The organism is Noviherbaspirillum sp. Root189 (genome assembly GCF_001428545.1).
In the GTDB taxonomy this organism is placed as follows: Bacteria; Pseudomonadota; Gammaproteobacteria; order Burkholderiales; family Burkholderiaceae_D; genus Noviherbaspirillum.
Genome location: NZ_LMHZ01000034.1, coordinates 1 through 57671, shown reverse-complemented (window position 1 = coordinate 57671; position 57671 = coordinate 1). Strand labels below are relative to the sequence as shown.

General features: G+C 54.1%; 48 protein-coding genes and 5 pseudogenes. 30 read left to right on the top strand and 23 right to left on the bottom strand.

The window, feature by feature from the left end; translation table 11 throughout:
* Window positions 1-65 precede the first annotated feature (65 nt).
* From ASE07_RS30845 to ASE07_RS30835, 4 genes and pseudogenes are all read left to right on the top strand, one after another.
* A pseudogene (locus tag ASE07_RS30845) lies at window positions 66-1413 on the top strand (diguanylate cyclase domain-containing protein); the annotation flags it as partial.
* Window positions 1414-1476: 63 nt separating this feature from the next.
* Window positions 1477-1989: pseudogene (locus ASE07_RS30840) on the top strand (EAL domain-containing protein); the annotation flags it as partial.
* Between the two features lie 8 nt (window positions 1990-1997).
* Window positions 1998-2266 (top strand): annotated as a pseudogene (locus ASE07_RS29905) (EAL domain-containing protein); the annotation flags it as partial.
* 60 nt (window positions 2267-2326) lie between these two features.
* On the top strand, window positions 2327-2497 hold the full coding sequence (locus ASE07_RS30835) for an EAL domain-containing protein (protein ID WP_442946108.1): 171 nt from the start codon (window positions 2327-2329) through the stop codon (window positions 2495-2497).
* A 19-nt stretch (window positions 2498-2516) separates the two neighbouring features.
* Here ASE07_RS30835 and ASE07_RS18930 read toward each other — a convergent pair whose 3' ends face one another.
* The 3 genes from ASE07_RS18930 to ASE07_RS28275 form a co-directional block, all read right to left on the bottom strand.
* Window positions 2517-3209: a DNA/RNA non-specific endonuclease gene (locus ASE07_RS18930; protein ID WP_235548538.1), complete on the bottom strand. Its 693-nt coding sequence runs from the start codon at window positions 3207-3209 to the stop codon at window positions 2517-2519.
* Window positions 3210-3337: 128 nt separating this feature from the next.
* Complete coding sequence (locus ASE07_RS18925) at window positions 3338-4009, bottom strand: hypothetical protein (protein WP_057292380.1); 672 nt, start codon at window positions 4007-4009, stop codon at window positions 3338-3340.
* A 56-nt stretch (window positions 4010-4065) separates the two neighbouring features.
* Entirely contained in the window at window positions 4066-4224 is a 159-nt protein-coding gene (locus ASE07_RS28275) for an ADP-ribosylglycohydrolase family protein (RefSeq protein ID WP_082584313.1), read from the bottom strand.
* 120 nt (window positions 4225-4344) lie between these two features.
* Between ASE07_RS28275 and ASE07_RS18920 the strand changes: the two genes are divergently transcribed.
* The 3 genes from ASE07_RS18920 to ASE07_RS18910 all read left to right on the top strand — a co-directional run bounded on the left by ASE07_RS18920 (window position 4345) and on the right by ASE07_RS18910 (window position 7838).
* Window positions 4345-5070 (top strand): hypothetical protein, encoded by a 726-nt coding sequence (locus ASE07_RS18920; protein WP_057292379.1) that lies wholly within the window; start codon window positions 4345-4347, stop codon window positions 5068-5070.
* Between the two features lie 144 nt (window positions 5071-5214).
* Window positions 5215-6909: a DUF262 domain-containing protein gene (locus ASE07_RS18915; RefSeq protein WP_057292378.1), complete on the top strand. Its 1695-nt coding sequence runs from the start codon at window positions 5215-5217 to the stop codon at window positions 6907-6909.
* A 131-nt stretch (window positions 6910-7040) separates the two neighbouring features.
* Entirely contained in the window at window positions 7041-7838 is a 798-nt protein-coding gene (locus tag ASE07_RS18910) for a hypothetical protein (protein ID WP_156396788.1), read from the top strand.
* A gap of 326 nt (window positions 7839-8164) precedes the next feature.
* Here ASE07_RS18910 and ASE07_RS18905 read toward each other — a convergent pair whose 3' ends face one another.
* Window positions 8165-8995: a DNA/RNA non-specific endonuclease gene (locus ASE07_RS18905; protein ID WP_082584287.1), complete on the bottom strand. Its 831-nt coding sequence runs from the start codon at window positions 8993-8995 to the stop codon at window positions 8165-8167.
* A 163-nt stretch (window positions 8996-9158) separates the two neighbouring features.
* Between ASE07_RS18905 and ASE07_RS29900 the strand changes: the two genes are divergently transcribed.
* Window positions 9159-10061, top strand: coding sequence for a GIY-YIG nuclease family protein (locus ASE07_RS29900; protein WP_057292376.1), 903 nt, complete (start codon window positions 9159-9161; stop codon window positions 10059-10061).
* A 29-nt stretch (window positions 10062-10090) separates the two neighbouring features.
* Here ASE07_RS29900 and ASE07_RS18895 read toward each other — a convergent pair whose 3' ends face one another.
* Together ASE07_RS18895 and ASE07_RS28965 are read right to left on the bottom strand one after the other, a co-directional pair.
* On the bottom strand, window positions 10091-11389 hold the full coding sequence (locus tag ASE07_RS18895) for a helix-turn-helix domain-containing protein (protein WP_156396786.1): 1299 nt from the start codon (window positions 11387-11389) through the stop codon (window positions 10091-10093).
* Window positions 11390-11405: 16 nt separating this feature from the next.
* Window positions 11406-11636 (bottom strand): hypothetical protein, encoded by a 231-nt coding sequence (locus ASE07_RS28965; protein ID WP_156396784.1) that lies wholly within the window; start codon window positions 11634-11636, stop codon window positions 11406-11408.
* 770 nt (window positions 11637-12406) lie between these two features.
* Here ASE07_RS28965 and ASE07_RS18890 point away from each other — a divergent pair.
* The 3 genes from ASE07_RS18890 (at window position 12407) to ASE07_RS18880 (ending at window position 16012) form a co-directional block, all read left to right on the top strand.
* Window positions 12407-13540: a phosphoribosyltransferase gene (locus ASE07_RS18890; RefSeq protein ID WP_057292374.1), complete on the top strand. Its 1134-nt coding sequence runs from the start codon at window positions 12407-12409 to the stop codon at window positions 13538-13540.
* 55 nt (window positions 13541-13595) lie between these two features.
* The gene (locus tag ASE07_RS18885; protein ID WP_057292373.1) at window positions 13596-15065 is read left to right on the top strand and encodes an HAD-IA family hydrolase; all 1470 of its coding nucleotides are present in this window, start codon (window positions 13596-13598) and stop codon (window positions 15063-15065) included.
* 83 nt (window positions 15066-15148) lie between these two features.
* Window positions 15149-16012, top strand: a complete 864-nt coding sequence (locus tag ASE07_RS18880) for a DNA-processing protein DprA (RefSeq protein ID WP_156396782.1) — start codon at window positions 15149-15151, stop codon at window positions 16010-16012.
* 55 nt (window positions 16013-16067) lie between these two features.
* On the opposite strand, the gene ASE07_RS18875 is transcribed toward ASE07_RS18880, so the two are convergent.
* Both ASE07_RS18875 and ASE07_RS18870 read right to left on the bottom strand, forming a co-directional pair.
* Window positions 16068-16907 carry an HNH endonuclease gene (locus ASE07_RS18875; RefSeq protein ID WP_162256913.1) on the bottom strand — a complete coding sequence of 280 codons (840 nt, stop codon included), beginning with the start codon at window positions 16905-16907 and terminating at the stop codon, window positions 16068-16070.
* A 603-nt stretch (window positions 16908-17510) separates the two neighbouring features.
* The gene (locus ASE07_RS18870; protein WP_156396780.1) at window positions 17511-18245 is read right to left on the bottom strand and encodes a hypothetical protein; all 735 of its coding nucleotides are present in this window, start codon (window positions 18243-18245) and stop codon (window positions 17511-17513) included.
* Window positions 18246-18601: 356 nt separating this feature from the next.
* Here ASE07_RS18870 and ASE07_RS18865 point away from each other — a divergent pair, with 356 nt between their 5' ends.
* From ASE07_RS18865 to ASE07_RS18835, 7 genes are all read left to right on the top strand, one after another.
* Entirely contained in the window at window positions 18602-19420 is an 819-nt protein-coding gene (locus tag ASE07_RS18865; RefSeq protein WP_057292370.1) for a sigma-70 family RNA polymerase sigma factor, read from the top strand.
* Window positions 19413-20021 carry a hypothetical protein gene (locus tag ASE07_RS18860; RefSeq protein ID WP_057292369.1) on the top strand — a complete coding sequence of 203 codons (609 nt, stop codon included), beginning with the start codon at window positions 19413-19415 and terminating at the stop codon, window positions 20019-20021. The genes ASE07_RS18865 and ASE07_RS18860 overlap by 8 nt, the downstream gene beginning before the upstream one ends.
* 1 nt (window position 20022) lies before the next feature.
* Window positions 20023-23331 carry a UvrD-helicase domain-containing protein gene (locus ASE07_RS18855; protein WP_057292368.1) on the top strand — a complete coding sequence of 1103 codons (3309 nt, stop codon included), beginning with the start codon at window positions 20023-20025 and terminating at the stop codon, window positions 23329-23331.
* 90 nt (window positions 23332-23421) lie between these two features.
* Window positions 23422-23904, top strand: a complete 483-nt coding sequence (locus tag ASE07_RS18850; RefSeq protein WP_156396778.1) for a hypothetical protein — start codon at window positions 23422-23424, stop codon at window positions 23902-23904.
* 8 nt (window positions 23905-23912) lie between these two features.
* Window positions 23913-24362, top strand: coding sequence for a DUF7665 family protein (locus ASE07_RS30830; protein WP_057292366.1), 450 nt, complete (start codon window positions 23913-23915; stop codon window positions 24360-24362).
* Window positions 24343-24816 (top strand): hypothetical protein, encoded by a 474-nt coding sequence (locus ASE07_RS18840; protein WP_156396775.1) that lies wholly within the window; start codon window positions 24343-24345, stop codon window positions 24814-24816. Before ASE07_RS30830 ends, ASE07_RS18840 begins: the two co-directional genes overlap by 20 nt.
* 75 nt (window positions 24817-24891) lie before the next feature.
* A complete protein-coding gene (locus ASE07_RS18835; RefSeq protein WP_156396773.1) occupies window positions 24892-26100 on the top strand; it encodes a thiamine biosynthesis protein ThiF in 1209 nt (402 codons plus the stop codon).
* 102 nt (window positions 26101-26202) lie between these two features.
* Here the strand turns inward: ASE07_RS18835 and ASE07_RS18830 are convergent, their stop codons facing one another.
* From ASE07_RS18830 to ASE07_RS18800, 7 genes and pseudogenes are all read right to left on the bottom strand, one after another.
* Window positions 26203-26844: a hypothetical protein gene (locus ASE07_RS18830; RefSeq protein ID WP_057292363.1), complete on the bottom strand. Its 642-nt coding sequence runs from the start codon at window positions 26842-26844 to the stop codon at window positions 26203-26205.
* A 213-nt stretch (window positions 26845-27057) separates the two neighbouring features.
* Window positions 27058-27603: a hypothetical protein gene (locus ASE07_RS18825; RefSeq protein WP_156396772.1), complete on the bottom strand. Its 546-nt coding sequence runs from the start codon at window positions 27601-27603 to the stop codon at window positions 27058-27060.
* Window positions 27600-30077, bottom strand: a complete 2478-nt coding sequence (locus tag ASE07_RS18820; protein WP_057292361.1) for a hypothetical protein — start codon at window positions 30075-30077, stop codon at window positions 27600-27602. The genes ASE07_RS18825 and ASE07_RS18820 overlap by 4 nt, the downstream gene beginning before the upstream one ends.
* 13 nt (window positions 30078-30090) lie before the next feature.
* The gene (locus ASE07_RS18815; protein ID WP_156396770.1) at window positions 30091-31527 is read right to left on the bottom strand and encodes a hypothetical protein; all 1437 of its coding nucleotides are present in this window, start codon (window positions 31525-31527) and stop codon (window positions 30091-30093) included.
* Between the two features lie 610 nt (window positions 31528-32137).
* Window positions 32138-32923: a hypothetical protein gene (locus tag ASE07_RS29895; RefSeq protein ID WP_235548531.1), complete on the bottom strand. Its 786-nt coding sequence runs from the start codon at window positions 32921-32923 to the stop codon at window positions 32138-32140.
* A 1176-nt stretch (window positions 32924-34099) separates the two neighbouring features.
* Window positions 34100-35023, bottom strand: a pseudogene (locus ASE07_RS18805) (YifB family Mg chelatase-like AAA ATPase); the annotation flags it as partial.
* Window positions 35024-35175: 152 nt separating this feature from the next.
* Window positions 35176-35418 carry an accessory factor UbiK family protein gene (locus ASE07_RS18800; protein ID WP_057292538.1) on the bottom strand — a complete coding sequence of 81 codons (243 nt, stop codon included), beginning with the start codon at window positions 35416-35418 and terminating at the stop codon, window positions 35176-35178.
* A 237-nt stretch (window positions 35419-35655) separates the two neighbouring features.
* On the opposite strand from ASE07_RS18800, the gene ASE07_RS18795 reads away from it, so the two are divergent.
* The 8 genes from ASE07_RS18795 to ptsP all read left to right on the top strand — a co-directional run bounded on the left by ASE07_RS18795 (window position 35656) and on the right by ptsP (window position 43831).
* Window positions 35656-36435, top strand: a complete 780-nt coding sequence (locus ASE07_RS18795; RefSeq protein ID WP_057292537.1) for a TorF family putative porin — start codon at window positions 35656-35658, stop codon at window positions 36433-36435.
* A gap of 16 nt (window positions 36436-36451) precedes the next feature.
* Window positions 36452-36790 (top strand): P-II family nitrogen regulator, encoded by a 339-nt coding sequence (locus ASE07_RS18790; RefSeq protein WP_057292358.1) that lies wholly within the window; start codon window positions 36452-36454, stop codon window positions 36788-36790.
* 10 nt (window positions 36791-36800) lie between these two features.
* The gene (locus ASE07_RS18785) at window positions 36801-38357 is read left to right on the top strand and encodes an ammonium transporter (RefSeq protein WP_057292357.1); all 1557 of its coding nucleotides are present in this window, start codon (window positions 36801-36803) and stop codon (window positions 38355-38357) included.
* A gap of 449 nt (window positions 38358-38806) precedes the next feature.
* A complete protein-coding gene (gshA, locus tag ASE07_RS18780) occupies window positions 38807-40105 on the top strand; it encodes a glutamate--cysteine ligase (RefSeq protein ID WP_057292356.1) in 1299 nt (432 codons plus the stop codon).
* Window positions 40105-41040, top strand: coding sequence for a glutathione synthase (gene gshB, locus ASE07_RS18775; protein ID WP_057292355.1), 936 nt, complete (start codon window positions 40105-40107; stop codon window positions 41038-41040). Before gshA ends, gshB begins: the two co-directional genes overlap by 1 nt.
* A 215-nt stretch (window positions 41041-41255) precedes the next feature.
* A complete protein-coding gene (locus tag ASE07_RS18770) occupies window positions 41256-41663 on the top strand; it encodes a PTS sugar transporter subunit IIA (protein WP_057292354.1) in 408 nt (135 codons plus the stop codon).
* A 96-nt stretch (window positions 41664-41759) separates the two neighbouring features.
* Complete coding sequence (locus ASE07_RS18765; RefSeq protein ID WP_057292353.1) at window positions 41760-42029, top strand: HPr family phosphocarrier protein; 270 nt, start codon at window positions 41760-41762, stop codon at window positions 42027-42029.
* 38 nt (window positions 42030-42067) lie between these two features.
* Window positions 42068-43831 carry a phosphoenolpyruvate--protein phosphotransferase gene (gene ptsP / locus ASE07_RS18760; RefSeq protein WP_057292352.1) on the top strand — a complete coding sequence of 588 codons (1764 nt, stop codon included), beginning with the start codon at window positions 42068-42070 and terminating at the stop codon, window positions 43829-43831.
* A 112-nt stretch (window positions 43832-43943) separates the two neighbouring features.
* Here ptsP and ASE07_RS18755 read toward each other — a convergent pair whose 3' ends face one another.
* From ASE07_RS18755 to ASE07_RS18745, 3 genes are all read right to left on the bottom strand, one after another.
* Entirely contained in the window at window positions 43944-45464 is a 1521-nt protein-coding gene (locus ASE07_RS18755) for a tripartite tricarboxylate transporter permease (protein ID WP_057292351.1), read from the bottom strand.
* A 2-nt stretch (window positions 45465-45466) separates the two neighbouring features.
* Window positions 45467-45949, bottom strand: coding sequence for a tripartite tricarboxylate transporter TctB family protein (locus tag ASE07_RS18750; protein ID WP_057292350.1), 483 nt, complete (start codon window positions 45947-45949; stop codon window positions 45467-45469).
* A 162-nt stretch (window positions 45950-46111) separates the two neighbouring features.
* On the bottom strand, window positions 46112-47092 hold the full coding sequence (locus ASE07_RS18745; RefSeq protein WP_057292536.1) for a Bug family tripartite tricarboxylate transporter substrate binding protein: 981 nt from the start codon (window positions 47090-47092) through the stop codon (window positions 46112-46114).
* 617 nt (window positions 47093-47709) lie between these two features.
* On the opposite strand from ASE07_RS18745, the gene metX reads away from it, so the two are divergent.
* From metX to ASE07_RS18725, 4 genes are read left to right on the top strand one after another with little or no spacing between them, the layout of a single operon-like run.
* Window positions 47710-48855, top strand: coding sequence for a homoserine O-succinyltransferase MetX (gene metX / locus ASE07_RS18740; RefSeq protein ID WP_057292349.1), 1146 nt, complete (start codon window positions 47710-47712; stop codon window positions 48853-48855).
* On the top strand, window positions 48852-49463 hold the full coding sequence (gene metW / locus ASE07_RS18735; RefSeq protein WP_057292348.1) for a methionine biosynthesis protein MetW: 612 nt from the start codon (window positions 48852-48854) through the stop codon (window positions 49461-49463). Before metX ends, metW begins: the two co-directional genes overlap by 4 nt.
* A complete protein-coding gene (locus tag ASE07_RS18730) occupies window positions 49460-50971 on the top strand; it encodes an MFS transporter (protein ID WP_057292347.1) in 1512 nt (503 codons plus the stop codon). Before metW ends, ASE07_RS18730 begins: the two co-directional genes overlap by 4 nt.
* Entirely contained in the window at window positions 50968-51864 is an 897-nt protein-coding gene (locus ASE07_RS18725) for a M48 family metallopeptidase (RefSeq protein WP_057292346.1), read from the top strand. Before ASE07_RS18730 ends, ASE07_RS18725 begins: the two co-directional genes overlap by 4 nt.
* 35 nt (window positions 51865-51899) lie before the next feature.
* Here ASE07_RS18725 and ASE07_RS18720 read toward each other — a convergent pair whose 3' ends face one another.
* From ASE07_RS18720 to ASE07_RS30815, 5 genes and pseudogenes are all read right to left on the bottom strand, one after another.
* A complete protein-coding gene (locus tag ASE07_RS18720) occupies window positions 51900-52697 on the bottom strand; it encodes an exodeoxyribonuclease III (RefSeq protein ID WP_057292345.1) in 798 nt (265 codons plus the stop codon).
* Window positions 52698-52836: 139 nt separating this feature from the next.
* Window positions 52837-53244: a hypothetical protein gene (locus ASE07_RS18715; protein ID WP_156396768.1), complete on the bottom strand. Its 408-nt coding sequence runs from the start codon at window positions 53242-53244 to the stop codon at window positions 52837-52839.
* A gap of 214 nt (window positions 53245-53458) precedes the next feature.
* Window positions 53459-53832: pseudogene (locus tag ASE07_RS30825) on the bottom strand (RHS repeat-associated core domain-containing protein); the annotation flags it as partial.
* Between the two features lies 1 nt (window position 53833).
* Window positions 53834-54225, bottom strand: a 392-nt coding sequence (locus tag ASE07_RS30820; RefSeq protein WP_442946107.1) for an RHS domain-containing protein, incomplete at its 3' end; no start/stop codon positions are given.
* Window positions 54226-56252: 2027 nt separating this feature from the next.
* Window positions 56253-57628, bottom strand: a 1376-nt coding sequence (locus ASE07_RS30815; RefSeq protein WP_442946106.1) for a DUF6531 domain-containing protein, incomplete at its 3' end; no start/stop codon positions are given.
* Between the last annotated feature and the right edge of the window lie 43 nt (window positions 57629-57671).

Genomic DNA, 57671 nt, shown 5'->3' with positions numbered 1-57671 from the left:
TTGACGGCGTCGTTTCAGCTTCAACTGGCACACGCTTTCTTGCGCAATCYGCTAATAAATCGACAATGGGTGCAWCAGGCRTATTGGCCTTGGTAGGTACAGACGGCGCCCTTCGAGCCGCGAAAATCGGCAACGACATAGAAAGTCTTTTGACACCMAAAGTCATAAAAGAAACAATTTCGAATCCTAGTGCTTCGTTCATYACTTCAAAGAAGTCTGACTGGTTCCGCGATGACGAAGTCAGGTATATCGGTGCTCATCCGGTGCCTGGCTATCCATTGCATGCTGTAGTCGGGCTCGGACAGACCGAYGTTCTGCAGCCCTATTTTGACGCTAAAAAAGGATATATCCATATTGGCAYCGCCRGCGGGCTTATATTGGCATTATTCGGCGTCATTGCGTTCGTYATGTCTGCTCGCCTTGAATGGCGAAAGTACAGAGAAACAACCGTAAAGCAGGCATATCGGATGGCGACCGAACATGCAAACGAAGGCTTTTACATGTGGCGGCGACTCCCTTGCAAATCAACAGATGACATCGATTTCGAGCTCGTTGACTGCAATGAACGMGGAGCAGAGCTATACGGTCGCTCTCGTAGTGAACTTATCGGAATTCGACATCGCACTCTATATAGCRGCCAGYCCCTTAAACGAATCAATGCATTAATAGCTACCGTATTGGAGAARGGCTTTTATGAAGATGAATTCGAGACAATACAAGGAAGTGTCATAGGGCCAGAATGGATATATCGGAAACTTGTCCAGGTCGAAGACGGCATTATTGTCACACTGCGTGATATCAGTGAMCGTAAGAAGCTGGAGCAGGAAAAAAGCGAACTGGCAGAACGTGACAGCTTRACCCAGCTKCCGAACAGACATTGGCTTACAAAGTATTTGCCTGCTGCATTCGAACGTGCCACTGCGGGAGGCGAATCAATTGCCGTCCTCTTTATTGATTTAGACAAGTTTAAAAACATCAAYGATACATGGGGACATTCGACRGGAGACAAACTGCTGCATCTGGTATCGTCGAGACTCCGCAGTGTGCTTCGGCCTGGGGATACCGTGGCGCGATTTGGGGGAGATGAATTTATCGGTTTGCTTGAAGGTGTAACGCATGAAAACCACGTTAYCGAAATAGCGAATCGAATTCGTCACGCGCTTGCGCAGCCTTTTGAGATTAAACAGCGTAGTTTCGCGATAGGCGCTTCGATTGGAATTAGCATGTTCCCTAAAGATGGGAGAGATGTGGAAACGCTAATCCGAAATGCCGACATTGCAATGTACGCTGCAAAGGCAGAACCGACAACCAGGCATCGCTTCTTCGAGCAAGAGCTATTCACACGTATCCACCACCAGACCGAGCTACAAAGAAGCTTGACTCTGGCAGTTGAAGCGGACCAGTTTGTCGTCTNATCGCTTCTTCGAGCAAGAGCTATTCACACGTATCCACCACCAGACCGAGCTACAAAGAAGCTTGACTCTGGCAGTTGAAGCGGACCAGTTTGTCGTCTACTATCAACCTCGATTTGACGTCAAATCCAGCCTCCCGGTAGGCATGGAAGCATTGGTTCGATGGCACCATCCCGAAAAAGGCCTTATCTTTCCCGGAGAATTTATTGCAGCGGCCGAAAGCTCGCATTTGATTGTACAACTCGGCGAAATCGTGATGAACAAGGTTTGTCAACAAGTCGCTGCATGGCGGAATCAAGGATTGAACGTCTTCCCTGTATCCGTTAATGTATCTGCGAAGCAATTCCACGAAAACGGTGTCAGTATGCTCCTGAATTCAGCTTTGCGCCGCTACGACCTCCCACCGTCGTCGATTGAAATTGAGTTGACCGAATCCATCATGGCTAGCCACTCCGAGCAGGTTTTCAATGAACTGAAAGCTATCCACGCATTGGGGGTCTCTGTTCATCTGGATGACTTTGGTACTGGTTATTCATCACTTTCAACTCTGCAAGAACTTGATGTGGATGTATTAAAGNGCCGTACGTGGACCCGCAGCCGCTGGTCAAGGTTTTCAATGAACTGAAAGCTATCCACGCATTGGGGGTCTCTGTTCATCTGGATGACTTTGGTACTGGTTATTCATCACTTTCAACTCTGCAAGAACTTGATGTGGATGTATTAAAGGTGGATAAGTCATTTACCGACCARCTCGGCCGGAGCAAAGAGGGTGAAGTCTTTTTCAAGGCCATAATATCGATGGCGAAGGCATTGGGCATGCGCGTCATTGCTGAAGGGGTAGAAACTGATAAGCANTTACCGACCAGCTCGGCCGGAGCAAAGAGGGTGAAGTCTTTTTCAAGGCCATAATATCGATGGCGAAGGCATTGGGCATGCGCGTCATTGCTGAAGGGGTAGAAACTGATAAGCAGTTGCAAGCGTTGCGAATTCTTGAGTGCGATGAAATTCAGGGATACTTATTCTCTCGGCCCCTGCCACCAGAAGAGGTCGTCAAGTATTTTGAGAGACGTATCGAGGTTGATTAGATTGGACCTTCTTCGGTAGTCAGTCGAGAACCTTTTCCTTTGATAGAAAGTCAATGCCCGTCCTTCGAACCAGCTCAGCGTAGCTAATTGGTTTGCTCGCACGTGCTTCGTCATTGTTTTCAATCCAGTGTGCCCAGGCGCGCCCTGTTGTTGCGTCGTAGACCAGCTTGTATAGGTATTTGGGTACCCACACCCGATTGTCACCAATCGTCTTGGGCTTGCCTTCATAGACCGGGCCGGTGATGACGTAGACGTCTCCTTTTGCCCGCAATGCGTACTTGCGTGTTGCCTGTTCAATCCCATTCCAAGGCTTTTGATTGTTCTTCGGCGTCTGAGGCATCATGTTCGCCAGTGAAAAGCTTTGAGCCATGGCACGAGCATCAGGCATATCGCCCGCAGGAGCCATATGTCCGCGGTCAAATCCGCTACCTTTGTAATCGTCCAGTTCGGCGCGTTCAGCCTTCTTCAGTCGAGCGTCAGCAAAGAACCGGTTTGTGCGCTTCTCACCTTTCGCATCTTCAAGTTGTGCTTTGTTCAGTCGCTCTGCTACAAACACCGGAGTTTTTGAGAGCGGCGAGTACAGGACCGCGAAGGACTGGTAGCACAGGGCACGTGGCGGTATTTGAAAGGACTTATTGAGGCGAGGTGATGTAGCACCAGCAAAAAATTGTGGACATGTTAGGAAGTTCGAACTGCCGGATGACTCTGTTATTGTGACTGGCTGCTTGGCATATACGGATGATGAAGCGAGGAGAAATATCGCAATGAGGACTGTTTTCACGCCAGCGATTCTACCTACACCTATTCAGCATGAAAGCGTAGTCGAACAACGATTTGGTATCAAATTGCAACGAGAGCCTTGGTGTCGATATAAAGGTTGACCAAGTCAGGTACATGGTTCAATGAGTCGAATCCTAGATGCTTATATACAGGCGAAAGTCCTTCTTTCCATTCACTTGGCGAACGTGGCCCTTTCATATCGGCATCGTCCATAAAGTAGACAAATATCAGCTTCGAGGGCACACGATGGTTCTGAAAAAAATGCAGGTGCGCGAGGCGATTGGCATACTGGTAATAGCCTTCTAGCCAATTTGCATTTGGTGCGGCGCCAAATGCAGCCTTCGTCGCCTCAAGCGACTTTTGAATGACGGCTCGCGAAGCGGGTGATGCTTGGCAAGTAGAAGTTAGTTCTGCCAAATGCGCTTTAGCCTCCACCAAAAGCACTGTTCCATTGCTACTAACCCCTAGAGCATCCCACTGCGGCCCACCTCGCGGCCAAAACCCTGCCAACGCCTCCGTCAGTCTTTCTTGGCCAACCTGCACCAAGAAGTCTCGGTCACGATATTCAGCCCACTCATCGTCCTTTCGTGGCGAAACCCACCGGATTGTTTCACCCGTTTGTAGCCCGCCAGCCTCACGCATCGCGTCATCTAGCAACTGCGGATACGACGATGCTAGCCGTTGCATCCATTTCAAGCTTCCACGAGTTCCTGCTGGCTGAACAATCCTCATATCCTCTTCCTTGTATTTATGTTGGCGGCGCGTGTCGCACAGTTCAATGCTCTGGGTCAGGCTCGAAGTAGCAACGCCCTCTCAAGCGGCTTGACCAAGTCTCGGCCACGCAAAGCGTCCATCCAACGCAACGGAATCGCTTCGAAACCAAAGTGAATTCCGGCGAGTCCTCCGGCAATGCAGGCAGTAGTATGTGTGTCATTGCCAAGGGCGATAGCAGACTTAGCCTAGTCAACGGAAAACACTGCTTGCAATGCTGGCAATGGATTATCCGAGATAAGACAATAATTGCATAAATACAATAGAATGATGCGAAACTTCGTCCATAGCTACCCATGCGTGTATTCCTCTTACTTGTGGCACTTTCGGCATCCTTTCCTGCTTGGGCAGACCAGGCTGAAGATTTTTTGATATCCCTTTGCATGAAGGGTTTTCAAATGACATCGATGCCAACTGGAGACGCGCAGAATTTTTGCTCCTGCGTAAGGAAAGACATTTCGCCGCGCCTTAGTTCTGTCCAGCGCACCACGCTCCGCGCCGCCCAGGAAGACTTGTTAAAGAATAGGAAACCCGACGCTGCGGGGTTGTCCGAGTCTGGCGTCCGTGACCTCGTAGTGGCCGCGCAGGCACGATGCGAACAGGCGCTCTACCCACCTTCAACACCGGTTCATGCACAGGCCGGAAAACTAGAGATGACGCTTCGGTGTAATAGCGACACGAGTGTCCCTGAGGCCCTTATTTATATTCGCAATGGCCAATTACTAAGCGAGAAAGAGAAGACAGAGCAGGGCAAGAAGTTGATGGATGACCCCAACTTTATGGGCTATTTTGCGACGGTATCAACCGTCATTGACGGAATTCGAAAAACCGAAAAATGGGGGATAGACATGATAGGTCAAATTGTCTTCCCTGAAAAACCGCATGAACTCATTTCGGCGCTACGGTCCGCAAAAACGTTTGAGGTCGATATTAAACGTGGCACGAATACTTATGCGGGAACGTTCCAGATGACGGGGAAAATTTCTCCGCTTTGGAACCCATGTGGAGCGATGCCTCGGTGATGGACGGGAGAGTCATTAGCCACCTCGAAAAGTCCTACTCTATCTCCCTAGCGCCGACGTCCTCATGGACATGTCTCTCTGACGCGTTTTCGCAGAACCGCTCATCCAGATTTATTACAACAACATAGTTAACCAATTACTTCCATGTCAATTACAAAAAGCCAGACAGAGGCAATCGGCTCAATCTTCAATGGCAATAGGTTCGTTATCCCCACCTATCAAAGAAAATACAGCTGGACGAACAATGAGAGAAAAGCTCTCTGGCAAGACATCGAAGAGAGTCTTGCAAGCAACATGCATCACTTTGTAGGAACTCTTTCATTTAAAGAAAATAAAAATAATGGTGCGCAGGCGATTCTTGACACCGACACTGTTTATGAAGTTATAGACGGACAACAGCGCATCACAACGCTGTTTATTCTTCTTAGCGTATTAATTGACAAGCTAGACAATGACGTCGCCAAGACAAAGCAAATGGGTGCTCTTATCGGCACACCGGATGCCTTGAAGCTCGAGCCGTTAGGTGGCGACGGCGACTTCCTCAATTCGCTTATCTTCGAATTCAACAATATTGATATTTCGAAGAACAACAAGCGAAGCCAGAGATTCATGTATGCCGCGAAACAGCAATTCATGGCATTAGCCCATCATTTGACATCCACACAAGCCGCTGAGCGAATCGTTTTTATCAAAGAGAGAATTCATGTTCTGGTTTTCAACGTTGAAAACCAAGCCCAAGCCGTTAAGATGTTTTCCATCATCAACGACAGGGGACTTCCGCTTCGTATCCTCGATAAAACGAAGAGTATCCTGATGCTCTATTCAACTCTGCATCTGCATGAGAAGTTAAACGCCAAAATTAACGACGGTTTCGAGAAAATATTTGATAGCTATGACAGTCTGTTGATTGAAAAGGAAAAGCTCAAAATACTGGGTCGCCTTGAAGAAAACACCATCTTCACGCATCACTATTATTCGTCGGAAAGGCTGTTTCCAGAAACTTGGAACAACCGTAATGGTGCGGAGACAGTATTTGAGAACCTGAAATTAAAATGTGAACAGCTGAAGAGCAAGGAAAATGAACTTGAGCAGTTCATCCTCGCATACCTAGACGATTTTACGAACTTCGCTCTAGCCTACTCAGCACTTGTTCAAGATGTCGAAACCGTACCGGGCTATCGTAAGCCCTTCCAGTTCCTTGAATTTACGGCAACGCTCTATCCGCTGCTGGTCAGGCTTCATATGCAGAGCAAGTTAGCCGACTTACTTCCATTACTGGAAACGACGGAAGTGCGCGTGTACAAGTTGAAAAACACGAATCCGATAGCTGACATGTATTGGCTGAGTTCGGAGGTCGCAAAAGGCAAACTGACAACCGCAGAAATTACAACCCATCTCGTGAACTTCAACGAGAAGTTTATGAGCGACCATAATTTTAAAAATTATCTAGACGCTGATGTCTACCAAAACGGAGCAGTAAAGTACATTTTGGCTGAATACACAAAAGACAACCCTTCTATTGAGCTATATAAGGGATTGCAAGTTGAACACATCTTCAGCAGAGAGCCCGACTTTGACGTCAGTGCCTACGGCTTCAGCGAGGACTATGACTATGAAAAGAACCGAATTGGCAATCTATGCTTGTTGGAGGAGGGACTGAACAAAGGTGTAAGTAACAAGGCACCCGTGAACAAAGTCCAAGGCTATTTGACGTCGCAAGTTAGCGACATGAGGAATTTGGGAGGCGCGATTCAAGCCGGCCCCTTTGATAAAGGCTCTGTAGATACTCGACGGGAAGGTGTCATTGACTTCTGCCTTAGTCGCTTCAAAATCCATTGACAATTGGGGCCATGACGAATCGAAGTGCCAGGCTTGCTTAGACCGTAAGAAGTGGTCGCGACCATCGGCATCGTCGTACGCCGTCCTGATATGCCGAAACAAAATTATAGTAGCCCGCTAAGGGGAGATTGATGTCGTATGAAATGACCGCGTTGCTCATGAAATGCAAAGCAGCAGATTACGAATTTCTAGTAGCTCAAGTGGATAGCTACGTAAATTTTTCCTCTGACAAGGAGCTGACCTGTTTGCTTAGTGCGTATCAAGCCCTTAAAACAGATAAACGGAAACTTGAGTTAAGCCAAATTCTTGAGCGAGAAATTCGTTACTTGGGAAGCTCCGAGATTGCGTATGCTTATAGAAAATACGTAAAGGGCAACGAGTTCGGGGGCGTAAGCGCGGCAGAGATTGTTTCAGATGTAAGCAAAAAACTGAAAATCAAACAAAAAACGCTCGGCACCCTTGAAGCAAAAGTCGAACGACTCGTTAAGTACGCCGCTGAAAAAACATTTTTTTCGCTAACATCTGAGCAGCAACGTGAGCTTTTTACCAAAGCAGGAGTAGGCAAAGGCAAGCAAGAAGAACTCCTTGATAAATTAAAACAAAACAAGGCACGGTTCTTACCACTGCTTCTTTCAATACTTGGCCCAGAAATTACTGCAATAATTGTTCAAAGCCTTGCGGTATCCGCGATTGCCGCATTTATTGGAAGAAAAGCGGCCGAGGAACTTATTAAGCATCTTGCAACAAGATTTCCTTGGTGGGCTGAGTGGCTTGGGCCAATTGTCTGGGGTCTCAGCCTTGCTTGGCTTGCTTTGGACCTACAGAGTGCTGCGAGTCGTAAGACCATCCCAATCCTTCTATATTTGGGCATAGTTGGCCTGCGGGACGGCCCCGTCGAAGGCGACAAATTTTGGGAGGACGCTGAATAAGTTGCAGATTATGTGACGACTAACTTCTGACAATGTGGGCTTGGAACAAGACTACTCGACAGTTTTCATAGCTCGATGCTGCATCAATTTACCGCATATTCTCCTTTCGCGTTGTTGTGCACAGTTACGCGCAACTTATACTAAGTCGTTGATTTCTATAAAATTCGGTTTCACAAACGGGCCCGTTTAGTGATAAGCAGGGCGTTCGGGAAGTAGAGGCCGGAGCTTCGAATACTCTCACCCTGACCATATTTCAGCGATTTCCGTTTGCGAGCAGGTCAACAATCATAACTTGCTGGCAACCAGTCTTAGCGACTACACGCCATTTACTCATCGGCCGGCCCCGTTATCTTCGCCTTGGGTAAAAACTCAATGCCTGTCCTCCGGACCAATTCAGCATAGCTGATAGGCTTACCCGCACGCGACTCGTCATTGTTTTCAATCCAGTGCGCCCAAGCGTGACCGGTAGTTGCATCATAGACCAATTTATACAAGTATTTCGGTACCCAGACTCGATTGTCACCAATGGTCTTCGGGGTACCATCAAATACTGGGCCGGTGATGACGTACACGTCTCCTTTCGCACGCAATGCGTACTTGCGAGTCGCTTGCTCAATTCCGTTCCACGGCTTCTGATTGTTCTTCGGCGTCTGAGGCACCATGTTCGCAAGCGAGAAGCTTTGGGCCATGGCTTGTGGAGTCGACATATTGCCGGCTGGCGCAAGGTGCCCGCGTGAATAGCCGCTGTGTTTGTAGTCGTCGAGCTCAGCACGTTCACCACGGGGAAGCCTGCCATCAGCAAAGAACTTATCGCTGCGCTTGCCGGACTTGTCGTTCTCAAGCTGCGCACGGCTCAGCCGCTCCGCTACAAAGACAGGCGTCTTTGACGAGCCGGAATGAAGCACAGCGAATGCGTCGTAGCAGAGCTCCCGCGGCTTGAACTGCTGGACATTGGGAACAACTGGCGGCGCGCCATTGGCAAAGAACTGCGAACACGCACGAAAGTCGGTTGGCTGCGCAGTGCCCCTGGACGCATCTGCCGGAGCCTTTGACTCCGGTACTTGAAGGAGACGCGACAACTCATCAAGGAGCGTCGGTTGTTTTGCATACGCCGAAAACGAGGCTACGAGGGATAACGTGAGAAGTGCTTTTTTCATCCCCCGATTTTACTGACTCGTGTCGAATGTGGTGGTCAGGCCGGAACTACGATTTGGTATCCCAGCGCCCGCCCTAGGCAAATCAACACGGTGTTTAGTGCAGTTTAGGACAAAATAGCAACGTGCTTTAAAATTCTTAGGCAAAAATATCTTCGAAGTGAATATGTCGACACCATTCTCAATCACAATTTTCTCAACTACTGGGGACCCAGAGGGCGTGCGTCACATCGACAAGTCGAATTGGTCTGGTTTCGGTGTGGTGTTCAGACGGGAGCAATTGCAAGAGCTGAAAGCAGATGAGAGTTTCAAGCAAGCTGGCGTCTACGTCCTTGTCGGTAACGTATCGGAGGAAGCGATATACATTGGTGAGGCGGACCCTGTTGGAGAGCGGCTAAAAAACCATGTGGCCAACAAGGAAGGTTGGGAGTGGGGTGTCTACTTTGTGGACAAAAACCACAAAATTGGTAAGACCGAAGTGCAGTTCTTGGAATATGAGCTTATTCAAAAAGCAAAAACATATGGGCGTGCCATTTTATTGAACAAGAATAGTCCTACAGCACCATCAATGTCACCGGCCGGGAAAGCTACAGCTAAGGCGTTCCTATCCGATATGCTGCTCATCCTTCCGATGCTTGGAATCAATGCATTTTCTGCTCCCAAAGCTGCTGAACTCGAGGCGAGCCTCCACGCAGCAAACGTAGAGGATTCCGGGAACGGCAACTTTGACACAGTTATTGTGCCTGCAAGAGAAGAAGGTTTTAACAAGCGCTTCATCGGTGAGAACTGTTGGTTCGCCATTCGAATAGGCGCAAAACAAATTCCGAAGCTGAAGTACATCGCGGCATACCAAGTAGCCCCAGTAGGCGCAGTGACCCATGTCGCAGAAATCGCTTCAATCACCCCATACGAAAATTCTGGAAAGTTCCTTCTGACCTTCAAAGGGCCAGCTCAGAAAATCGAACCAAAATGCAGAACCGAGTACAGCAATGTAAATATGCAGTCACCGCGCTATGCCCAACGAGATAAACTTCTCAAAGCGAAGGACTTGGACGACATCTGGGCATGAAATTTACCGGAGATGTTTTGGCGTAGCTCCTATTCCACTCGGTCAAAAAATGCTTGGGGAGGGAAATAACGGAAATAGTCGAATACCCGCTTTTGTTCGGTTACAGACTCCCACGTGTCATCGTCATCCCATGCTGCTTTCCGTATCTGGATAGGGTGAACTCCCATAATCCATTGGAGGTCAGTAACATCTTTCAATGGAACGGCATAGCGGTGCCGATGGAAGATTGCCGCTGCTTCTCGCAATATTCTTTCTACTGAATGTGGCTCCTGGTACTGTGCTAGCTCCACTGCCTTTTGAAAATGGTCACGGGCAGATGTGGGGTCGTGGCTCAACATTGCGATGCGCCCGGCCATAGCCGGCACATGAAACTCACCTAAGCCACCATTCTTCACCACGTGGTCGTGAAACTCGTCCAATGCCGCGAGTGCACGGTCACGGTCTCCCTGTTTACGATTAACGCTCTGTTTACATAGCAGCTCTACGAGCACCTGAAAGGATGTAGGAGGAGATGCTTCGACGATTGCTGCATTTGTTGCCTCCACCAAGGGGGCTTGAGCGGCGCTCAAATCAAATGTCCTACCTATACCGTCCGCAATCTCCTTACGAAAGGTATCCTCCATGGAGGATACGCAAAGAGCAATCCAAAACCAAAGTCTGTACTGCTCATTCGTCTCTAGGCCATATAGCTTTCGAAGTAACGGGAATGAATCCTTTCGTGGAGCGCTCCTCCCGGTCTCCCAATTGCTCATTTGGTCAACCACCTCAATAGGCTTCAGCCCGGCTAGCAGTGCAGCTTTTCTCTGTGACCACCCCTCCAGCTTGCGAATCCAGCGCAATACTTGGGCCACCGGATTCGGTTCGAGAGAGCCTTTGGGCAAAATTTTTCTCAGTACACCGATGCCCCATTTCTGCTCCAACCAGTTCAAGTCTACGGCAAGCCGTTGAGCGAAAAAGGTAGCCCCGAGAATCTCCGATATCCGCGTCGTAGGTAGAGCCGCTCCAGAAATTTTGTGTACAAAATCAGTTAAATAGACGTCAAGGGTACCTTCCAGGCGAGAGAATATCGCCTTACTCATTTCTGGGGTCAACCACTTTTTACCTAGGTCCTCTTCGAGTAGATTCCATAGCCTCGGAAAATCGACTACGGGTCGCGCGTTTGACCTTGTTGCCTTTTCGAGGCCGGCGTAAAGCCTTCGCTTTCCTGTCATGAACTGCCGAACGTCAGCGTAGAGTTCGCTGTCGGAAGGAACGAGATGGCTCGCCTTCACAAATGCGTTCAATAACATCCTGACGTCCGGGAAGCCGAACATTCTTGCTGTCGACATGATTTCGGGGGGAAGATTACTTCAACTGGTTTCGCATAGCTTCAGACATTGCATCGGCCGCAATCGAATCCTTTTCAATCTGACCATATTTTCTGTGAGTCGCGGAGTATATCCGACTCGCTGCTTCCATAGTCCATGGTGTTTTTGCTTTCGGTTTAGGACCGGAGTCAGGCTTTGGCTTGCTAATAGCCGGGCGCGGCGACGGCTTCAAGTTTTTCGTTTTGGATTTTGAAATGGGTTTTGACATGGTTTTCTCCTTGTTCATAGTCATACGAACCGTCGCGTTCGCGACGTTCGCATAGGAGATTAGCCAGCAATCAGTTCCCAAACTACCCGAGAATCCTTGAATAATTTTTCTGCGTTCTGACGGAGCCTTCACTTAACGGTGTTAGAAAAGACTGTCAGTGTTCCTCGTCCACACGCCTGATTGCCTTTCAGGTGCCAATGAATGTCGCGGGGCTCTTCATATGAATATAGATAAAGGGACTTGCAGTTTAATTAAGTCTCGTGGCAGTCGTGAGCATAATGCGCTGAAGACCGTGTCGACACTCAGAGACGCGATATGTCATCTTAACTTGCTCATATTTCTGCAAAGTAATCGAGAGAAAAGTTGTTGAGTAGAAATTTCCCAGAATCATCACGGTTAAAACAATATGCGAAAATAACTCAAAAAGTTTTCCGGTTTGCTTGGGTTGCCTCGATTGAGTACAGAAAGAAGGGCAATCAACGTGGAAATAGCTGCATAAACTGAAAATCTGCGACCGTAAGACGAGAAATTTATAGGTTTTTTACGTTGATAGTCTTTATTTATGGATGTTTAACATGTGGATAAGCAAAACGGTGCGGTCAGAAACCTAAAATTTTGCACTGGGATTCGGTTACGGGAGGCATATCTGCGCTTCCGCACTCGCCCAAGTTTTAGAAACTGAACCAATTGCTGAGACGGTGCGTCGTGTCGTTGGCTGCAACGTTTCGGCGTGGCTCCGTGCATTCACTCAAAAATTGCGAGGACTCTATATGCAAATTCTGCTGACATCTCCAGACTCTGTTTTGGTTGCGGGGGTACCCCATCCGGCTATTGTCAAAGTGCTGGCTGACTTCGCGACGGCGGGAAATCCGGTCGCTCTTTTGTCGAACCACCCGGAACCCGTTTGGTTCAAGCAAGCGTTTGCTAACACTGCGGTTCAATTCCTTCGCAGTCCAGGAAGACAAGATGGAGGGGTGGTCTCGCATAATGCTAAGCACTTCAAGTTACAGAATCACGACGTACTGGTTTTAGCCTCAAAACTGGACGACATCCAAATGGCGAAGAACGGTCATGCGGTAGTGATTGGTGCTGGGTGGTCAAACAATAAGTACGTTGCAGACTTGGGCATTCGAGCCGCTAATCCTACTGAGCTTGAACAAGTCATCGCGTTGACTGCGGGGTGGCAGGGGCACTGGTGGTACCAAGGAGACACACCGGGCTACAGCGTAAAAGTCTTGGCGGACCTATCGCAGATTGGCAAGGGAATCGACCAGCAGGTTTTTGCAGGGAAAATCAAACAGACTGTCAAAAACGGAGGCGTTCACTTGAATGCACTGCTCGCAGTGACCGCTCGGTCCATGTTGTTTATGGGCGCCGGTGTCGTCCCAGACCTCGTCTGGGGCGTCTACCCATCATCCAGCAGCGACAACTCTGACAACGAGACTCTTAGCGACTTCACCCATCGACTGCGCACGACGGCTTCGCGCGTCCGAAATGCGGAGCGCGGTCAGCCTTTGTTCATTCGACATACGCCTTCAGCCAAACGGTCCAGTGGCGGCTTTAGTGGAGATAGGCGGGACCCTACAGGGCAGGTCACAACCATTCACTTGAATCCGTTCTACGCTAATAAGCTTCGCGGGAAGAACGTGGTGGTGGTCGATGACTGTACAACGTATGGCGTCTCCTTCGGGGTGGCCGCAGCCTTCCTGCGCAAGGCTGGAGCGGCGTCAGTTACCGGTATCGCTTTGGGCAAATTTGGAAACCAGCTTAGTGCCTATCAAATTGAGCTGAAGACTAACCCGTTCGCTCCAGTGCAAGCGTCAGACTTCATCTGGGCGTCTAGCCCTTTTCCCGGAACCAGCAATTTTGGAAGCCAAGCCGCGTTGACATCGCTGTTGGCGTGAGTCTGTGGAGACGGAGCACGGTTCAATGCAAAAATTGGCGAACTAGGAAACCAGGATGGCAAACGTTGTTTTGTTCGATTTCGACAATACCTTGGTGAAAACGCGGTCGGTCCGGGAGATACGTGAGTCTCTCGAATACGATTTGCTTACACCGGAGACGATGGCGCAGGTCGCGCCGTATCGTCCCGTTCCGGAAGTGATTAGGGAGCTGAAGGAACGAGGTGTCCTGCTCGGGATTGTGTCCAATGCAGGACGAGGCTATATCGAACGCATTCTTGCCCATTTGGAGATGCGAGACGACTTTGACGTGGTTGTAACTTACTCCGACGTTAAGCGTGCAGGCAAGGAGCCAAAGCCGGCGCCCGATGGAATCTTGCTTGCGCTCGAGCGACTTGGGGAGGACCCAGGCCCCCACGTGCTTTATGTCGGTGACGAGTACATCGATATTGTCGCTGCATACAACGCTGGAGTTCTGCCGGTCGTTCCGACTTGGGCATCGCGGGAAACCGTCTCGACGGCGCCAGCGGCAACCTTGTCGTCACGAAATCTGATTGACTACTTTGATGACCCAAGCGACTTCCGCTTCTTCGCGGAGCGGGCTGCAGAGCATCAGTCTATTGATTTCCACCGTAGCGCAACCTATTTCCTTCCTCTCGACCTCTCAGGCAATGTGATAACCGTCTCTGAACAACTGCGGATTCTGTGCCTTGGTCGCTACTACAGCCAGAAGGCAGTGGTTACGGCCACGCTCCACGAGGCGCATGCGCTGTCACAAGACATCGCGCGCAAAGAGAGTATCCCGCAGTTTGAGCTTCAGCCGTATTGGGTCGACGTTGTGTTGCACGTCCTCCGACGAGCACCTGAATATCTGTTCCAAAATGAGCATCCTTTTGACCTAGTCACTGTAATACCGGGAAAAGCCAGTGGCCACCCGCGCTTGGAGAATTTCCTATGCCGCGTTCAACAAGCTGCGGGACCGGAGTTCGTCGGGGTGAGCTTTGATGCATCGCTTCTGCGGTATGTCGCCGATGCGCTGAAGCAGAAGACTCTCTCAGCCGACCAGCGGGCGGAGGAAGCCAAACGGGCACTCCAGCTCGCGGAAGGTGCTGCCGAACGCATTCGCGGCCAGCATATTCTCGTAATCGACGACGTAGTAACTACTGGGTCAACTATCGCGCGCGCTATCGACCTGCTGGAAACCGCCGGGGCGGCCTCGGTGACTGGATTGGCTTTTGCCAAAACGGTGAGCGTCCAGCAGGATGACAAAAGTTGCCCGCGATGTACTCGTCCGATGCGGATTCGCCGCAATCAGGCCGACGGCACTCATTTCTGGGGATGTTCCGGGTACTTTGAGGAAGAGGAAGACGAGCGTTGTGCCTATACGGAGGACATGCATCCGAAATTCTGCGGAGTCTGCAACAGACCCATGGTTCGCCGTACCAACAAGCGATATGGCAACCGGTTCTGGGGCTGCACCGGGTACAATCAGACACCGTCCTGCAACCACACGGAAGATATCCAATAGTGTCTGTATCTGACTACACAATTCGTGTACTACTTGCGAGCAAGGTAAAGGGAGTGGGCCGGAAGGCCCTCCAAGCTTTGGCCATGGAACCGCTGTTTTTTCAGGTCAAGCTAGAAGAGTTGGCTGAAACGTTCCCGGAACTCGCGTCGCTGCAGCCTGAAAGCTTAGTCTATGAGAAGGCGTTAAAGGCGGCGGAGGAAGACCTTCGACAAGCGTCAGAGCGTGGTCATACCATCTTGAGCCCGTTGGACCCGGCCTATCCACGACTTTTAGCCGCAACGGAAGACAGACCTGCGCTTCTATATGTCGCCGGGGACCCGGCGCGATTCTCCGCGAAGGCTATTGCGGTCATCGGCACACGCGAGCCATCCGAGCATGGGATTGAAACCGCTCGGCGAATCACTCAGTACTTTGGGAACGCAGGATGGCAAATAGTTAGTGGGCTTGCGCTTGGTCTTGATTCGGTTGCCCACAAAGAGGCTCTGAACCATGATGGCTCGACGGTAGCTGTTATGGCTCATGGACTAGATGCAGTCTATCCGAAATCGAATGCTGCTCTTGCTGACTCCATCGTGAAGAAAGGCGGCCTTTTAGTATCAGAGTATGGCTATGGGACACCCGCGTTCTCTGGCCAGTTTGTAGAAAGAGATAAGATTCAAGCGGCTCTTTCGAAGGCTGTGGTGATGGTGCAGTCTGACAGGGGCGGTGGTAGCCTGCATGCAAGCCGCGCCGCACTCCGATACGGGCGATTCCTAATAGTTCCAGTTGCAACGCGTGCAGACATTACAAGTGGATATGAGAAAGCACGCGGAAACATTGCATTGACCACTGGCAGTGTCACCGAGAAGCTCTCAATACTCAAATGCCAAGAGTCAGATTTGGAGCGCCTTATCGTTCTTAGGTCGAAAAACGACTACGAAGCGATTGAGGCAGGCTTACTGACATAGTACTCGAGTCAGCCACTTACTTTGCCGACAAGGGCGGCCGCTTCAAATTTTGACTTTAGTTATCTATTCGGTTGTCTTCGAGTTTGCGTTGCCCCGAGTCGCTACGTTTAATGTCGAGCGACTTCTCGTCCATTGCCTCGAAAAACGCCACGTCGTTCGGATAATGGACAGCGAGAACCTCCCAAATCATTCTGTCGCGAACGGCATGTCGGTCCTCACCAAAATGCGCCCGGCGGTGGTCATCGGCACAGATTGCCACCACGTTGCGAACGTCGTCCGGTCCCCCGCAATTCAATGGGATGACGTGATGCGCTTCTAGATAAAATCCACCGCTTGCCGTTTTAAAGCCTTCCTTCCCGCAAAACTCACAGCAACCGTTGACCGCCCGTTGCTTCACTGCTTTTACTATTTCCGAGTCGCGCTCAAAAATCGCTGTGCCTGAACCTTCCACCTTATTGGGCGGCGGTGGCACAGGCGTCTGCTTTTGGTCTTGCTGTTCTTCGTTGTAGGGGTCAAAGTCATCCGGTTGCGGTCTGCCCCGAATGACGATAATGCGACCATCCTTGTCCTTATGATGCGGATACCAGAGGACTGAGTCGAGCTCTCTTTGTTTTGCTTCGCTGGTTTCCCGAAGCCCAACTGTTTTGCGTGTGCCATCGAGAATGGCAACATTAACAGGCGCTTTGGTGTAGTAGGCCGTCTGGATTAGTGAAGACACTGCGCTCGCACGGTTCAGCTGCACCTGAATGGCCGTTGCGCGGTTTTCGTCCGCCCAGTCCGAGGTGCGGTCGACGAAATAAATGTCGCCATTCTCTTCGTACATGTTGTCATGCCAGATATTGACCAGATATGGGCCGCCGGTATTACTGAAACACCAGTCATACTTAGTTGTCATTGCGATGCCGAGGCGGTCGACGATGTCCTGGACGCGCTCTCTAGTCGTTGGTCTTAAGTCTTGTAAGGTTGTCATCGTTGGGCGGTGATAGATTGGAACGCAGATTTATTACATTACACAACGACCGCGCCGCAACTAGCAACTGCCAACGGCGTCGCTTCGCCGAACAACTTGTTTAGCTTGATGATGATTTCACTCAAGTAGTCCAGAGTCATGGCCTTACCGCCACCGTCTGGGCCAATCGGTTTAAGAATCAAATCGGCATTATCTAACTCGTCATCCGGTTTTACCTATGCCTTGATGTCGTAACCCGTCAGCACCAAGCCTGAAACATCCACTTGCTCCGGCGGCACACCGTCTAGTGCTTCGCCAACTGCTTGGCGAAGGCGGAAAAGTATTCCAGTTCCGAGTCGCCTAAATAATCAGTTGCGCGATGTAGCCATAAAGCTGGCTGAAGCTCGGATACTTACCCTTGAAGTCCAGCAACACCTTCAACTTTTGGTCGAGTTCCTTGCACTGCGAGTCGGCCTGTAAGGTTTTCTTTGTCTGAAAATTTTCTGCGTTAGCAGACCCGCTCGCCTTCCGAAGAAGCCCGGTCCTCCTCTAGTTACTGCCTTTGATGTTCAATTGCTGGAAATAGGCGCTCACCTGAGCCACGAGGCGTTCCAAAGAGAAGTTGTCCATGCAACGCTGCCCGGAGAGCATGCCGCTGAAGAAAAAACGAGTGTTGGGCAGCGATTCGAACGTGAGCGCTGCGGGCTCGCCAACCTGATGGCTAGGGCCGAGCATCTGTTTGGCAAGACCCGCCGCGGTCGCATTTGCTACAACGACAACTTTAGGTTGCATGTCGACGAGTGTTTCTGTGAAGAGCTGCAGCTGCACTTGGCCAAACTTATTGAGTTGGCCAATAGGTCGCTTTTTGGCCAAGACCATCTTAAGGGCCTCTTTTTGCGAGGTTTCCCGCATCAGAAACAAGTCTAAGTGCTCCCATTGTTTGGCGCAGCCAACTGCTGATGCAAAGTTTTGTACTCGGGAGAAGTAGCTGGCATAGGCTGTTTTCGCAAAAGCCTCAAACTCGATGACGTGAGGCATGCGGCTCCTGGCGTTCTGGTCCCATACAAACAGGGAGTCAGTCGTCCAAGGTCCGCCTGAAGGCCAGTTATTGTCCTTGAGCTGCTTGTCGAGCCATTCAGTATTGAACGAAGGGTTCATGCCGACAATGACCAATTCCGGATTTTCGTTCAACTCTGGCAGAAGGAGGGGCATTCGCGGTTGCGTGGTTCCAAATTCTTCCCAAATATCCATTACACGCCGGTTGTATTTAGCTACCAAGCTCATCGTGGTCTCTTCAAAAAGAAAGCAGCCACGCGACGGTGGCTGCAAAAGCTATTGCTAGCTTAGGTAATTGTTGCAATTTAGGCAAGTGCTTCGACTGTCCGCACGTGGCCGGTGAAGGAATCGTTCTTATTCATGATATGAAAGTTAAAACGGATACAGCACATATTGCCATAATTGAATCTTCTAATATGCTTTAGCTGCATTTCTAGGAATCAAATCAAGGCAAATTGCATGGCAGAATCTTCATTGAGTCATCATTATGAGAACAGTATGCGAAAATAATCCATAAAGTTTTCCGGTTTCACTGAGTTGCCTCGATTGAGTACACAAGGAGGGGCATCAGACGTCTATTGTCGATGACGAAAAATATGGTTCCAAAAGAGGTAGTTAAGGAAGAGGTTGGCATTGATGTAGACACCGATGCGGAAGAAGCTGAGTGTTTGACCAATTACGTTCGCCGGCCCGAGCATGAAAAGTGGCTCGCAGCAGTCTTCAAGATGACTCATGACCAGCTGCTTTCCGCATTGGCTATCGAGAAGTACAACCAGCCAGGATATATTCCATCCGAAGTTTTGGTTACCTTGGCTCGCAGTAACTTTGGCGGAGTAGCACGCGTCCAAAATGCTATTGCGCTCGCCCTGAACAAGCGACTGGTATTAGAACTTGGCCGCTTTTTCCATACCGAGATAAATTGGCTCGGAGTCCTGAGTCGCAGCAGCGAGTCAAGCGTCGAAGCCGTAGCCTATGTGATAGACCGTATCTTCCGAAGCAAAGTTGAAGTCAGCTTTGCTGAAGTCACTTTTGGCCAGTACGTCAAAATGCGTCTTCTGGACTGGTTCAAGTCTGAAATCGCATTAAAGAACTCGGCGCCGTCAGTGGACGCGATTACTTCGTCTTCTGACGAAGATGGTAGTGGGCTATCACTGACTGAGCAGGTCGAAGATGACTATACGCTTAGGCCTGACGAAGCTCTGGAACAAAAGCAAATGGTTAGAAAATGTCGCGCGGCTATTTTGAGACTTCCCGAAAAGCAGAGAACGGCCGTGACACTTCACTATTTTCAAGAAATGACCCATAAGCAAATTGGTGCCGTGATGGGCCTTAGTGAAAGCTCTGTTCAGAAGTATTTGAAGGGAGCTCTTTCAGCGCTGAAAAAAGGATACGGGCATGTCTGAGCAAACTAATCTGACGGAGAAAGAAGCCTCTTTGGTAATTGAGGCATTTCTTGCAGCGCATCCGCATCCTTCTGCGCAACAGTGGAAAGAACTCACACTCATTCATCCGCAGTACGCAGCTCAAATCGCGGAAATCTCATTGATGTTCGATGAAGGTGAATCGGATGACGAAATCGTATTCGATGCTGAGCTGTTCAACGCAACGCGTAGCTTGATGCTGAATGCAGTACATGCAAACACCGGCCCCGTGGCCGAAGCAAGGACTGCCCTGAAGCAGTGCAGGGGACCGGCTGCTCGGAAATTTGCACGTCAAATCGGCTTGGGCGAACACGTTGACCTTTTCAATCAAGTCATCAGTGGGGAGGTATCTGCACCTTACGTGCTAATAAAGCGCTTAGCGGAAAAACTTCAGGTGCAGCTCGCGGCTTTAGCTAATGTTTTTCAGTTGAACTTCCAACTACAGCCAAAACAGTCTTTCAGCTCGGATGGAAAGCCCGGCGTTGATTCACAGCCTGTAAGTTGGGAAGAAGCTATTCGGGCCGCCGGAATATCAGGGGAAGAAGCAACGCGGTTGCTCCATCTCGACAAGGAAGTGGAGTGATATGAGCCCGTTTCTCCGGGCACGTGAAGAGGCTCTGAAGCTTCGGATTGAGTTGGTCGGGGGCCAAGCTGACACGCCAGTATCGACTAAGGATTTGCTCGTGCATGTCGAGGATATCCTCAATCTCGGCGTCAAAGAAGTTCCTCATACCAGTGGTGTGCTCAAGGGCGCAAATGCAACCATTCGGCGCTCCGAAGGTTGGATATATTGCAGGCAGGACTATAGTTGGCCGGAAAAGGCCTATCTGATTGCTCACGAGCTCGGGCACTTTAGACTTGACCCTGATATCGATGAAGACACCGTTTATCGCAATGCAGACGGCTTCCTGCCTTCCTCGCCGGCCTCAGCATACGTCGAGGCTTATGGGGCGCGTGAACGGGACGAGCTTCAGAAGAACGTCTTCGGCCGAGAGCTACTTCTCCCCCGCCATGTGGCGAGGGCCATGTTCATTTCGGGTAAAGGGCCTCGCCAAATCGCCAAAGAACTTGGTCTGCCTCTCGAGGTTGCGCGTCAACAGGTTCTTGACGCTGTCCTCCTGCCGCCCTATGTTCCGAAGCCGCCTGCTCCGCTCCCTCCGCCGAGTCCCGACCAGGTGGCCGCAATCAACGCACCGGAGAAGCATGTTCATGTCGTTGCAGGGCCGGGAACAGGCAAAACGACCACACTTATCCATCGTGTCAAGAAGCTAATTGAGCAGGACAACGTTGACCCGCGCAAGATTCTGGTTTTGACCTTCACGAATAAGGCTGCTGCAGAGCTTGTAGATAGGCTGCAGCGTGCAGGCGTAAAAGGGGCATCAGAAATTTGGGCGGGCACCTTCCACGCTTTTGGCTTGGAGTTCTTGAGAAAGTATTACCAGCACTTTGGCGTTACTCAAGATGTTGCGGTTGCAGACAAGATTACACAGCTAACGGCAACGGCTAAAGCGCTCGTCGGGGTGAAACTGGAGTATTTCAAGCGAACGGACGACCCTTATGAATGGCTACCGCCGGTAATCGATGCTTGTCTAAGAATCAAAGAGGAATTGGTCAGTATTGACGACTATCTTGCCAAGGCATTGAGTACGACGACTGACCATGACGAACGCGCCAGATTCCGCGACGTGGCAGCAGTCGCTCGAACATATCAAGCGGCGCTTCAAAAAGCGGGAATGGTTGATTTCGTTGACCTCGTGGCTGCTCCCGCCTTGGCTATTGCGGCGGACCGCGTAAGGTTCTCGGACATCGTCGACAATTACCAACATGTGCTTGTCGATGAATTTCAAGACCTGACATCCGCAATGATGGGTTTAACAGCGCAGTTGTCGTTGAATGCAAAATCTCTCTGGGTGGTTGGGGACGTTCGGCAGGCCATCTATCACTGGCGGGGCGCCTCCCTTGGCGCTTTGTTGGGATTCGGTACACGGTTCAAATCAGCGAAGCAGTACAACCTCGTCATGAATCGCAGAAGTTGTCAGGAAGTCATTGACGTTACGGTGGCGACGGGGGAACTCCATCCTCTACAAGGCAACCATCCACTCGCTATTCCCGAATGCCAGAAAGGCCCCAGTAACAGGTCTGCCTCGTTCGTTCAGGCCACTTCTCGGCCCTCAATGTGGAAAGGCGTCGTAGATGGTGTGCGCAGTGACCTCGCCAATGGCATACCATTGCGACAGCAGGCCATCATCTCTCGTACAGGTTCAGCAGTCGCAGAGGCAGCAAAGGAACTCAGAGACGCAGGCGTGCCTGTACTATATGTAGGCGAGCTTCTCGCACGTCCAGAAGTCAAAGATATTCTTGCCGTTATCCAGCTCGTAGTAGAGCGGAGCCCCAGGGCGCTCTTACGCGTTGGCGAGCTGGTGACGCCGCAAATGACACGTGAAGATGTCAAGGCAGCCATTGAAGCGGTTTCGCGCGATGGCGCGCTTCAGCGAAACGGTTGGCTCAAATCGGAAACCCTGCCGTTATCCCAGGCTGGTCATGACAGTCGACGATACCTAGCACGGCGACTTGGTAGGTCATTATGGTCAACCAGTCCGTGGGATTTTCTATGCGAACTGCTTCTTGAACAAAGATTTTTGCTGGCGGACCTTGCCGATAATAGTATCGATGGACATCTAAAAAGACTCGCTCAGTGGCAGTTCGTTTATATGGCGCGAGTCGGTGACGGTGACCGCAAGCGTCCTACACTGTTCCGACTACACAACCGACTCAGGTTACGACAACAGATTCGTGACGTCTATATCGACCGCGAGCTTCCGCCTGAAACGGGCGCCATTGAAGGCGTGAGGGTTATGACCGTCCACGCAAGCAAAGGTTTGGAGTTTCAATCGGTGCATCTGGTAAGTGTGGACGGTAAGGAATATGCCGGAGCAGAAGAACATAAGACTTTATTGCCTCCGCACGCCATCGGGAGTTCACCGAAGCAATTCGAATATGAGTCGGATGTTGAAAAGCATAACCTGCTCTACGTCGCCGTCTCACGCGCAAAGGATGCACTTAGTATCTACCAAAGTAGTGCTGATTTTCGTTTCGAATCGGTTGCAGCACTTGATGGTGCGGTCGCCAGGAAGATTCTTGTTGCGCGTCCCGGCCCACCGGTGTTCGCTCAACCGCCGGGGCTCGTGCGCCTGCCTCCAGCGGAGGCACCTACATCAGCCACAAACGAAGGGTTTCTTGCATACCACCGTTGTCCACGAGAGTACCTCTACCGTTTTGGGATGGAGATGGGGCAAGAACTTACGCCCAACCCATCCCTCCAAGCGAGGGGACTTGTTCGACGCGTACTCAAAAGCTTGGCTTCACAGGGCAGGTATGACGAGCTTGCTAGCGCTTTTGAAATGAACTGGCTAGCGGCGCACCTACCCGAGCGAAGTGCTGACCCGCAGCTTTGGGAGCAAGCTTGGGCTGCTGCCGCTGCTGGAGCCTCCTATCTCCATAGTATTAACGGGAAGTTTATCGAAGCGGACGCTGACGTGCGTCAGTTGACAGTCGGTCTACCATGGGGAGTAGCTGTAGCTGCGCCTGGTGGTAGTCGATTGCATTGTGTCGACTTCTATAGTGGAGCGAAGAACTATCTGAAGGGGCAGGACAACATCCTTGGACAGTTGATGAGCTTGACGTCAACGACAACGCCAATTGTGGAAGCGGAGCTTTTTGACCTCAGTCGTCTGGTGAGGCGAGAAGTGAAACCGGTGAGGGTCACTGAGCGCTCTAATGCAACCAAGATTGCGTTGGGTCTGCGGGCAGGAATTTTTGCGCCTAAAAAGGATAGCTATTCTTGTGCACGGTGCTCATATTCGTACCTGTGCCCGTCGTTGCCAGCTGTTTGATAATTATTGTTGTTTTAGTTCGGGTTTTAAGGAGATGCGTCGATTGAGTAGGTGAGGGCCACATTTTGCATGGCCCGCTGAAAGATGACCATGACTCAAGTATTCCTTCAATCCGAACTGCTCAAAGACATTGAGGTCCTCGAAATCGAGGAGGGCGCCTCCAAAAATGCTGTCCGTCAAGCGTGCCTGGCACGTATCGCAGAAGTGCACCTCGGCGAGATGCTCTTCCTCTTCATCGAAGATGATGATGACGAAGATGCCATCGATAAGGTGGACACCATCACCGACGGCCTGCGGCTGCACCTGCACCGTCTGAAATCCATCACCGTGAATGTCCGCTACGCGGGCCGTGAAGCACACCATACATTCCGCCCGAACACCACCATCGCACGCGTCAAACGCTGGGCTGCGCACGAGTTCGGCGTCACCCCGTCCGACGCTGCTGAGCTGATGTTGCAACTCTCCGGTACCGACACCCGTCCTGACCCGGATTTGCACCTCGGCTGCTTGGTGAAGGCACCCCAAGACTCGGTTTGCTTCGACTTGGTCCCCGCGCCTCGCGTCAACGGCTGAGAGGAAATATGAACCAGGAATGCCAAGCTCTGGAATCAGACCTCGCCTCTGGCCGATTCAAGGCAGGTGCTGCACGCGGCCGTTGGCGGCTCGTCTCGCTCAATTGGCCCCATGCATTTATCGAGGTCTTTGACCGCAATGGGCACGCTGTCTGCATCCGGTTCGAATGCTCTGGTTACCCAGGGCGCCCTCCTCAAGGGACGCCTTGGGATTACCAGGCACAGCAGCAGCTTGCCGCCCATCTTTGGCCACGAGGCGGACGTGTGTCGCAGGTTTTCAATCCCGGATGGAAGGCTGGCGCGGCGCTCTACATCCCCTGCGACCGCGAGTCCATTGTGGGCCATGACAACTGGCATGGGGAACACCCTCATCTCATCTGGAACCCATCACGCGGACTGCTCCAATACGTCGAAGCCATTCACGAAATTTTGCAAAGCCATGAACTCATATCTGCTTGAAATGCCAACGCCGCTTTGGACAGACCTGATTTCCGACCTACGTCTTCGTGGCGGCGGTATCCGCGAATCTGGTGCTTTCCTCTTGGGGGATGCTAACGGACTTACTCGCCGTGTGCGCATGTGGGTGCCTTATGACGCGTTGGACCCGAACGCACTGGCAAAGGGCTATGTCTGTCTCAGCACAGCTGCATTCACCAAACTTTGGGGTAAGTGCTCCGAATTTGGGATGGCGGTAGTCGGCGACATACATACCCACCCGAAAGGTCCCCGCCAAAGCGTGTCCGACAAAACCAATCCAATGATTTCGCAAGCGGGGCATGTCGCACTCATCGTGCCCCACTATGCGCAAGGAAACGTAATGCCGAGCGACGTTAGCGTAAATGTCTACTTGGGCGGGAAACAGTGGTCTAGTTTTTACGGCCAGGATGCGCAAAACCGAATCCAACTACTCTAAGGAAAAATAGTGATACATGCAGACTCTTTTCACCGCCTGATGAAGCTGCTCGTTGACAGCGGCGAGGCCACTACCATGGATGAAGCCATCGCTACATTTTCTCAATATGGAGTACGCGTGGTTTTGGGAGCCGACGTTGCGGAATCTCCGGCGCTGCAGATAATTGCGCTCACCGTCATCAACACTGCGGCGAGAAGTTTCCAAGGAAACGTACAAATCTGCGGCACCCGGGACATCGAACTCGTCGTACATGGCTTTGAAGGCATCCAACTGTCTGACTTTTCGACTTGGGCTGGAGTGCATTCGAATTCCACACAGTCGGGTTCTTGGCCGGAAATTTACATCGGTACCGTTGCAGGAGGCGTCGGTAATTCAAAGCTGGCTCCTTGGGCAGTTGGGTGGTCGTTTGGTATTGGAGGAAAGGCGACATCAGATGCTGACGCTTTCGTACCAGCGTGTGTTGCAGCCGGTGCATTGGCTGTAAGCGAAGCCTTCTCAATTCTTCGCGGAGACAGCCCTTATGCAGGACGCCGAGCGATGTGCTTTTCGCTCTGGTCAATGAAGGCTGATTTAGCTCAGCCATCTGCCGGCACGTTAGCTTCGCTTGACCGGGGCCTCTGGCTTATTGGCTTGGGCCACTTGGGACAGGCCTACTGTTGGACACTCGGTCTGATGCGGCAGCAGCATGCAATACAGCTTGTGTTGCAAGACATCGACATCGTGACTGAATCTACGCTCACAACGTCGGTTTTGTCTGGGGCTTCGGATTTGAAACGTATGAAGACAAGAACCGTGGCAGCTTGGATGGAGCGTCGTGGATTTGGAACACGTATTGTTGAGCGTCGTTTCGATGCAGCAACTCATGTCGCGGCGACAGAACCAATGACTGCATTATTCGGCGTCGACAATCCGAGCGCCCGACGTATTTGTGAAGGGGCTGGTTTTTCTACCGTGCTTGATGCTGGCTTAGGTTCTGGCTACAGCGATTTCCGTGCATTGCGAGTCCGCGGCTTCCCTGGAACCTCTTCTGCGGCTCGAATCTGGGCAGGTAACGTAGTTTCTGGACCGAAGCCGCTCGCGCCTGCCTACCAAGCGTTGGTCACAAAGGGGGCGGACCCCTGTGGTGTCACGACGCTGGCAACACGTTCCGTGGGTGCCCCGTTTGTGGGCTGTTATGCAGCCGCAATGCTCGTAGCAGAATTGATGCGCCGTCGAGCGGGCGAAGCTGGTCACAATGTCATTGACCTAAGCCTGCGCAATCCCGAACTGGTCGAGACTGCGTAAGGCGGCCAATGGGTCTTGGCTTTTACAAGCTCACTGCATTGGCTTTGGTTGTCAAAACTAGGGATTACCCTGTCTTATGCACTTCTGATGATGAATATCTGACTATTCAGATGGTTTTAGTATCTGTTTTCGCCTCTTGTGCGTGACGACGACAGCCGGCGGTTCCTTTTTCAGAGGTGGCTGCGAGAAGTGAACGGACTCTTCAACCTCCATAATAGAATCAGTGACTTTCCCAACAGGTACTTTGGCTTGCATAGGTTCATCGGCATCAATACATGGAAGATACTTTCTCCGCTCTTGCATCCGCTCTTTGGAGGTCGTTTTGGGAATCTGAAGCGACCTAAATGCTTGCAAATGAGATTTTGGACTGCTGAACAATTCAAGAACGGATACTTGAAATAGATTCGGTGCTGGCGCGCCGTTCGCGTAAAAGGCTTGACCTCGTTCAAGGATGATGTGTAACGCGAGTGCATTCCTCGTGTTGAGGGCATCTTGGATGGCTTCGACATCCGCGTTTTCGTAATTTATCTCGTCTTCAAATGGTCCAGGAATGTATTCCTCTTCCAAGGCCTTTTGGAGTTCGAAAACATTTCGATATCCGTAAATTTGCGCCAGCGTTTCTCTTGAACGCTGTAGTCCATCTCCGGTTAGTCTTGATAAATTCTTTGCATATGTATTGAAGAATTTGACCGATACCGGATAGAACTTGCGCCCTCCGAAGTGAAATTCGAGTTCATCATTCATATTTAAATCTCTTATAGCCTCTACATCGAGCCCTTATGTGGGCTCACACTCAAGTGCTGTTGCAAGGTGAAGCAAAAGCGCAGGATGCCGCCCGATGTGTACAGGTAGGTGGTGACCTTCTTATCGCACATGTCAGTTCTCATGGCGCTACTTCAAAAGCACCATTTAAATGTCGTATCTAGCTAGAAAGCAGTAGCATCCGCTAGACCAACTTTAGGGCTGGTGTAGCAATACAACCTTCTTATCAGACATTTCACTCAAGATTTCTTGTAGGCGCTGCTTCTCACGCTGTAGGGTTTCGATGTCTGCACGTGCTGCAATAAGGTCAGCTTCGGCCTGCTGCAGCTCAAGTTCGGTATCGCGGTGAGATTGGGCAAGGCCGTCATAAAGTGCCTTCCAATTCGCGATACGGTCGGCTAACTCGCGACGGACAGCACCACGACCAATCACTTTTCCAGTCTTGATTTCCTCAAGCCATTTCTTTACCTCAAGGCCAAAATCGCGCTGTTTGGAGCTAAAGAACGTTGTAGGGTGAACATCAGCTCGTCGAGCAAGTTCATTTAAGGAGAGGTCGCCTTTGTTATGCGGATATTTGTCTTCGTTGTTAGCTAGCTCTTGCTCGATGATTCTCATCACTGAGCGTACATGCATTTCAAACCCTTGAGACCGTTCTTTCCCTCTCTCTAACGCCCTCTCCTTAATCAATGCACGTGTGGATTCCGAGCGCCGGGTCGGCTTGGGTGTAGCTGTGTCGTTCACGCAGGCACCTCGTCTTCGGCTTCTGAAACTACCTGCTGAACCGTAGTGTCCTTCATCCATTTTTCACGTAGGTCCTCGAACCGTCTCACATGAGTGCGAATCTGGCCGGCCCACAGAGCTTGAACCAGGTCCTCGCCGTTCGCGCCAGCTTCTTTGTATGCATTAACTGAAGCCTGAATAGCACCATCTACATCTTCACGCAGGAACGCATCCTCAAGCCTATGTTTGCAGCTGGATTGGCAGCGTGAGGGCTCCGGATGTCCCTTGCTTTTGTTGCATGGGCCTGATTCGGTGCCTGGAAACTTTGTACACATAACTCCCTCTCTGACCAACTGCCATGCTTTTCCTTGGAGGGTAAGTATTTCTGCTAATTCGATAGCACTATTTGCTCCCCATTCGTCGCCATGCTGATGCAAGCGCTCTTTCTGGACTTCAATGGCTCTACCTATCATTAGCGCAGCCGGGCCACCGTAACCACCGAGCGGAAGTTGCGGTTCCGGTTTGTCTTCGCTAGCGACTATTGCCTCTATGACCTCCTTGGCGCGCATTACTCTCAGCTCTCGGCTGACCTCTTCGATTTCGCCCCGCAAATCTCTGTCGTTGAGTATGTAGTACAGGGTTGATTCGATACAGTCGTGACCAAAGACGTCCATTAGCACCTTTGGGGCTTGAGTTAAAGCCAATGCTACTAGGCGGGCTACAGTCTTTCTGAATCGATGCGAACGAAGGTTTTGGCCGCCAGGAGCTGTTTCCATGCCCAAAGCAATGGCGTACGCAATAAGGGCACCATTGATGTCATGTAATGGCTCTGTTCGCTTGCTATTGCCGAGGCCGGATACACGGCCCCATAGGTGTGTCCCAAGCGATTGCGGAGGTGGTTTCCCTCCGTCCGGCTGGCGTTTGGGAGTTAACGGGCCAATGGTCTCAGCCAGACTGACCAGCCTTGTCTGCTGTTCAATCGCTTGAACTGCCAAATCAGGTAACACCCAATCGCGAATTTCTCCGTCATGGCGTTTGACAAGTTTGAACGTTCGGCCATTCGCATAGGGCATCCCATTGCGAGCGTATTGAACACACCATCGTTCAAGATTGAACGTTTCGGATTTTCGTCCTGCTGTTGAAAGCGAAACGACAAAGAGGTGTGCAAGCTGAACGTTGTTCAGGAGAACCATGATTTGAGCAAAGCTCTTAGGTGGCCAAGCCAAGCCTTCCGAAGTACTCAACACGACCATTTCCTCTTTGTCTAGGGGGGCCTCTTCTGTTTTTTCCACATCCTTAGTCGTAATGCTACATACAACTGAATTCTTGCCGGACTTCTTCTTTCTTTTTTTACCCGATTGCGCCAAGCGAATAGAAAACAGAGGTGCACTGATAATGCCTCCCTGACTATCGCGCCAAACGTAACTACAAAGATACTTTCTTACCTGTGTAATACGGCGTTTTTTTACTGCTTTTGGTGTTACCGTTAAGTCGTCAGTGCTCTGCCAAAGCGACTGAATTTCCTGTGCAATAGTTAGCAAGTTTGGTGCGAGCTCCTGTATCAGCCAAAGACTTCGCCGACCCATTTCAGACACGTAATCGTCGGGGAGGGGACGGTGCGGGTCCTTCGGTTTTTGCTGTGACTGCCTTAGGCGCTCAGGTCCAGCTACATCCGTTGGTTTCGTTGTGGTGTCACTGATAGCAGGCACATCGCTCCATAGTCCTCGTTCTTTGAGAATACGCATCCTTTGAATTTCGCGGGTCGCGTATTTCTTACTCGACGTGCTCATCGAGTCCAAGTCTGCCGCTTGAATGCAACTCAAAAAACATACGTTCACAGGGGACATAATTGGAGTGACGTCTTCCAAGGCTCCGCCGCTTAGGTTCTGCCCCAGCCATTTAGACACGCCTAACGCAAGTAATTGAGAGAAATAGCTGTATCCAATATCTTTGACGTTGCTTGGGTCAAGTGATGTATTCCTCCGTTTGTCTCCAATTCCTACTGGGCCCATCCGAAGAAGGACGAGATACCGTGTGATAGTCAGTAAGGCACCTTCAAGAAGGTGCTGCACCCATGTAGCTGCGCTTTGGAGTGGAAGAATTTCTCCAGTTTCTGAAAAGTGTTGAATGTTTGCTTTCGCGGCATCAGCTTCATTAACTAAGCGTTGATGACGTTTAGGTAGGAAGTGAACAATTCTTTTCCGCAAGTCGACGTTTAGAGTTGCTTCACTATGTTCCGAAGGTGCCCATTTTCTCGGCGTTGACCAAAAACCATAAGTGCTACCGTGTTGCAAAAGGTTTTGAATGACTAAGATGCCGTCTTTGTCCAGAAGATGAATGGATTCCACAGTCGCATGTAGTAAGACGCGATTGCGAGTAGCGTTGATTTCTTGTTCGCGGGAGAGCTTCTGAGGAATACCGAAAGCTGTGTTATTGGCTATGATGTTCGCCGTGGGAGACGGAGTCTTTTCGGCGGAAAAATTTTTACGCTCCATAGATATGTCTTTCCTAAGTACTGAGGATGCCGTCGGAGTCAATGACCCGATGCTCGCCACTTGCAATGCGCTGCTCCCAATCCGCGAAGAGAGCTTGTACTTCTTTTTCATCGAAATGCTGCAGTGCTAGTGTCGTGTTTGTGAGCTCCTCACCAAAGGACGATTCAGCAAACGCTACGGCTGACATTCTCGACCGAATATGTAGCAATTCGGCTAATCGCTTGGTCAGACCATATAAGCTATCTGGGAAGATAACCGCATTTTCAAGACACAATGTACAGCGGTGAACGGGGCACATTGCCTCTCCATCAGGTTTGAATGTCGGGGCGATATGTTTGGGTGGATTCGTTGGGTCTTTACACCCCACACCAATGCGACTGCGCCTTAGCGCGCGATATTCATGCAGCCGATTCCGCTCTTTCTCTTTGACGTCACCTTCTCGACACCATTTTGCAATGATGGTTGAGTCCACACGGCCATGGAACTTGACTTCATGCCACAAAGCGTTGCTGAAAGTACGGTAGAGCCTGTCGCTTTCATCATTGAGCAATGTATTGTCTAAGTAATCTTTGGTAGTTCCAGGCCATTTATGCCCTAAAGCCTTCATGACATACAGCACCATGCCACCACTTATTCGATAAGCGTATGCTGCGAAAGCGTCCCGAAAGTCAGCAGGCTTCATTTTGGTAACCTGTTCGTTTGGTGGTTGCGTTAGGTTTATGCGCTCGACTAGCTCGTCAAGGAAATTTCCCCGTTGAGTTCTATCTACTCCACGGCCGTAACTCACCTCATCTAACCAAGTAATGTTCCCTCTGCCTGGCACCGCATATATCCAAGGAGAGCGAGTACCTTGCTCTAGTTTTACGATTTGTTTATGCTTCTCATCAAGCACCTCTGATGCGGAGCCGCTCGCCCTCAATTCTTCGAATTCCTTTTTGAGCTTTGCAAGGTCTATATGAAGCTGTTCTCGCAGAGGCTGAGTGCGCTTTATCAGTATTTGCAAGATGCCGCCGGGAGAACCCCGCGACTTAAATAGTCCCTCTGTAATCTGTTCAGAGTCGCCTCGCGCCTTATGCCCATACATTAAATAGCGTTTCGGGTCTTTAGGGTGAGGAACTATGAATTCCTCGTTGACGTCCAGACTCAACAATACGGATGAGTTCCATCCGGTGTCGGCCAGACACAAATGAAATGCGGCTCTGATATCGCAAGCATCCGGATAATTACCCCTTAGCATAGTCGGAACGCTATAGCCATTGGTTTGGAAGACGTCTTTTGACATATCGCCGTAAATTTCCTTTCCGCTAGGCTTAGGGTTGCCTATAACTCGAACCGCCAGCTGAAACTTTTGATAGTTACGGAGCAGCGCCGCATCCTTGTCATTGCTTGGTGCCTGACTAAGCATCAGTTCTTCCGTCTTTTCCCAGCGATACACCGCATCGAACCACATACGCTTTAGTGCAAATCGAATTTTGTCCGTTTGACTCTTAGGTGGTAGATGTCTGCTTGGGTCGGGCCGCTCGGGCGGACTCCAATAGAGTTGCGAAAGTCCATGTGTTTTTCGCACTAAATTGACTATGCGTATGAAGTTTGTGAATGGAAGACGGGCCATTCCTCGGTCATATGCGTACCGACGGTGAATTTCCGTAATGTCACTTACTTCGTTCACAGGCGCTATAGAGATATTTCCTGGAACGACAACCTTCTCAACTGCATCCAGGAGACGCCACCATGTCCGAAATGCATGCAGGTATTGAACGGTCGTGTTAGCTGCGGCGTATTCGAGAATTCCCCGGACTGCAGGAGCGAGTTGGTCAATAAGTTTCGGGCGACCGCTGAAGGGGCCCAACCAAGACCCGCCTCTGATACTTCGCTCATATTCACCATCTCTGAAGACATGCAAATCTACTAGGACTGGCGTGTCCGGATTCTTGGTCCAGAAACGTAGAAGGTCATCGGAGATAGAGCTTGTTGCTGTAACAGAGGTAGTTGCTAACACCACCGGCGGTGCGAGTTCTCTAAGGTGGTCTTTGTTGTAAGTTCGAATGCCCATGTCTTGGTTAGGTTTGTTCCATTTCGAGGATATCCTCATTGTCGTTGGCGTACCGAATCGATAGGGCAGTACCAAACATATCTGCAGCCCACCGCAAATAAATCATTGTTGTCTTGTCGTCGGCGTGCCCTAACTGAGGCTGAATCTGTAGTCGAATAATCGACATGCCGCTTGATTCAAGAAGCTCTTGCGCAACGTTCCCGCCTAAGGAGAGCAGATGCTTGTGTTGTTGAAGACCTATCCAGAGGACGGAACACGCCCACCAATCTCGACCTAGATGTGGCGACCACCCCTTGAATGGCAAATCTACCCCCGTCCATGCGTTGTAGAGACGCTTGCTTTTGATGCGCTCCCCCGTACTTTCCTCAAGAAACAAGTGCACGGCTTCATCTACACGCTGCTTTTTCTCGAGTGTCGATGTCGCCGCATTAACCCATCGCTTGAGTGCAGGATTGCGGTGCTTTTTACGGTACACATGCAGACGCTCTGCGAGTTCTAATGGAATTTTTATGAAACGAGCTGGCCCAATCTTGTCGCCATGGTCGTATCCGTTGCAGGGCCCCTTCGTGCCATACATGATTTCAATCTCTACCAGCTGGTCTTTGCGGGGAGCAATTGGGTTTGTGATGAGCCAGTCTTCTGGGTCCGGCGGTAATGTATCTATGCGAAAGCAGGCGACTTCCTCAAGTCGCATTGCAGTCAATAGGATGGTTTCGCACATCAGCCCAAGGGCTTCACCAAACTTGGCATAAACACTATCGAGCCACGAACGCACCTCGCCGTCTGTTGGCATTCTTAGTCGGCGCTTATTCTGACGAACCTTTCCCTTTCGTTGTCGGACATGCTTTATTCTTGGTCCATAGTTAGTCTTGCTAGCGACCCTAACTGGCACTACCTCATAAGGCACCATAAAAGGCGCTCGATATCCCTTGTCACCTGTCCAATTCAGATAATCGCAGGCTTGCTGGACTCGCAGATTAATGGTCTTTGGCCCCAGTCCATCGCCGTCCCGTGACCAAATGCCTTTGAGCATTTCTTCTTGGTAACGTCCTCTGACATGGTCTGCGTAAGTGCATGTAGTGAGGTCTATACCTCGGAGGCTTGCCCACTCTAAAAAGTTGAGTAACCAACATGCGTAGTTCCATATCGTTCCATCAGTTAGTGGAGTTTCGCTTGGGGGGTTACCACGATGTATTGGGTCCCAACGGCCTAGACCTCGCTCGATGATGTAGCGACTCGCGCGGCGGTGATAGCCGGGACGGTCGTCGAATATGCAGGGAAGCCGAGCAACTCTACCGAAACCGGCTTTTGCAGTGATGTCAGGGTCACTGTAATAAACCTTCCAAGCCATTCATCAAATGCTACGTAGAGGCTGGCGGGGCCTTACCTCGTTGCCGAAATGCACTAAGAAAGTTTCGATGCCAAAGGTATCAATACCGCTTTCTAGGTTTGGTATCACTGTGTCCATCTATTGCTGCCCCTTGTAACTCTGTTCGTACTGCTGCTGGGGGCAATTCTGCCACTCTGAAACCAAGGCGTCAACGATTAAATTCCTTTAAAATCATATACTTACGGTAAATTAAACGACAGCAATAGCACTATACAAAACACCAGCAAACGTACAAATGGTGGATTTCCGTTTTTGCTTTTACAAAGGATTTGGGTGACTGCAATGACGGGGCGAGACCAGGATGTGAGAGCTGTTATGGAGGGGATGGTTGGCTATCGAAAGACAAACGGTACCGAGGTATGGTTATCGCTCAAGACTAACTTTGGCACTTGAGAGTACGGTGAGGCTGTCAGCAATGACCTCTCAGTCATTGCATTCCGATGGAGAGCGGTATCTGTGCCGGTCCGAAGACTATCAACTGCTAGAACTAATACAGTCGATTACGGATATATCTTTGAAGGAGGGTGGACAGTGACGTCAGGAGTAACTTGGTCTAATGAATTCTGACGTGGATATAACAAGAAAGAGCACGCCGCGATGCGCCAGCGAGATTTCTCCTGGGCGTGGCGTACTGCCACCGCCGACCAGCGCCACGCCGGAAGCGGTATGGTGCGGCGCGCGGTAAGGACGCGCCTTCCAGCGGGCAATTGAAAAGCCGCTGGTCAGCGATTGCACTGCGGCCGACTCCAGCGCTTCTTCGTCGGTCATCTGCGGCAGGATGCCGGGAAAGCGTTGCGCAAGCATGGATTTTCCGGTGCCCGGAGGACCTACCATAAGTACGCTGTGGCCCCCTGTCGCGGCAATCTCCAGCGCCCGTTTGGCCTGTGCCTGTCCCTTGACGTCGGCGAAATCCGGATAGACCGGCCTCGCCGGTGCGGCTTCCGCACGATGGCGGGCCAGACGGGCGCTGCTGTCGCGTGACGCAAAGTGCGCACAGACCTGCAGCAGCGATTCGGCCGGGTAGATCGACGCATCGGTCACCATCGCCGCTTCGTCGGCGTTGGCGCGCGGCAGGATAAAGGCGCGCTGTTTTCCTGACGCGTCGCCGGCGCGATGCATGGCATAGGTCATTGCCAGCGCGCCCCGGATGGGCCGTAGTTCACCGGACAGCGAGAGTTCACCGGCAAATTCGTACTTGGCAAGTTCGTCGCCGGGCATTTGCTCGGACGCGGCGAGGATGCCGAGCGCAATCGGCAGATCAAAGCGGCCGGATTCCTTGGGCAGATCGGCAGGGGCGAGATTGACGGTGATGCGTCGCGCGGGGAATTCAAAACGGGCGTTTTGCAGCGCGGCGCGAACCCTGTCCTTGGATTCCTTCACTTCGGTGTCGGGCAAGCCGACAATGGTGAAAGAGGGCAGGCCGTTGGCCAGATGGACTTCGACGGTCACTTCGGGAGCCTGCATGCCCGACAGGGCGCGGCTCTTCAATACAGCTAAGCTCATTGAACCTCATGTTGTTGTTTTTGGCATGCCGCGCGCTGGCCTTGACCGACCAGGGGCATAGGTATCGGCATGCCTGTGACTGCGCTATCCGTGCGCAATGCATGCCGATACGAATGAGGCGATTGGGGCTTGCCCGAGTGGCAAGCGCAGGGTCAAGGCTTTTTCAGCTGTGCTTCCAGTTCGGTCACGCGTGCTTCCAGCGCTTCGAGTTTGGCGCGGGTCTTGGCAAGTACCTGCGCCTGGATATCGAATTCCTCGCGCGTCACCAGGTCCAGCTTGGAAAAGCCCTGACTCATCATCGCTTTCACGTTCTTCTCGACATCTTTCATCGGCGAGTTTTCGATTGCCTGGTTGATCTTGCTTTGCAGGTCATTAAAAAAGTCGTTCTTGTTCATCATCAATCCTTGCTTAAAAAATATGCACCTCGGTGGTGCGATATGAAGACCGCCGCTTCAGCATGGTGCGTTCGACGTGGTGCGCACTTTCAACTGCAGTGCGTTTACTTGCAAACAGTCCAAGAAATAGAAATTCTGATAACGCAATTGTGGCATGAAAACGGTGGCATGAGTCCTGCTAAGTAGTTGGATAAATGCAATGCCACGTATTTTTTCACCGACAAAAAAGGGACTAACATGAAAAAAATGATTCTTGCTGCCGCCGTCTTTGCCGCCTTATCCACCTCTGCTTCGGCACAGCAAGCCGCCGCCGCTGAAACACCAGAACATAGCTTCACAGGTAACTTGACTCTGGCCAGCGACTATCGTTTCCGCGGTATTTCCCAGACCTTCGGCAAGCCGACGCTCCAGGGCGGGTTCGATTATGCGCACAGCAGCGGCTTTTATGCCGGTAACTGGAACTCGAACGTCAGCGGTGTTCAGTACCCAGGTGGCGCGAGCCTCGAAATGGACTTCTACGCCGGCTACAAGTTTACTCCGGTAGAAGACCTGACTGCTGACATCGGCGTCCTGTACTACTACTACCCGGGTTCGACCATCGGCACCACCGGCGAAAAATTCGACAACACCGAAATCTACATCGGTGCGACTTACAAATGGTTCTCCGCCAAGTATAGCCATGGCGTGACCGACTTCTTCGGCCTCAACAGCACAACGGGGTTCGCACCGCGCGGCGACTCCAAGGGTTCCGGTTACCTCGACCTGGCAGCTAACTTCGAGATCGCCGAGAAGACTACCCTGAGCTTCCACGTCGGTCACCAGAAGGTGCGCCACTACGGCGAATTGGACTACACCGATTACAAGGTCGGCGTTGCACGCGATTTTGGCTTTGCGACATTGGGCCTGGCAGTGATCGGCACCAATGCGGATGAGGCCTTCTACACCGCGACCAATGGATCTAAGTCACGCGACCTGGGCAAGACAACGGCTGTACTGTCGCTTTCCAAAACGTTCTAATCCCCAAGAGGTTTCCATGAAACTCATCACTGCAATCATCAAACCGTTCAAATTGGACGAAGTACGCGAGTCCCTGTCGGCGATCGGTGTGCAGGGCATCACCGTTACCGAGGTCAAGGGTTTCGGTCGCCAGAAGGGCCATACCGAGCTCTATCGCGGCGCCGAGTATGTCGTTGACTTCCTGCCCAAGACCAAGATCGAGGCCGCAGTGGACGATGCCATCGTTGATCGCGCCATTGAAGCCATCGAAAGCGCGGCACGCACCGGCAAAATCGGCGACGGCAAGATTTTCGTTTACGACCTGCAGCAAGTCGTCCGTATCCGTACCGGTGAGACCGGCAAAGAAGCCCTCTAAGGAGACCCAGATGAAAAAATTATTGGCAAGCTTCCTCGCGACCAGCACGCTGCTGTTCGCAGTCGGCTTTGCGCAGCCGACGATGGCTGCGGATGAACCCGCGGTAAAATCCGAAGCCATCGTGGTAGCACAAGCCGCTGCTCCCGCTGCTGAACCCGCTGCGTCCGCCGCCGCACCGGCCGCTTCGGCTGCCGCTCCTGCCGCCGCTGCAGCAACCGCAGCCGAAGCACCGGCTGCCGCAGCAGCGCCGGCACCGGTTCCCAACAAGGGTGATACCGCCTGGATGATGATCGCCACGGTCCTCGTGATCCTGATGACCATTCCCGGTTTGGCACTGTTCTACGGCGGCCTGGTCCGCACCAAGAACATGCTGTCGATCCTGATGCAAGTCTTCATGATTTTCTCGCTGATCGTGGTGTTGTGGTGCGTCTATGGCTACTCGCTTGCATTTACCGAAGGCGGCGGCTTCATCGGCTCTTTTGATCGCCTGTTCCTCAAGGGCATTACGCCGGAAACAGTGGCGGCGACCTTCAGCAAGGGTGTGGTGATTCCGGAGTTCGTGTTTGTAGCGTTCCAGGCAACCTTCGCAGCCATCACTTGCAGCCTGATCGTCGGCGCGTTCGCCGAGCGCATCAAGTTCTCCGCAGTGCTGCTGTTCGTCGTGCTGTGGTTCACTTTCGCTTACCTGCCAATGGCACATATGGTCTGGTTCTGGCCTGGTCCGGATGCCTACACCGATGCAGCGGCAGCGGAAAAGGCGACGGCCGCCGCCGGCTGGCTGTTCCAGAAGGGCGCGCTTGACTTCGCAGGCGGCACCGTGGTTCACATCAACGCTGCGATCGCCGGTCTGGTAGGTGCGTACGTCATTGGCAAGCGTGTCGGCTACGGCAAGGAATCGATGGCGCCGCACTCCCTGACACTGACCATGGTTGGCGCATCGATGCTGTGGGTGGGCTGGTTCGGTTTCAACGCCGGTTCGTCACTCGAAGCAGGCGGTACCGCTGCCCTGGCTCTGGTCAATACCCTGCTGGCGACTGCTGCCGCAACGCTGTCCTGGAGCTTCGGCGAATGGATGGGCAAAGGCAAGCCCTCGATGCTGGGTGCCGCATCCGGTGCGGTCGCTGGCCTGGTGGCAATCACTCCGGCAGCCGGTTTCGTTGGCGTGATGGGTGGTCTGGTGATCGGCCTGCTGGCTGGCATCATCTGCCTGTGGGGCGTCAATGGCCTCAAGCGTCTGCTGGGTGCGGATGACTCCCTCGACGTGTTTGGCGTGCATGGCGTCGGCGGTATCCTCGGCGCCCTGCTGACCGGCGTGTTCGCGGCGCCCTCCCTCGGCGGCACTGGCATCTATGACTATGTTGCCAACAAGGTTGCGGACGACTACTCGATCGCAGGCCAGGTGTGGATCCAGTTCCAGGGCGTCCTGACGACAGTGATCTGGTCCGGCGTGGTGGCATTCATCGCCTACAAGCTGGTTGATCTGATCGTCGGTCTGCGTGTGCCGGAAGAGGAAGAGCGCGAAGGTCTCGACATCTCCAGCCACGGCGAGTCGGCTTATCACTCGTAATCGCCAACCGGCATAGCAGCAAGCAATTCTCTGCCTGCGCAAGCAGGACTTGAAAGCGCCTCCTCGGAGGCGCTTTTTTTTCGTCCTCAATCGGCACTTTGTTGTCGTAAACGCAATTAATTTGACCGGCATGGCATCTGTGTATCCTTCTGCCCGGCCACAAATTCCGGTATTTGTAGCTGAATCGGCACTTTTGAGGCCCCGCCCGACGCAAAACGAGGATTACCATTAGAATCGGTATCGCTCCGATGCCGCAGAACCCAGGTAGTTGAAAAGCGCTTTTCCGCCCCGACATGAAGGCGGTAGCGTCGGGAACTGCAGCGCCGAGGAGAGCCTGTCCGGAAAATCGGCTCCGGATTTGCCCCGACCGCCACGCATACACGCCTCGCGCGGCGCGTGCAGCTGATTCAGCCGGTTTGCAAGCGCTTTACCTATTTGGAAGGTTTTATATGGTTCCGCATCTCGTCACGGCCCTGAACGGCCCGCTTCTCGACCTCGAAAAAAAGATTCTTGCCGCAACGCCGGCAATTGAACGCTGGTTCCGTCTCGAGTGGCAGGAACATACGCCGCCGTTCTATTGTTCGGTTGACCTGCGCAACGCCGGCTTCAAGCTGGCTCCGGTCGATACCAACCTGTTCCCCGGCGGTTTCAACAATCTGTCTCCGGAAATGCTGCCGCTGGCAGTCCAGGCCGCCATGGCCGCGATCGAGAAATACTGTCCGGATGCCAAGAACCTGTTGCTGATCCCGGAACGCCACACCCGCAACACCTTCTATCTGCAAAACGTCGCACGCCTGATCCAGATTTTCCGTCAGACCGGTCTCAATGTGCGTCTCGGCTCGCTGTCCGACGACGTGAAAGAGCCCACCCATATCGACCTGCCCGACGGCAGCACCCTCACCCTGGAACCGCTGGAGCGCTCGGCCAATGGCCGCCGCCTGGGTCTGAAGAACTTCGATCCCTGTACCATCCTGCTCAACAACGACCTGTCGTCCGGCATTCCGTCCGTGCTGGAAGGCCTGCATGAGCAAAGTCTCCTGCCGCCGCTGCACGCCGGCTGGGCGGTGCGCCGCAAGACCAATCACTTTGCCGCGTATGACGAAGTGGTCAAGAAATTTGCCAAGCTGATCGATGTCGATGGCTGGATGCTGAATCCGTATTTCGCGCGCTGCGGCGAAATTAACTTCCAGGAACGCACCGGCGAGGAATGCCTGGCGACCAACGTCGACACGCTGCTGACCAAGATCCGCAAGAAGTACAAGGAATACGGCATCAAGGAAACGCCTTTCGTGATCGTCAAGGCCGATGCAGGCACCTATGGCATGGGCATCATGACCGTCAAGGATGCAAGCGAAGTCAAGGATCTCAATCGCAAACAGCGCAACAAGATGTCGGTGGTCAAGGAAGGACTGGAAGTCTCGGACGTGATCATCCAGGAAGGCGTGCATACCTTCGAACACATCAACGACGCGGTGGCCGAACCGGTGGTTTACATGATCGACCGTTACGTGGTCGGCGGCTTCTATCGGGTGCATGCCGAGCGTGGTGTCGATGAAAACCTCAACTCGCCAGGCGCGCATTTCGTGCCGCTCGCTTTCGCGCAGCAGCATGCCTTGCCAGACTTGCAAGCCAAGCCGGGTACCGCGCCGCCGAACCGCTTCTATATGTACGGCGTCGTGGCGCGCATGGCCTTGCTGGCGGCCTCTCTCGAGCTTGAAAAAACCGATCCGAACCCGGAAGTCTACTGATGAAATTTGCCTTTCTCGCGGACCCGCTCGATCACTTCAAGATTTACAAGGACACCACCTTTGCCATGATGGCCGAGGCGGCGCGGCGCGGTCACGCCATCTATGCGTTCCAGCAGAAGGACATGGCCCTGGAAGGGGGCAAGGTGAGCGCCAACGTCGCGCGCATCACGCTGACAGGCGACCCGGATGACTGGTATCGCGCCGATGCGCCGGAAGCGGTGGAACTCAATGCGTTTGATGCCATCGTGGTGCGCAAGGACCCGCCGTTCAACATGGAATACGTGTACCTGACCTATCTGCTCGAAATCGCGGAAAAGCAGGGCGCGCGCGTATGCAACCGGCCCGAGGCGATCCGCAGCCACAATGAAAAGCTGGCGATCGCGCAATTTTCGCAGTTCACCTCGCCGACGCTGGTGACCAGCGATGCCGCCCGACTCCGCGCCTTCCATGAAGAACACAAGGACGTGATACTCAAGCCGCTCGATGGCATGGGCGGCACGGGGATTTTCAGGGTGCGCGAAGACGGCATGAACCTCGGCTCCATCATCGAAACGCTGACCGGCAATGGGGCTCACAGCATCATGGCGCAGCGCTTCATTCCGGAGATCGTCAAGGGCGACAAGCGTGTGCTACTGATCGGCGGTCAAGTGGTGCCGTTCTGCCTGGCGCGCATTCCGCAAGGCAGCGAAGTGCGTGGCAATCTCGCCGCAGGCGGTTTGGGCGTCGCCCAGCCGATTTCGGATCGCGACCGGGAAATCGGCGAAGCTCTTGCTCCAGTTCTGGCTAGACGCGGATTATTGCTGGTAGGATTAGACATCATTGGAAATTGCCTGACGGAAGTGAATGTGACCAGCCCGACCTGTTTCCAGGAAATCAAGCAGCAAACCGGTTTCGACGTTGCCGGGATGTTTATCGAGGCCCTGGAAAAGCAGTAGCAGACCAGCGGCGACCGTGACGGCGGCGTGGAGAAAATGACTTGCTGCCTGTTGCCATCAAGCCGCCATCAGCGTACAGCAGCATACGTCGCAACTACGTCGTAACTATCGAAAAACAATCAACAGGTGCCGAAGCACCGCTAACGGAGAGGCCGACATCGCGGGAGACGCGGAAGCCGCCGGACAACACGGCAGTCGGTCTATAAAGAGCAATCATGATTGGCATTCTTCTACTTACGCATGCACCTCTGGGCAACGCCTTCATCGAGGCGGCGACCCATGTGTTTCGCGCGCGTCCCGAAAGGATGGAGGCGATCGATGTGCGTGCCGACCAGGACACCGCCGAAGTCAACCGGGTGGCGCAGGAAGCAATCAATCGCCTTGACGACGGTTCCGGTGTGCTGGTGATTACCGATGTGATGGGCGGTACGCCTTCCAATTGCACGCTGCGGCTGTGCAGCCCCGGGCATGTGGAGGTGATCGCCGGCATCAGCCTGCCGATGCTGCTGCGTGCACTCACCTATCGCAACGATACCATCGACGTTGTTGTCGAAATGGCGCTGGCCGGCGGACAGAGCGGTGCGGTCAGGGTGGACAACCGGGTCCGGCTTTCACCGAACTGAAGCAACGGCGAATGCAGTAGAAATACAAGTAAAAATTGAAGTACAAGGCGCACGCAGAAACACGACGGACTTCCACAACGATAACGATAAGCAGACATGATTCAACAGGAAATCGAAATCATCAACAAGCTCGGGCTGCACGCCCGTGCCTCGGCAAAACTGACCCAGCTCGCCGCCAAATTCCAGAGCGAAGTCTGGCTCAGCCGCAACGCACGACGCGTCAACGCCAAGTCGATTATGGGTGTGATGATGCTGGCCGCCGGCAAGGGCGCGAAGGTCACACTGGAAGCCGACGGCACCGATGAAAAGGCCGCATTCGATGCCTTGGTCGAGCTGATCCAGAATAAGTTTGGCGAAGGCGAATAATCAGTACGCACAATACGCATAGACAAGTCCGCACATCGATGGCTTCATTTACCTTACACGGCATTCCGGTATCACGCGGCATTGCAATCGGCCGTGCGCATATCCTTGCGCCCGCCGCCCTGGACGTCAAACATTACCTTGTACCGCAAGAGCAGGTGGAGGCTGAAGTCCAGCGCCTGCAAAAAGCCATCGCGACCGTGCACAAGGAATTGCAGACCATCTGGAACGACTTGCCCAAGGATTCCCCGGCGGAACTTGGTGCGTTCATCGATGTGCATGCGTTGATCCTGTCGGACCCGATGATTGCCGAAGTGCCGCTCGATATCATCCGCTCGCGCTATTACAACGCCGAATGGGCGCTGGTAACGCAGATCGATGAACTGTCCGCGCAATTCGACGAGATCGAAGACGCCTATCTGCGCGAACGCAAGAGCGATATCCAGCAAGTCGGAGAACGCGTGCTCAAGGTGCTGACCGGCACGGCATCCACCTTGCCGTCGAATGCCGATGGCGACGAAAGCGTGGGACGCATGATCGTCGTCGCGCACGACATTTCGCCCGCCGACATGCTGCAGTTCAAGGACCGTGCGTTCGGCGGCTTCGTTACCGACCTGGGCGGCCAGAACTCGCATACCGCGATCGTTGCGCGCAGTCTCGATATTCCGGCAGCGGTCGGTATGTTCAACGCATCGGCGCTGATCCAGCAGGACGACTGGGTCATCATCGATGGCGATGCCGGCGTCGTTATCGTCGATCCCGCGCCGAGTGTGCTCGAACAGTATCGCGAGCGCCAGGCAAAATTACTGCGTGACCGCAAGAAGCTCGGCAAGCTGCGCAAGACGCCGGCGATCACCCGCGATGGCACGCCGATCACCTTGCTGGCCAACATCGAATTGCCGGACGATTGCCCGGGTGCGCTGGAAGCGGGCGCGATGGGTGTGGGCCTATTCCGTTCGGAATTCCTGTTCATGGGCCGCACCGGCTACGTCAACAAATTGCCTTCCGAGGACGAGCAGTTCGAGTCCTATCGCAAGGCAGTGGTGGCCATGAAGGGCCGGCCGGTCACGATCCGTACACTCGACATTGGCGCAGACAAACCGCTCGATGCCGCGGAGCAGACCGCGCTCAATCCGGCACTTGGGTTGCGCGCGATACGTTTCTGCCTGGCCGAGCCTCAAATGTTCCTCGCACAGTTGCGTGCGATCCTGCGCGCCTCCGCTTACGGCCCGATCAAATTGCTGATCCCGATGCTTGCGCACGCATTTGAAATCGACCAGAGCCTGGCCATGATCGAGCAGGCCAAGGGGCAACTGCGCGATGCCGGCAAGAAGTTCGATCCGCTGATCCAGGTGGGTGCGATGATCGAAATCCCGGCCGCCGCATTGACGCTGCCGCTGTTCGTCAAGCGCATGGATTTCCTCTCCATCGGCACCAACGACCTGATCCAGTACACGCTGGCCATCGACCGCGCCGACCACGAAGTCGCCCATCTCTACAATCCCTTGCATCCCGCCGTGCTCTACCTGCTGTCGAGCACGATTGCCATGGGCGCGAAAGCGGGCATCCCCGTATCGGTGTGCGGTGAAATGGCGGGGGATATCAAGCTGACACGCCTGTTGCTTGGCATGGGGCTGCGTGAATTTTCGATGCATCCGACGCAATTGCTGGCAGTGAAGCAGGAGATCCTGAACAGCGATCTTGGCGCGATTGCGCCGCATATGAAAAAGATTTTGCGGGCGATGGAACCGAGCATGATCATGTCGGCAGTGGAGCAATTGCGGGCAGAAGGAAATCCAGCCTGAGCTGAGATCAAGCTTGCGGATCATGCAGTGCGGCACGCTGCAATGAAAACGAAAGGGCCCCGCAGGGCCCTTTCGTTTTTGCGCCCTACCCGCGGTAGGGAGGTCGCCTTTTTCAAGGCGCCGCTGTAGCCTTTCCCGCAGGAGGATGCCTCCTCGCACTGAGCCGCTTCCACAGGGGTGGGGCGATCAGCAACAGCAGGGTAATGCCCAGCACTGTCGCCGAAATCGGATGCGTGAAGAACACTGACGGATCTCCCTGGCTGATCGACAGGGAGCGCCGCAATTGCTGTTCCGCGACCGGACCGAGAATCATGCCGACGATAGTCGGCGCTACCGGTATGTCATAACGACGCATCACGAAGCCGATCAGGCCGATGATGTAGAGCAGCAGCAGGTCGAACCAGGAATTGCGCAAGCCGTAGGCGCCCAGCGTGGCAAAGATCAGAATGCCGCCGTACAGAAGCGGACGCGGGATCGACAGCAGCTTGATCCACAAACCGACCAGCGGCAGGTTGAGCACCAGCAGCAGCACATTGCCGATATACATTGATGCAATCAGACCCCAGACCAGCTGAGGCTGGCTCTCAAACAGCAGCGGGCCGGGTTGCAGGCCATATTGCTGGAATGCGGCCAGCACGATAGCCGCCGTTGCTGACGTTGGCAAGCCGATCGTCAGCAGCATTGCCAGCGTGCCCGTGCTCGATGCATTGTTGGCCGCCTCCGGACCGGCGACGCCTTCGATCGCGCCATGGCCGAATTCTTCCGGATGCTTGCTTAGCTTTTTCTCGATGGCATACGACAGGAAGGTGGGGATCTCGGCGCCGCCAGCAGGCATCGCGCCGATCGGGAAGCCAAGCACGCTGCCGCGCAGCCAGGGTTTCCAGGAGCGCGCCCAGTCGGACTTCGACATCCAGATCGAACCTTTCACCTGCTCGATCACGTCCGCGGTTTTGTTGAGGTAGGTCGCGAGGTAGAGCGTTTCGCCAACCGCAAACAAGCCGACCGCCGCAACAACCACATCAATGCCATCCAGCAATTCCGGGATGCCCATCGTGAAGCGGGGCTGACCCGTCTGGCCGTCGATGCCGATCAGGCCAATCCACAGGCCGAAGAACAGGCTGGCAAGACCGCGCGCCATGGACGAGCCCAGCAAGGTCGACACCGTGATGAATGCCAGTACCATGACGGAGAAATATTCTACCGGACCGAATTTCAATGCGAGGTTGACTACCAGCGGTGCGACCGCGGTCAGCATGATGACCGAAATGGTCCCGGCGACAAACGAGCCGATGGCCGAGGTTGACAGCGCGGGTCCGGCACGGCCTTTCTTGGCCATCAGGTTGCCTTCGAGCGCAGTGACGATCGTGGCCGACTCGCCCGGTGTGTTGAGCAGGATGGAGGTCGTGGAGCCGCCGTACATCGCGCCGTAATAGATGCCGGCAAACATGATCAGCGCGCCGGTCGGATCCAGGCTGGCGGTGGCCGGCAGCAGCAAGGCGACGGTTAATGCGGGGCCGACGCCCGGCAATACGCCGACCAGCGTGCCGAGTGTGACGCCGATAAGTCCGAGCAGCAGGTTCTGCAAGGTCATGGCGACTGCAAAACCGGACAGCAAAGCGTTCATGGTGTCCATGATTACAGGCCTCCGAGCAAGCCGGCAGGCAGGTTCAAGCCCAGCCCCAGGGTAAAGATAAAGTAGGCGGCGGCCGACAGCACCGCACCGACCAGGATGTCGCGCAGCAGCTTGCGGCTGCCGAAGCCGCGTGCAATCAGGATGAACAGGAAAGTCGAGGCCAGGATGAATCCGGCCCAGCCGATCGCCGCCATGTGCAGCAGCACGCCGGCGGTCAGGATGCCAAAAGCCAGCCAGTCGGGGGTATCGTGCGCTTCATCCTGCGGCACGTTGCGCCAGCCCCCGGAAACCGCTTGCCAGCACAGGATGCCGCCGAGGATCACCAGCCCGGCTCCGATCAGGTAGGGAAAGGCACGCGGGCCGATCTGCGCATAGCCGCCGCCGGCGGATATGGCTTGCGTCCCGATCAGGGTGTAGATGCCCAGTCCGGCCAGGCCGAGGGCGGCCAGTAGCTCTCCGAATACGATGGGAGAACGAGATGTCATGTTGTCACCTAGAAGTGAAGACTACGAATACCAAGTGGGACGAATGCCGGAACGACAGGTTTACTGAGGTTCCGGGTTGCGCAGCTTGAAGCGGTGAACCACATGCCACCCACGGTGGCCGGGTTCACGCAATGCGCTGCGTAATGCAGCTCGTGGTTGTGATTACTTCTTTACCAGACCGAGGCTGGTCATGATCTGTTCGGTCTTGGTGATTTCGTTGGTCAGATAGGTCTTGAATTCATCGCCTGCCATATAGGCGTCACTCCAGCCGTTCTTGGCCAGCAGGTCTTGCCAGGTTTTGCTGCGCACTGCCTTCTCAACGGCGGCGATCAAGTCTTTCTTTTGCTGCTCATTGATGCCGGGGGCGCCAAACACTGCACGCCAGTTAGCCAGCTCGACGTCAACGCCTTGCTCCTTCAGGGTCGGCACATCGATGCCCGGCAGGCGCTTGCCCGATGTCACGGCGATCGGACGCAGCTTCTTGGATTCGATCTGGCCGGCGAACTCGTTATATCCGGACAGTCCGACGGTGACATGACCGCCCATGATCGCAGCCTGCGCTTCACCGCCGCCCGCGAACGGGATGTAGTTGATCTTGGAAGCATCGACGCCGGTTGCCTGGGCGATCATCGCGACGATGATGTGATCGGTGCCGCCAGCAGAACCGCCACCCCAGGACACGCTGCCCGGATTGGCCTTGAACTGCGCAATCAGTTCTTTCAATGACTTGATCGGCGAGCTTGCGGGCACCACCAGCACATCGTACTCGCCGGTCAGGCGGGCGATCGGGGTGACCTGGGACAGGTTGACCGGCGACTTGTTGAGAGCGATGCCGCCCACCATTACGCTGCCGCCGACCAGCAATGCGTTGCCGTCTCCCTTGGAAGAGTTGACGAACTGCGCCAGGCCAATCGTGCCTGCGGCACCGCCCTTGTTGTCCACCTGGACTTTTTTGACGATATCATTCTGTTGCAGCGCGTGCTGCAAACCACGACCGGTCTGATCCCAGCCACCGCCCGGGTTCGCCGGCACCAGCATCTTGATGCTGTCGATCGCCAGCGCGGGACCTGCGGCCAGCAGGCCGAGCGCGGTCACCGAGGTGGCCAGCAGGCGGGTAAGGGAAGTAAATTTTCCTGATTTCATGTCTTTGCTCCTGTTTTCCTTGAACTGATAACCCCGGTTGTTGGTATGACTGGCGCCCGGGTTCATGCGCCGTTTCTTTATACTTATCTCTACTTTAATTCACACTAGCTTGCAGTTTGCTTTCGGTCGCTGCTTTTTGGGGCGGGATTGAGAATTCTCTAGCTGGGGTTGTCCGATAGCATGCTGGTCGCCCGAATTGCCAGAATTGCTGTTTTATCATCGTTGCCGTGATGCTTTCGGTCCTGGTACGCAGATGACTAGTTTAAGCATGGCTTGGAGTCTTGCTAACACACGCCTGTAGCTTCCCGCGTGCGGTTTGACGTTTGACTGTGTCATCCGACTTAGTTATTCTTACGCAATGCGCCGATTTGATAATCAGCTTGCGGGCGCGTAATAAATACGGCTAAAGCGTGCTTGCCTTTGCGCCCCAATTTAGCCCGATAAGCTGTCAGCTATCGGGCTTTTTTGTTTTTAGCCCGGAAAAACCTTGACGCCTGTCGATGGTCGATGGTGGCTGGTCGATGGACTGTGGTTGATGGCTTTGCGCCACCCGCTATGCGCCATTCACTATTCATTATTCGCCTTCGACACGCGGAGCAGTTTCTTTTTGGACGACTATGTCATCTGTTGGAATCGTAACGCCGCAATCCATGCAATTTCCCGAGCCGTTGCCGCTATCGAGCGGCGCGTCGCTGGCCGACTACAAGCTCGTGTATGAAACCTATGGCACGCTCAACGCCGACCGCTCCAATGCGGTCCTGATCTGCCATGCGCTCAATGCCTCGCATCATGTGGCTGGCATGTACGAAGGTGCGGACGGCAGCAAGAATGTCGGCTGGTGGGATAACATGGTCGGCCCCGGCAAGCCGCTCGATACCGATCGCTTCTTCGTCATCGGTGTCAACAACCCGGGTTCCTGTTTCGGTTCGACCGGTCCGATGGATATCAATCCGGCCACCGGCAAACCCTATGGCGCGGAGTTTCCCGTCGTTACCGTCGAAGACTGGGTGCGTGCGCAAGCGCGCCTTGCGGATGCGCTCGGCATCCGTCAGTTCGCCGCGGTGATGGGCGGTTCGCTCGGCGGCATGCAGGCGCTGGCCTGGAGCATGATTTTTCCGGAGCGCCTGCGCCATTGCATCGTCATCGCATCGACGCCCAGGCTGTCCGCGCAAAACATCGCCTTCAACGACGTGGCGCGGCAGGCGATCCTGACCGATCCGGATTTCCATGGCGGCGATTTCTACGCACATGGCGTGGTGCCCAAGCGCGGCCTGCGCGTCGCCCGCATGGTCGGCCATATCACCTACCTGTCCGATGACAGCATGGCCGAAAAATTCGGGCGTGAACTGCGCAATGGCGGCTATCAATTCGGGTTCGGTATCGATTTCGAAATCGAGTCTTACCTGCGCTACCAAGGCGACAAGTTTTCCGAATACTTCGATGCCAATACCTACCTGCTGATCACCAAGGCGCTGGACTATTTCGACCCGGCCCGCGAATATGGCGACGACCTTGCCAAGGCGCTGGCCAATACGCAGGCGCAATTCCTGCTCGTTTCGTTTACCACCGACTGGCGCTTCTCGCCGGAGCGCAGCCGTGAAATCGTGCAGGCGCTGGTAAAGAACAAACGCAAGGTGTCGTATGCGGAGATCGATGCGCCGCATGGGCATGATGCTTTCCTGCTGGAGGACCAACGTTACATGAATACCGTGCGCGCCTACTATGAACGGGTATGGCAGGACATCGACAGGAGACACGCATGAACTTCCGTGAACTGAGCGTGCTGCGCGCCGACCTTGCCTTTATTGCACACTGGGTGCGCGACGCATCGCATGTACTGGACCTCGGTTGCGGTGATGGCGTGATGCTCGAGTATTTGCAGACCGACAAGCACTGCATTGGTTACGGCGTCGAGATCGATGATGAAAAGATTCCATTGTGCGTAGAGCGTGGCGTTGCGGTCATCCAGCAAGACCTCGAAGGCGGGCTGGCGATGTTTGAAGAAAATGCATTCGACGCCGTGTTATGCCTGTCCGCACTGCAGATGATGAAGAATGTTGAGGGCGTGCTGCGTGATATCGCGCGGGTCGGACGCGAGGCTATTGTGTCATTCCCTAACTTTGCATATTGGCCACACCGGATGGCGCTGATGGGGGGAAGGATGCCGGTGTCGAAATCGCTGCCGTATGAGTGGTATGACACGCCGAATGTCCGCTGCGCAACTATTTACGATTTTCAGGAACTTGCCAATGAAGTGGGGCTCGAAGTGCTCGAGTGCATAGCGTTGCACGAAGGCAAGCCCGTGACGTTTCTTCCGAACTGGCGTGGTAGTCTTGCCGTGTTTCGATTACGTAAGAAATCTCCCGCATGAGCGTTCCCGCCAGTCAGGCTGCTACCACCGCAGCACCCCCGAAGCTTCTCCGTTCCAAGCTATTCTGGATCAGCCTGATGTATTTTTCAGAAGGCTTTCCGCTTGGGTTGTTTTTCGATCTGTTCCCGGTGTACTTCCGGCAACAGGGCATCGAGCTGTCGAAGATCGGACTGCTCAGTCTGCTTGGCCTTTCCTGGACGCTGAAGTTCCTGTGGGCGCCGCTGATCGACTTTACCCGCCGCCATCGCTATTGGATGGCCGCCGCCGATGTCGGCATGGGCATCGTAATGATCATTTGCGCACGCGAGGCGGGATTCGGCCCATGGGTCTGGTTCGCCATCGGTGCCTTCACCGCGCTGTCGGCAACCAATGACATCGCCATCGACGGCTATACCATCGAGCAGCTCGACAAGCGCGAGCTCGGCCTGGCTAACGGATTTCGTATCGGCTTTTATCGGGTTGGCATGCTTGCCGCCGGCATCCTGCTGTGGTTCTCCGATGTGGCCGGGTGGACTTCGACCTACGGCCTGGCCTCGGTCCTGTTCCTCATCATCGCCGCGTTCAGTCTCTTCGCACCGAAGGAGCCGCCGCGTCCGGCACGTGATGCGCCGGCCAGCCTGAGCAGCGAAATGTCGGCGCTCGCGCAGCAACCGATGCTGATCATGGCACTGCTGCTGTTCATCGGCGGTTTGGTGTGGCCGGTGCTGGGTGTACTTGATGCCGAATGGATCAAGCCCTATAAGAGCGCATGGTGGTTCAAGGGCGGCGCACCGGTCGGGCTGATTCTCCTGTCGGCCATCCTGTTCACCAAGGGCATACGCGGCCAGTCTGAGCAGTTGTCGGCGGCCTCTGCCAAGGGGCCGATGTTCGGCGCGATCGTTTCCCTGCTCAACAAGCCGCATGCGCTGCTGTTGATCGGTTTCATTCTGATCTTCAAGCTGGCCGATTCCTCGATCGGCTTCATGATCAAGCCCTTCTGGGTCGACAGCGGCTTCACCAATACGCAGATCGGCCTGGTCTCGGTCAATCTCGGCCTTGGCCTGTCGATTGCCGGCGGCATCATCGGCGGCTGGTACACCGACCGCGCCGGCATCTTCAAAGCGCTCTGGGTGCTTGGCCTGTGGCAGGCCTTGTCGAACGTTGGGTATGTCGCCGCCGCCTACTTCATCCCGCGCGCAACCCAAGGTGCCGACATCGCTACCGCTCATCAAGTACTCATGTACAGCGCAAGCGCAATCGAGTCGTTTACCGGTGGCCTCGGCACTGCCGCTTTCCTTGCCTTCCTGATGGCGATCGTCGACAAATCGCGTGCCACGACAGAATATGCAATCCTATCTTCGATCTTTGCCTTTTCACGTTCCATCGCAGGATGGGCTGGCGGCATCGGGGCACAGGAAATGGGATACGCTGCCTACTTCGCGCTGACCTTCATTCTTGCCTTTCCGGCCTATGCCTTGCTGCCATGGATTAAGTCCGTGCTGAAGTCTTCCGAGGAGTCTCGAACATGAATCTGTCTGCCCCCCTGATTTTCACTCTGGCGGCCTTGGCCTCGCTCGCGCCGCCCTCCTTCGCAAAGGATGAAGTCAGTGCGGATGGGGTGAAGGTCGACAAAATGTCGTCTCTGCGTAACCTTGTCTCGGAAGAAGAACTGGAGGCAGCGGCAGTGCAGCAGTACAACAGCATTAAGCAGCAGGCCACCCAGCATCGCGCGCTGGCACCGGACGACCATCCGCAGGTGCAGAGGTTGCGCAAGATCGCCAAAGACCTGATTCCTCATGCGGTCCGGTGGAATGAACGCGCCGCACAGTGGAAATGGGAAGTCAACCTGATCGGCTCGAAGGAGATCAATGCCTTCTGCATGCCGGGTGGGAAGATCGCCTTTTTCAATGGCATCATCACCGATCTCAAACTCACCGATGACGAAGCCGCCATCGTGATGGGCCATGAAATCGCGCATGCACTGCGTGAACACGGGCGCGAGCGCGCGGCCAAGTCGGGCCTGGCGAGTGCCGGCGCGAAGATCGCCGGTCTCGGCCTGTCGGCGTTCCTCGGCATTGACCCCAATCTTGCTGGCGCCGCCACCGGCGGCCTTGCCAATCTGACGATGCTGAAATTTTCTCGTGATGACGAAACCGAAGCTGATCTCGTTGGCCTTGATATCGTCGCCCGCGCCGGCTATGACCCGCGTGCCGGTGTCGCGCTTTGGCGCAAGATGGGCATGGTAAGCAAGAGCAATACGCCGCAATGGTTTTCCACTCACCCGGCAGGCAAGAGCCGTATCGCCGAAATGGAACGGCACCTGCCTTCGGTCATGCCGCTGTATGCGAAGGTCAAGGGCGTGCAGCCGACCGCGCTGCCGCCGTATCAAACCAATGTGAAAGATATCGCGCCGATCCGCTGAACCGGCGCGCAACCCTGTAGGCTGTTCCGACGGCCTCAGGCGGTCAGGAACACCGACGCACCGTTGTACTCGACAGTCAACGGGGCATGGTCGGAAAAGCGCGCATCCTTGTAGATGCTTGCGGCGCTGGCCTTGGCCGCGATGGCCGGGGTGGAAACATGGTAGTCAATGCGCCATCCCACATTGTTGGCCCAGGCCTGTCCGCGGTTGCTCCACCAGGTATAGGCTTCGCCGGTGGTCTCCGGATGCAGCGCGCGGTAGACATCCACCCAGCCTACATCACCAAACACCTTGCCCATCCATGCGCGTTCTTCTGGCAGGAAGCCACTGTTCTTCTGATTCGACTTCCAGTTCTTCAGGTCGATTTCCTTATGCGCGATATTCCAGTCACCGCAGATCACGACCTCCTGTCCGCATGCGCGCAGCTTTTGCAGATGCGGCAAAAAAACTTCCATGAACCGAAACTTTGCCTGCTGTCTTTCCTCGCTGGACGAGCCTGAAGGGCAGTACACCGAGATCACGGTCAGCTTGCCGAAATCGCATTGCACGTAACGACCTTCCGCATCAAACTCATCGCACCCAAAGCCGATCTGAATCGCGTCGGGTTCATAACGCGAATACACGCCCACACCCGAATACCCCTTTTTCTCCGCATAGTGGAAATGACCATGGTACCTATGCGGCGACAAAAATTCCGGCGTCATATCCGCTGCCTGCGCCTTCAATTCCTGCACGCAGACAAAGTCAGCCGACTGCTTTTGCATCCAGTCGAAAAAGCCTTTTTTGGAAGCGGAGCGAATGCCGTTAAGGTTGGCGGAAATGATCTTGAGCATGGTTGCTGAGCGGTGAAGATGGGGTGCTTAGGATAACTTATTTGGGTGATGGATGTTGCATGGGGATGCCCTGAAAACGCATTCGTTGGACAACGTAGTCTGATGGAAGCGTTTCAGCAACAATCACTTTTTACTATACTCAATCCGAGCATTTCGCAATCAAGATGGAAAATGTGAGGTCGAGGAGATATCGAAAACGGTCGCAATAGTCTGCCCCCCAGCGCGCCGCAATGTTGTTGTCGAAGTTTTCTATCGTGAATAAGTCAGTTTTGTCGTAGTGCGAAAACACTGAACGAAAAGTGCATGAAATTATCCATACAAGGGTTTTAAGCCTATCGATTTCAATTGGAAAATATTGCAGCACATTTTCCATATCTGCACAAAGCTCTTGAAACAACATTTCGTCAAAAATTCTTAGCTCAAATAATTTATAGCAAAAGGTAGTTTCAATACTATCGTCCTTATTTTGCAATAAGCGAAACCACGCTTCTTCAACAGAAGCATCCTGGGCCACGGCGCTTTTCCGCTCTTTTGGTTTTTGATTCATTTAACTTTCCATCTAAATTAAAAACGCCCTTAGATTCATGATTTGACGAAAACGTTTCAAAGTGATCTTTGTGCAAATTGTCTAAGTAAAAGTAGTCACCCTTTCGAAAGGTAATACCATTAATTTTAACTTTGTCGTTGAATTTATAGATTTCCGCCCCTTGGTATTTAGTTCCTGTTCGAGAGACTGCACCGGAAACCAACTCTTCAAAAGTTAAGCCCAAGGGATCAATCCATCCACTTGGATTGGGCGCATATTGATAGAGGTTATTGCCGCCCTGCAGTCCAATCGGATCCTGACTGACGAAGCGTCCGCTATCGGGATCGTAGTACCGAAAGCGGTTGTAATGCAAACCGGTTTCGCTGTCGTGGTACTGGCCCTGGAARCGCAGCGGCTGTGCATCGGTGAACGCACTGATTTCTCCCGCGGTGTCCTGCTCTGGCGCCATTGCCCCTTGTGCTACTGGCATCGCGGCAATGGCCAGGTTGCCCCATGCCTTGTGCACACCAGCCCAGACAATCTCTCCTGTACCGCTGGTCAGCTCGCGCGGCGTACCCAGATGATCGGTAATTCTCGGCATGAACATCCNGTGTCCTGCTCTGGCGCCATTGCCCCTTGTGCTACTGGCATCGCGGCAATGGCCAGGTTGCCCCATGCCTTGTGCACACCAGCCCAGACAATCTCTCCTGTACCGCTGGTCAGCTCGCGCGGCGTACCCAGATGATCGGTATGGATGTAGCTGACGTTGTGCGCGTTCTGCGGTTGTCCATCGTCCTGCGTACTCGTTGCTGTCGTGCTCTCCAGCTGTGCGATCGGCACAAACGACTCCGGCTCGTACACCCAGGTCCGCACCTGGCTGCCCCTTGTTTCCGACAGCAGCCTATTCCCATCCCATACAAACCGCGTCCCGAACGCATCGCGCTTGTACAGCCGGCGTCCGAACGGATCGTACCCATAGCGCGTCTTCTGCACCGTTGGCATGTCGGTGTACGCATTGCGGCTGASCTGCGATTCAATCAGCTGGTGTTCGCCATTCCATTTGAGCCGCAGCTGCGTATGCCGGCCCACTCGCTTGTCGACCAGGTTGCCATGCATGTCATACCCATAGCGCTTGTCTTGATAGACGGTCAAGCGGTTGTTGACGATGCGGCCTGTGCTGGCTCCTTCGCTTGCTTGCGGGTCCAGCAAATTGTGCGCCGGATCGAATGCAAAGCGCTCCGCCAGGTGCGGCTGCATCGCCGACAGGAGGCGGCCAATGCGGTCATAGGTATAGCGGGTACGGCCCAATCTGGCATCGTCGATCGCGATCAGGTTGCCGGCACGGTCGTACTCGTACTGGCGGGCAATCTGCGTGGCCGACTCCTGCGGGACTTGCGGGGTCTGGTCCAGTGCCTGCAGCGCGGTGCGCTGTTGTGCCAGTGCATNCGTACTCGTACTGGCGGGCAATCTGCGTGGCCGACTCCTGCGGGACTTGCGGGGTCTGGTCCAGTGCCTGCAGCGCGGTGCGCTGTTGTGCCAGTGCATTGTTTGTCGATGTGCGCGGATCGAGCGTGGCCAGCTGCGCCTTCAAGCGTCCCATCGGGTCATAGTGAAACTGGCTGACTAGCGCCCCCTGCGTGCGGCTGACCTCCCGGTGCGCCGCATCGCGCTCGATGTCGGTGATCACGTCCTCACCCAGGCGCACCTGGTGCAGGTGACCGGCACCGTAGAACAGCTGCTGCAGCACCCGGCCATCGGGCAGAGTGGTCCGGATCCGGTTGCCCAGCGCATCGTACGCATGGCTGAGCGTCGCGGCGATGCCTTCAGCGGTGGTGGTTTCCGACAGCAGTTGCCCYAGCGCGTCGTACTGCAGCGTCACAGTGGCGTGCCCATTGCGCGCCTGCACYAGCCGGCCCAGCGCATCATAGCCATAGCTGGTGTGYAACTGCGCGGCCTGCGCCGCACCGGTCAGYTGCGACACGATCTTGTCGACCAGCCGGCCGTTGCGGTCGCGCGCATACAGAGTAGAAATCTTTGACTCGACACGGTGGTCGTCGAACTGCTCCACNTGCGACACGATCTTGTCGACCAGCCGGCCGTTGCGGTCGCGCGCATACAGAGTAGAAATCTTTGACTCGACACGGTGGTCGTCGAACTGCTCCACGCCCGGCACGGTACCGAATTCTTCGCGGCCAATGGCCAGTCCCGACCCATCGTAGCGGTAGCGGGTCAGCCGGGCATCGAAACCGGTTTCCTGCACCAGCCGGTCCGCGCCATCATAGGCAAACGCAGACACCGCGCCATTCTCGTTGACCAGTTGCGCCAGTCGCCGGGCGCCGTCATAGCGGTATTGCAACGCATGCCCGAGCGCATTGGTGCGCATCAGCGGCTTGCCGTCGACATCGAACGCATAGACGGTGCGCTGGCCGGCGCCATCGGTATGGGCGGTCAGGCGCCCCAGCGCATCGTAGTCATAGCGCTCGCTGCTGCCATCCGGATAATGCACGGCGGCAAGCTGGCCCAGCGCATCGTAGTCGTAGCCGGTACGCTGGCCCAGCGCATTGCAAGTCGCGGTCAAGCGGCCATCGTCGTCATAGGCGAACGTGGTGCGATGCCCCGCGCAATCGGTATAGGCGAGCACCTGCCCGGCATGGTTGTACGCCAGCGTTTTGCTCTTGCCGTGCGCATCGATGATGGCAACCGGCAAGCCCTGCGCGTCATGCCGGTATTGGGTCTGGTGGCCCAGCGCATCGGTCACCGACGCCAGGTTGCNTCTTGCCGTGCGCATCGATGATGGCAACCGGCAAGCCCTGCGCGTCATGCCGGTATTGGGTCTGGTGGCCCAGCGCATCGGTCACCGACGCCAGGTTGCCGCGCGCATCATAGCGATAGGTGGTGATGTTGCCGGCCGCATCGGTGACCAGTGCCGGCTGGCCGACCCGGCCATCCTGCACGATGCCGGTCGCGGAGCCGTCGGGCAGCTCGATGCCAGGAGGCAAGAATCATGGACACATCCGTAGTTGATCAANCGCGCATCATAGCGATAGGTGGTGATGTTGCCGGCCGCATCGGTGACCAGTGCCGGCTGGCCGACCCGGCCATCCTGCACGATGCCGGTCGCGGAGCCATCGGGCAGCTCGATGCGGATCAGCAGGCTGCGGCTGTCATGGCGGTAGCGGGTGGTGCGCCCGGCCGCATCGGTGATGGACAGCAGGTTGCCGTACCGGTCAAGCACCCGTTCGGTGTGTCCGCCCAGCGGGTCGGTCTCGCCGGTCAGGCGCTGGTCATCGTCAAAGCGGTAATGGCGGGTGCGGCCCAGTGCATCGGTGACCACGGTTTCACGGGGATGGTAAGCAAAGGACCACGATTCGCCGGTATTGGCCCAGTGCCGGATCACCTTGCCGGTGGGCCGGTAGTGATCGTATTCGTAGTCGGCCACCAAGCCGCCGGGCTGGCTGTGGCGGATCAGCAGGTGCTGCCGATAGGCAAATTCGCGGGTCACCTGGCCAAGCCGGTTGCGCACCCGCACCAGGTCGCCGGCGTCGTCATACTCATAATGGACCAGCGGCTCGAAGCGGTGCGGCACCAGGTCATCGGGTGTCTCGCGCAGCAATGCCACCGTTTGCAGGCGCTGCCGGGCAAAGGTCAATTGATAGGTGCGCCCGGCGCTGTCAAAGATGCGCACCGGCTGCTGGTCCTGGTCGTACTGGATGCGGGTGGTATTGCCGTTGCGGTCGATGATGGCGCACAGGCTAGCCACATCGGCATGGATATCGGGCAGCGTGARCAGATGGCGGGTCTGCTCGGCATCGGTCAGCTCGAAATGCAGCGCATCGGTSCGGGTGAGTGTGACGTGCTCGTACGGCGAATAAATACTCTGGCCGATGGCCGGCAGGCTGAAGGTGACTTCGCGGTGCTGTGCATCGAGGATCACCACCTGGTCGGCATGGACCTGCAGCGCCAGCGATGCCGGCACACTCCAGCCCTGTCCCAGCCAGCCGACCACCGGATTGTCGGAACTGTACTGGCGTTGCCACAGCAGCGGCATCGGCGCGGCAAAAGCGAAATCGCGTTCGGTGTCTTCCGTGAGCAGCTTGTTGCCGAACACCGGATTGACCGGATAGCCGGTGGTGGTGCAGCTTTTACAAGACTTGCCACGCCCYTCGGGCGGCTTGTCGGCGGCGGGCTGGGGAGCGGGCTCGGGTGTCTTGTCAATGGGTACGGGCCTGGGCCGCGCTGCTGCTGGTGTGGCAACCGGCGCGGTGCGTGGTTTGAGCACAGGGCTCCTGGCCAGCGCGGCTTCATTGGCGGCCAGCCAGCCGGCAAACGAGGGCCCCAGCTTGCTGTCGGCCAGTTCCCGGTACAACGCGGTCCTGGCCGCTTGTCCGCGCGACAGCACCAGCATCACCGCGGACAAATGGCCATGAGCAGGGCCAGCTGGCCGCGGG

What these genes read in the sequence shown, in the direction of transcription:
- ASE07_RS29895 (WP_235548531.1), bottom strand. Translation starts at nt 32,923, where the DNA reads ATGCCAACAGACGGCGAGGTGCGTTCGTGGCTCGATAGTGTTTATGCC.
- ASE07_RS18820 (WP_057292361.1), bottom strand. Translation starts at nt 30,077, where the DNA reads ATGGAGCGTAAAAATTTTTCCGCCGAAAAGACTCCGTCTCCCACGGCG.
- ASE07_RS18730 (WP_057292347.1), top strand. Translation starts at nt 49,460, where the DNA reads ATGAGCGTTCCCGCCAGTCAGGCTGCTACCACCGCAGCACCCCCGAAG.
- ASE07_RS18925 (WP_057292380.1), bottom strand. Translation starts at nt 4,009, where the DNA reads ATGAGGATTGTTCAGCCAGCAGGAACTCGTGGAAGCTTGAAATGGATG.
- gshB (WP_057292355.1), top strand. Translation starts at nt 40,105, where the DNA reads ATGAAATTTGCCTTTCTCGCGGACCCGCTCGATCACTTCAAGATTTAC.
- ASE07_RS18915 (WP_057292378.1), top strand. Translation starts at nt 5,215, where the DNA reads ATGTCAATTACAAAAAGCCAGACAGAGGCAATCGGCTCAATCTTCAAT.
- ptsP (WP_057292352.1), top strand. Translation starts at nt 42,068, where the DNA reads ATGGCTTCATTTACCTTACACGGCATTCCGGTATCACGCGGCATTGCA.
- ASE07_RS28965 (WP_156396784.1), bottom strand. Translation starts at nt 11,636, where the DNA reads ATGTCAAAACCCATTTCAAAATCCAAAACGAAAAACTTGAAGCCGTCG.
- ASE07_RS18815 (WP_156396770.1), bottom strand. Translation starts at nt 31,527, where the DNA reads ATGTGGTTCGATGCGGTGTATCGCTGGGAAAAGACGGAAGAACTGATG.
- ASE07_RS18790 (WP_057292358.1), top strand. Translation starts at nt 36,452, where the DNA reads ATGAAACTCATCACTGCAATCATCAAACCGTTCAAATTGGACGAAGTA.
- ASE07_RS29900 (WP_057292376.1), top strand. Translation starts at nt 9,159, where the DNA reads ATGTCGACACCATTCTCAATCACAATTTTCTCAACTACTGGGGACCCA.
- ASE07_RS18715 (WP_156396768.1), bottom strand. Translation starts at nt 53,244, where the DNA reads ATGAATCAAAAACCAAAAGAGCGGAAAAGCGCCGTGGCCCAGGATGCT.
- ASE07_RS18725 (WP_057292346.1), top strand. Translation starts at nt 50,968, where the DNA reads ATGAATCTGTCTGCCCCCCTGATTTTCACTCTGGCGGCCTTGGCCTCG.
- ASE07_RS18750 (WP_057292350.1), bottom strand. Translation starts at nt 45,949, where the DNA reads ATGACATCTCGTTCTCCCATCGTATTCGGAGAGCTACTGGCCGCCCTC.
- ASE07_RS18905 (WP_082584287.1), bottom strand. Translation starts at nt 8,995, where the DNA reads ATGAAAAAAGCACTTCTCACGTTATCCCTCGTAGCCTCGTTTTCGGCG.
- ASE07_RS18830 (WP_057292363.1), bottom strand. Translation starts at nt 26,844, where the DNA reads ATGAATGATGAACTCGAATTTCACTTCGGAGGGCGCAAGTTCTATCCG.
- ASE07_RS18880 (WP_156396782.1), top strand. Translation starts at nt 15,149, where the DNA reads ATGGAACCGCTGTTTTTTCAGGTCAAGCTAGAAGAGTTGGCTGAAACG.
- ASE07_RS18885 (WP_057292373.1), top strand. Translation starts at nt 13,596, where the DNA reads ATGGCAAACGTTGTTTTGTTCGATTTCGACAATACCTTGGTGAAAACG.
- ASE07_RS18770 (WP_057292354.1), top strand. Translation starts at nt 41,256, where the DNA reads ATGATTGGCATTCTTCTACTTACGCATGCACCTCTGGGCAACGCCTTC.
- ASE07_RS18875 (WP_162256913.1), bottom strand. Translation starts at nt 16,907, where the DNA reads ATGACAACTAAGTATGACTGGTGTTTCAGTAATACCGGCGGCCCATAT.
- ASE07_RS18795 (WP_057292537.1), top strand. Translation starts at nt 35,656, where the DNA reads ATGAAAAAAATGATTCTTGCTGCCGCCGTCTTTGCCGCCTTATCCACC.
- ASE07_RS18860 (WP_057292369.1), top strand. Translation starts at nt 19,413, where the DNA reads ATGTCTGAGCAAACTAATCTGACGGAGAAAGAAGCCTCTTTGGTAATT.
- metX (WP_057292349.1), top strand. Translation starts at nt 47,710, where the DNA reads ATGTCATCTGTTGGAATCGTAACGCCGCAATCCATGCAATTTCCCGAG.
- ASE07_RS30830 (WP_057292366.1), top strand. Translation starts at nt 23,913, where the DNA reads ATGAACCAGGAATGCCAAGCTCTGGAATCAGACCTCGCCTCTGGCCGA.
- ASE07_RS18720 (WP_057292345.1), bottom strand. Translation starts at nt 52,697, where the DNA reads ATGCTCAAGATCATTTCCGCCAACCTTAACGGCATTCGCTCCGCTTCC.
- ASE07_RS18835 (WP_156396773.1), top strand. Translation starts at nt 24,892, where the DNA reads ATGGATGAAGCCATCGCTACATTTTCTCAATATGGAGTACGCGTGGTT.
- ASE07_RS18850 (WP_156396778.1), top strand. Translation starts at nt 23,422, where the DNA reads ATGACTCAAGTATTCCTTCAATCCGAACTGCTCAAAGACATTGAGGTC.
- gshA (WP_057292356.1), top strand. Translation starts at nt 38,807, where the DNA reads ATGGTTCCGCATCTCGTCACGGCCCTGAACGGCCCGCTTCTCGACCTC.
- ASE07_RS18765 (WP_057292353.1), top strand. Translation starts at nt 41,760, where the DNA reads ATGATTCAACAGGAAATCGAAATCATCAACAAGCTCGGGCTGCACGCC.
- ASE07_RS18870 (WP_156396780.1), bottom strand. Translation starts at nt 18,245, where the DNA reads ATGAGCTTGGTAGCTAAATACAACCGGCGTGTAATGGATATTTGGGAA.
- ASE07_RS30835 (WP_442946108.1), top strand. Translation starts at nt 2,327, where the DNA reads ATGGCGAAGGCATTGGGCATGCGCGTCATTGCTGAAGGGGTAGAAACT.
- ASE07_RS18745 (WP_057292536.1), bottom strand. Translation starts at nt 47,092, where the DNA reads ATGAAATCAGGAAAATTTACTTCCCTTACCCGCCTGCTGGCCACCTCG.
- ASE07_RS18855 (WP_057292368.1), top strand. Translation starts at nt 20,023, where the DNA reads ATGAGCCCGTTTCTCCGGGCACGTGAAGAGGCTCTGAAGCTTCGGATT.
- ASE07_RS18895 (WP_156396786.1), bottom strand. Translation starts at nt 11,389, where the DNA reads ATGTCGACAGCAAGAATGTTCGGCTTCCCGGACGTCAGGATGTTATTG.
- ASE07_RS18840 (WP_156396775.1), top strand. Translation starts at nt 24,343, where the DNA reads ATGAACTCATATCTGCTTGAAATGCCAACGCCGCTTTGGACAGACCTG.
- metW (WP_057292348.1), top strand. Translation starts at nt 48,852, where the DNA reads ATGAACTTCCGTGAACTGAGCGTGCTGCGCGCCGACCTTGCCTTTATT.
- ASE07_RS18755 (WP_057292351.1), bottom strand. Translation starts at nt 45,464, where the DNA reads ATGGACACCATGAACGCTTTGCTGTCCGGTTTTGCAGTCGCCATGACC.
- ASE07_RS18890 (WP_057292374.1), top strand. Translation starts at nt 12,407, where the DNA reads ATGCAAATTCTGCTGACATCTCCAGACTCTGTTTTGGTTGCGGGGGTA.
- ASE07_RS18865 (WP_057292370.1), top strand. Translation starts at nt 18,602, where the DNA reads ATGACGAAAAATATGGTTCCAAAAGAGGTAGTTAAGGAAGAGGTTGGC.
- ASE07_RS18910 (WP_156396788.1), top strand. Translation starts at nt 7,041, where the DNA reads ATGTCGTATGAAATGACCGCGTTGCTCATGAAATGCAAAGCAGCAGAT.
- ASE07_RS18800 (WP_057292538.1), bottom strand. Translation starts at nt 35,418, where the DNA reads ATGAACAAGAACGACTTTTTTAATGACCTGCAAAGCAAGATCAACCAG.
- ASE07_RS18920 (WP_057292379.1), top strand. Translation starts at nt 4,345, where the DNA reads ATGCGTGTATTCCTCTTACTTGTGGCACTTTCGGCATCCTTTCCTGCT.
- ASE07_RS18785 (WP_057292357.1), top strand. Translation starts at nt 36,801, where the DNA reads ATGAAAAAATTATTGGCAAGCTTCCTCGCGACCAGCACGCTGCTGTTC.